Source organism: Actinoallomurus purpureus (genome assembly GCF_024055795.1).
Classification (GTDB): Bacteria; Actinomycetota; Actinomycetes; order Streptosporangiales; family Streptosporangiaceae; genus Actinoallomurus; species Actinoallomurus purpureus.
Map to the genome: position 1 here is coordinate 114,621 of NZ_JAMXMY010000023.1, position 45,639 is coordinate 160,259.

Genomic DNA, 45,639 nt, shown 5'->3' on the forward strand with positions numbered 1-45,639 from the left:
CGTCGACGACCCGCTTGAACCCGGCGAAGTCGATCTTGACGTAGTGGTCGATGTGGATGTCCGTGTTCGACTCGATCATCTTCCAGGTGCACGTCGCCCCGGCGTAGGCGAACGCCGCGTTGAGCATGCCGAAGAAGGCGGGGACCGTACCGCCGCGCTTCTTCCTGCACTCCGGCACGTGGACCATGGAGTCGCGGGGGAAGCTGACCGCGACCGCGCGGTCCCGGTTCGGGGACAGGTGCAGCAGGATCGTCGTGTCCGAACGCTCCCCGCTGATGTCCGGCGACCAGTACTGCTTGTTCTCCCCGTCCCGGGAGTCGGAGCCGAGCAGCAGGATGTTCATCGACTTGTTCAGCTTCGCCGGGCGGCTGGTGCCCAGCTGCTGCTGGTCGACGTGCTCCTTGTGGATGTTGCCCTGCAGCTTCTCGTACAGGCCGAACGCCGTGCCGCCCGCCACGACGAGCGCCACCGCGACCCCGGCGGCGACCCAGCGCACGGTGCGCCGGCCGCGGCGGCGCGCGGCCTCCGGCGCGGGCGTGCCCTCGGCCGACCCCGGAGAGCCCCCCGGCGCGGACGCGTCCTCGACCGGCCCCGGGGAGTCCCCCGGCGCGGGCGCGTCCTCACCGCCGGCCTCACCGGCCTGTTCTTCCTTCTCGCCCCGTCGCGTCTCCGGGGCCGGCGCGTCGTCCGCCGGGCCGTCGGAGTCCGGCGCCTTCGGCGACGCGTTCTCCGGCGTCACGTCGTCAGCGTCGTTGTCGGCCATTCCACCTCATCGATCGGTCGCGCGGGCGTGCCGCGCGAGTCTCTGCCCCCTTAGACGCACGCCGAAGTGCATCGGATGACAATCACGGCTTTTAACCCACCAAGTCAACTATCGACGCGACGTTTCCCGCGTCCACCCGTCTACCAGGGCGTTTACCGCGAATCGCCACAGGCGTAGACTTTGATCATCAACAAGACGCCGCGGGGACGGGGTCTTGCCACCGCCCGGGGCGCCAAGCGAGGCACATCCGCTTGGGGGGATCAGTCGTGGCTGACAACAATCGAGGCGTCGTCTACGCCGGACCGGGCCGGGTCACGGTAGAGGACCTGGGTTTCCCGACGCTCGTCCTGGAAGAGCAGAACAACCGCAGGCTCCAGCACGGAGCCATCCTCAAGGTACTGGCCACCAACATCTGCGGCTCCGACCAGCACATGGTGCGCGGCCGCACCACCGCTCCGGCCGGGCTCACCCTTGGCCACGAGATCACCGGCGAGGTGATCGAGACCGGCGATGACGTCGAGTTCGTCAAGGTGGGCGACATCGTCAGCGTGCCGTTCAACATCGCCTGCGGCCGCTGCCGCAACTGCAAGGAGGGCCATACCGGCGTCTGTGAGAACGTCAACCCCGCTCGGGCCGGCGCGGCGTACGGCTACGTCGACATGGGCGGCTGGCACGGCGGCCAGGCGAAGTACGTCGGCGTTCCGTACGCCGACTGGAACCTGCTGAAGATCCCGGCGGACCGGGACACCACGATGGCCAAGCTGCTGGACCTGGCCATGCTGTCGGACATCTTCCCCACCGGCTACCACGGCGCGTACACGGCCGGCGTCACCACCGGATCGTCGGTGTACGTCGCCGGCGCGGGCCCGGTCGGGCTGGCCTGCGCCACGTCCTGCTTCCTGCTGGGCGCCGCCGTCGTGATCGTCGGGGACATGAACAAGGACCGGCTCGCCCAGGCGAGCAGCTTCGGCTGCGAGATCGTCGACCTGTCGGCCCACGGCGACCTGGCCGAGGAGATCGAGCACGTGCTCGGCGTGCCGGAGGTCGACGCCGCGGTCGACTGCGTCGGCTTCGAAGCGCGCGGCCACGGGCCGGAGGGCTCGACCAGCGAACAGCCCGCCACGGTCCTGAACTCCCTCATGGAGATCACCCGTGCCGCCGGCCGGCTCGGCATCCCGGGACTGTACGTCACCGGCGACCCGGGAGCGGCCGACGAGAAGGCCAAGGAAGGCACCCTCGGGATCCGCGTCGGCCTGGGCTGGGCCAAGTCGCACGTCTTCACGACGGGCCAGTGCCCGGTCATGCGGTACAACCGGCAGCTGATGATGGCGATCCTGCACGACCGCGTGCAGATCGCACGCAACGTCAACGCCACCGTCATCCCGCTGGACCAGGCGCCACGCGGCTACGAGGAGTTCGACAAGGGAGCGGCCCACAAGTACGTCCTCGACCCGCACGGCGAGCTGGCGGGAAGCCGCTTCTAGTTCTAGGCGCGCTCGCGCGCGGGTGTGGTCAGCGCGGCGCCGACACGCTCCTCCACTGCCTCGTGCCGGGGGAACAGCACCAGCGCCGCGCCGGCCAGGACGAACGCCCCGATCCGCAGGGCGAGCAGCAGGCGGTCGGACGGCCACGGCTCCTTGTAGAGCAGCACGCCGAGGATCACCAGCTGGGTCTTGGCGGTCACGGTCAGCACGGACACGACGATCGACATGCGGCAGCGCTGCAGGCCGATCTGCAGCTGCGCCAGGCCGAGCGCCGCCATTCCGACCGCGACGTACGGGTACGGCGAGCCGTAGGTCGCGGCCGCGAGCCCGTGCGCGTTGTAGACGGCGGCCACGCCCTTGAGCGAGAGTTCGGAGACGCCGAGGCTGACGCCGCACCCGATGCCGTACGCGATGCCGGCCAGGGGCCGTGCGTGCCGGCCGAACGTGCGGATGTCACCGCCGACGAGGACGGCCACGCCCACCAGGACGCCGGGGACGACGACGGCGGCCAGGACCGGCGCCCCGGCGACGCTGCTGGTCATCACCTCGTGCCGGCCGTTCGACGCCCCGACCATCACGGTCGCCAGGCCGAACAGGCCGACGCAGGCCCACTCCCGGCCGGTGAGCCGCTCGCCGAAGAAGACGCCGGCGTAGAACAGGACGAAGAGGAGGCTGGCGGCGAAGATCGGCTGGGCGAGGCTCAGCGGGAGCATCGTCAGCGCCTTGACCTGGGTGGCCACACCGGCGAGCACGATCATCAGGCCGGAGAGCCACAGCCAGTCCGTGTAGGTGTACTGGATGAGGCGGAGGGGCCGGGTGCCGCGGAGTTCGGGCATGCGGCCCGCGGCCACCCGGAAGACGATGAAGCCCAGGTAGTAGATGATGGTCGCCATCAGCGCCAGGATGGCGCCTCTGACGTCTGATCCGCCCATACACCGAGCCTTTCGTCCCGCTTCATGACATTCGTCCATCGCTCCGAGTGCCACGACTGTCGCGGATAGCGATCATCGCGTCAAGCCATAGTCGCCGATATACGGGGATCTTGTGCTCCGTTTCGACCAATACCGAGTCAAGTCCAGTCAAGGGCGGCGCGGCGTCTCCAGTACTCGTCGGGTGGCGTCGCGAGCCCGCCCAGCACGGCAAGGTCGTCCTCGCTCAGCACGGCGCTCACCGCCGCGAGGTTGGACGCCAGCTGTCCGGCGTCGACCGCGCCGCTCAGCACCGTGCCCGCCCAGGGCCGGGCGAGCACGGCCGCCAGCGCGACCGCGTCCGGCCCGACCCCGTACGGCGCCGCGAGGTCCCGCAGCACCGCGGGCGGCTCGACCGCCAGCCGGCCGTTGGCCAGCCCCTCCTTGACCAGGACGTGGAGGCCGCGGGCATGGGCCTCGGCGAGCGCGTCACCCGCCGAGGGCTCCAGGACGTTCCAGGTCGACTGCACCACCGTGAACACCGGCCGCCCGTCCACCTCCAGGTCGAGCGCGCGCCGGATGGTCTCGGCCTGGGCCGGGCCGGACGTGGAGAAGCCGACCCGCACGCCCTCGGCGGCCAGACCGGCGAGCGCCCGCACCAGCCCCTCGTCGGTGAACAGCGGGCCGTACGCCATGAGGGAGTGCACCTGGTACACCGCCAGGCGGTCGCCGAGCAGCCGCTGGGTCTGCGCCAACTGCTCCCGGAACCTCGGCAGAGAGTGCTCCTTGACCTCGTGCACGTCCGCGTCCACGCGCCACTCGCCGACGTAGGCGTATCCCCACTTGCTGGAGACGGTGACGTCGCGGTGCCCGCGGTCGTCCAGCCATCCGGCCAGGAACTCCTCGGCCAGACCGTACGAGCGGGCCGCGTCGACCCAGCGGATCCCCTCGGCGTACGCCGCGTCCAGCACCCGCCAGGCGGCCGCCCGCATCGCCTCGACCGTCCGCTCGGCGGGCAGCGCGCCGTCACGGCCGAGGTTGATGTACGCCGGCCGCCCGAGCGCGGCCAGGCCCAGCCCGATCCTCCCGATCACCGTCATGCCCCCCACGGTGCCACGAGGCCGCCGGCCCCGTGACGGCCGGTATCCGGCGAGGCGGCCCGGGAGCCGGTGCCCCCGGCTGAAGCATTGGCCTCCGGGCCGCAGCGCCGCGGAAACCGGGTCGCGGGCGAGGACCGACCGGCCGCCGTCGACCGGCACGGTCACGCCGTCGATGAACGCCGCGTCGCCGGACAGGAGGCGGACGACGTTTTCGCCCGTGCGGGCGGCATCCGTCACACTGATGCTTCACGAACGCGAGGACGGAGGTGGGCGGGTGGCCGCGAGAACCCAGGTGAAGGGGCTCCGCGGTTGGCTGGACGGACCGCCCGGCGCCTCCCGCGCCGTCCTCGAACGCCGGACGCGATGGCTCCTCATCGTGGCGGTCGGCGGTGCCAACCTCGCCGGCGCGCTGTTCGTCGTGATCTTCTCGACGTTCGTGATGCCGGACCCGCCGGGGATCGCCGACCCCGCCCACGTCCGGCTGGTCAACCTGATCGTCTTCTGCGCCTATCTGGGGCTCGGCGCGCCGATCGGCGTGGTCTGGGGGATGTGGCTGTTCCGCCCGGTGCGCACGCTCGCCGGCCACGAGCACGATCCCAGCGAGAAGGAACGCCGTGCCGTGCTGCGCGGGCCCCTGCGGCTGATGGCGATGCAGGGCACGCTGTGGGGCTTGGGCGCGGCCGGCTGGGCCGTCATCGACGTCTCGTACTCCGGGCTGCTCGCCCTGAAGGTCAGCATGATCACCGTGCTCGGCGGAGTCACCACCTGCGCGATCGTCTACCTGCTCACCGAGCGCCTGCTGCGGCCCATCGCGGCCGTCGTGATGGCGACGGGCCCGGCGGCGTACGACGGATGGTTCGGCATCACGCCGCGCGCCATGCTCGCGTGGGCGCTCGGCAGCGCGGTGCCGCTCCTCGGCCTCATCTCCGCCGCGGTGGCGGCGCTGGTCGTCGACGGCATGTCCCCCACCCAGCTGGCCGTCACCATCCTGGCGCTCGGCGGGGTGGCCCTGTTCGTGGGGTTCCAGGTGACCTACATCGCCACCCGCGCGATCGCCGACCCGGTCCGGTCCGTACGGGAGGGGCTCGCGCGGGTCGAGCGCGGCGACCTGCGGGCGTCGGTCCCGGTCTATGACGCCAGCGAGCTCGGCCGATTGCAGGCCGGGTTCAACCACATGGCGGCGGGGCTGCGGGAGAACGAACGGCTGCGCGACCTGTTCGGCCGGCACGTGGGCGAGGACGTCGCCCGGCACGCGCTGGAGCACGGCGTCGTGCTGGGCGGTGAGACCTGCGAGGCCGCCGTCCTCTTCGTCGATCTCAAGGGCTCGACGCACCTGGCCGCGACCAAGCCGCCCGGCGAGGTCGTCGCGCTGCTCAACGCGTACTTCGGAATCGTCGTCGAGGTGGTCTCCCGGCACGGCGGCCTGATCAACAAGTTCCAGGGCGACGCCGCCCTGGCGATCTTCGGTGCGCCCGAGCCGCTCGACGACCCGGCGGGCCAGGCGCTGGCCGCCGCCCGTGAGCTGTCCCGGCGCCTGCGCGCGGAACTCCCCCAGCTGATCGCCGGAATCGGTGTGTCGGCCGGTCAGGTCGTCGCCGGGCACATCGGCGCGGAGCAGCGCCTGGAGTACACCGTGATCGGGGACCCGGTCAACGAGGCCGCACGGCTCAGCGACCTCGCCAAGACGGCGCCCGACCTGCTGCTCGCCTCGGCCACGGTGGTCTCGGCCGCCGACCCGGCCGAGGCTGCGCACTGGCGGCTCGGCAGCGCCGTGACGCTTCGCGGCCGCACCAGCCGGACGCGTCTCGCCGCGCCGTTCCGCCGGCCGCCGCCCACCGGCATCGACCGGGTGATCAACCGCATCCGCCGCTGACGAGCGCGCGATCGTCCGTGCCGGCAGACCTCCCGGGGCACGCGTCGCCCGTCCGGTCACCGGGGCGACAGCGGCGGATCACACTCCGGGCGCATCCCGGCTGCGCAACGGTCATGGCGATGAGGGATATTGGGGCGCATGAGCGAGCGTAAGCCGATCGACTGCTGGTTGACGGACATGGACGGGGTGCTGGTGCACGAGGGCCAGCCCGTGCCTGGGGCCGAGGATTTCCTCGGCCGGTTGAAACAGGCCGGCAAGCCGTTCCTGGTGCTCACCAACAACTCGATCTACACGCCGAGGGACCTGCACATGCGGCTGCGGGCGGCCGGGCTCGACATACCGATCGAGTCGATCTACACGTCCGCGCTGGCCACCGCGCAGTTCCTCGACAACCAGCGCCCGCACGGCTCGGCGTACGTCCTGGGCGAGGCCGGGCTGACGACCGCCCTGCACGAGATCGGGTACATCCTGACCGACCTCGACCCCGACTACGTCGTCCTGGGCGAGACCCGGACCTACAGCTTCACCGCGATCACCCGGGCGATCCGCCTCATCAACAACGGGGCGCGGTTCATCGCCACCAACCCCGACCCGATCGGCCCGTCCATCGAGGGCGCGCTGCCGGCCACCGGCTCGGTGGCCGCGCTGATCACCAAGGCCACCGGCGTGGACCCGTACTTCGTCGGCAAGCCGAACCCCCTGATGATGCGCAACGCCCTCAACACCGTCGGCGGGCACAGCGAGAGCACCGCGATGATCGGCGACCGCATGGACACCGACGTGGTGTCCGGCATGGAGGCCGGTCTCTACACGATCCTGGTGCTGACCGGAGTGACCACCGAGGCCGAGATCGAGCGCTATCCGTTCCGGCCGCAGCGGGTGGCCGCCTCCATCGCCGACCTGGTCGACATGGTGGACCTGCCGGACCTGGCGGAGGGCTGACCGGGGTCGTCGGAACGCAGGCCGGCGGTGGCCCAGGTCCGCCCGTCGAGCTCGATGCCGTACGCCTCGTACCCCGGAAGGGCGTCGATCCAGTCGCGGGCGTCCTCCCCCATGACGAACGCGGCGGTCGCGTAGGCGTCGGCGAGGGTGAGGCTCGGCCCGACGACGGTGACGCCGGCGAGGCCGTCCGCCGGCCGGCCGGTGCGCGGGTCGATGATGTGCGCTCCGCGTTCGGCGGTCCCGGAGGTCGCCACGGCCATGTCGCGCCCGGCGACGACGGTGGCAACCGTGCCGGGACGCAGGGGATGGGCGATTCCCACGCGCCAGGGGCGGCCCGGCTCGGGGCCGCCGGCCAGCTGGATGTCGCCGCCCCCGTTGACGTGGTGGTTCAGGGAGCCGGCGGCTCGGAGCATCCCGCCGGCCCGTTCGATCGCCCAGCCCTTGACCACGCCGGACGGGTCGAGTGTCCCGTCCGCGTAGGCGCTGAAGCAGCCGCGGGTGGCGTCGCCGAGCCGCTCGCACAGGGCGAGGACCTCTCCCACCTCCGGCGCGCAGTCGCCGACGTCCACCTCGCCGCGCGCGAGCCGGCTGACGTCGCTGTCCGGCCGGTACGTCGAGAAGGTGGCGTCGACCCAGTGCAGCCAGGCGATGACCTCGTCCAGCACGCCGGCCCGGGGATACGGTTCACGCAGGTCGAAGGAGAAGACCGTCCCCATGCAGGGCTCGGCGTGCCGCTGCGCCGTCACTTGCCCGCCTTGTCGAGCGCGCTCTGCAGCGACTGGATGTATCCCTCACTGGTGTAGGTCGCGCCGGAGACCGTGTCGATCTGCGCGCTCTGCGCGGACAGCGTCTCCTGGTTCAGCTGTGGTACGGCGAAGGTGTTGATCTCCCGGTCCCGGGGATTCCCGTCCGGCACCTGGACCGTCTCGACCTTGGTGATCTTGCCGCTCTTCAGCGTGACCCGCACCTGGACCGGTCCCCACCGGGTGTCGATGGTGCTCCCGGTCACGGTCCGGGTCGTGGACGTGGCGGTCTTGCCGGTACCGGTCGTACCGGCGCTCGGCGCCGGGGCGGCCGAGTCGCCGCCCGAACCCGTCGTTCCGGTACCCGCGGCGGTGCCGCTGCTGGACGCCGAGTGCGTCTTGAAGCTCAGCAGCAGGACCAGCCCTGCGACGGTACCGACGATGGCGAGGATGGCCCTCTTCATCAGATGCTCTCTTTCTCAGAACTCGAATGACTCGTCGTGGACGCGGCGGCGGGGCACGCCCGCCTGACGCAGGGCCGCCTTGGCGGCCCGCACCATGCCCTCCGGTCCGCAGACGTAGACGTCGTGGGTGCTCAGGTCCGGCAGGATCCTCGTGAGGACCGCCGGGGACAGCGGGTCTCCGCCGAGGTCCCGGCGCGAGCCGACGAGGTAGTGCAGCGCCGCGCCCCGGGCCGCCGCGATCCGGCCGAGCTCCTCCTGGAAGACGACGTCGGACCAGTCGGTCGCCCGGTACACCAGGGTCAGGTCGCCGGGAGCGGCCGGGAGGGTCTCGAACAGCGCGCGGACCGGGGTGATGCCGACCCCGCCGGCCAGCAGCAGCACCTTCCGCTGCCGGCGCCGCCCCTCGGTGAACGCACCGTACGGGCCCTCGGCGAAGACGCGGGTGCCGGGCCGCAGCCGGGACAGCGCGCCACTGTGCTCACCGAAGGTCTTGACCGTGATGCGGAGCATGTCCGGCCGAGGCGGCGCCGACAGCGAGTACGGGTTGGAGGCCCACCACAGGTCACGGGTGAGGAACCGCCAGCGGAAGAACTGGCCCGCCTCGGCGCGCAACTCGTCCAGGTGCCGTCCCTGGACCCACACCGACACGACGCCGGGAGCCTCCCGGTACACGCCCTCGACGCGCATCCGGTACCGGAGGGCGCCGCGCACCGGCATCACGCACCGGTACCAGACGAGCAGGGCGCCGACCGTGATGTACAACGCGGCCCACAGGGCGCGGGCAGGCAGGCTGGTCATGAAGTCCGCGCCGGTCGCGAACTGGTGGCTGAACGCCAGCGCGATCGCCAGGTAGGTGTAGAGGTGCAGGTAGTACCACGTCTCGTAGCGCATCCTGCGGCGCGCGGCGCGGGCGGACACGATGCCCACGCCGACGAAGAGCAGGCCCGCGACGCTCGCCATCAGCACGTCCGGATAGCTCACCAGGAGCGTCGTGGTCTGGTGGACGACGTCGGTGTGCGCCGTGACGGCGTATCCCCAGATGATCAGCAGCGCGTGCGCCACGACGAGGGAGACCATGTACCGGCCGCCCATGGCGTGCCATCGGGCGAGCCGGTCGGTGCCGACGCCGCGCTCGAGCGCCGGGATCCGGGCCATGAGGGCGACGAGGACGACGGTCGCGTAGCCGGCGAGCAGGCCGGTGATGCGTCCCGCGTTGGTGAGCCAGTCCCCGAATCCCGTGATGGACGGAGTGTCGTGCCACCACAGTGCGATCACCGCGGCCACGCCCAGGCCGACCGGGACCAGCACGTGCTCGGGCCGGGCGCGCACCGGCCGCCGGCCGGTCCGTGGCCGGTGCACCGCGGTCCGTTCGTCGAGAGTCGTCACAGTGGTCTCCCCGTATGCTTTGGTCGTTCGGTTGCCAACTTTCGGTCCCGAACCTGAAAGTTCCTTCTGAACCGCTTGTGCGCCCCCGCTGAGACCGCTGTGACCTGCGCTGATGTGAACACTCAGAGGGATTTCTCAGAGAATTCAAAGCCTGACCAGAACTGCGACGAGCAGCGTAGGTGACGATGAACGACCCTCGACCCCCCGATTCGCCGGCCGCCCGGCACCCCCTGATGACCCGTCCCGACGGCTCTCCCGTGCGCGTGCTGGTGGTCGACGACGAAGCGAGCCTCGCGGAGGTCCTCGCCAGCGTCCTGCGCTTCGAGGGCTGGGAGGTCATGACCGCCGGCGGCGGCGCGGACGCGGTGAAGGCGGGCCGGGAGTTCCGGCCCGACGCGGTCCTGCTCGACGTGATGCTCCCGGACTTCGACGGGCTGGAGGTGCTCCGCAGGCTGCGGGCGGACAACCCGGACGTGTGCGTGCTGTTCCTGACCGCGCGCGACGCCGTCGAGGACCGCATCGCGGGCATCACCGCCGGCGGCGACGACTACGTCACCAAGCCGTTCAGCCTCGAGGAGGTGATGGCCCGCCTGCGCGGCCTGCTCCGACGCTCAGGGCGGGCCCGCGCGCAGAGCGGTGAGGTCCTCGCCGTCGGGGACCTCACCATGGACGAGGGCGCCCGGGAGGTGCACCGGGGCGGCGACCTGATCGAGCTGACGGCCACCGAGTTCGAGCTGCTGCGCTACTTCATGCGCAACCCCCGCCGGGTGCTGTCCAAGCCCCAGATCCTCGACCGGGTCTGGAACTACGACTTCGGGGGGCAGGCCCACGTCGTCGAGCTGTACGTCAGCTACCTCCGCAAGAAGATCGACGCGGGACGCGAGCCCCTGATCCACACCGTGCGCGGCGTCGGTTACGTCCTGCGGCCGCCCGCCTCATGACCCGGCATCGCGTCCTCCGGCGGCGGATCCGCGTGCCGCTGGGACGGCTCCGCGTCCGCACGCTGCGCGGCAGGCTGATCGTGGGATCGCTCCTGCTGTTCACGCTCGCCTGCGGCATCGTGAGCGTCGTCACGGCCCTGTCCCTGCGGGGCTTCCTCATCGGCCGGCTCGACCAGCAGCTGCAGGACGCCAAGGGCCGGTACGCCATCGGCCTCGAGCACGCCGTGGAACGCGAGCACTTCGACAAGGTAAACGGTCAGTCCGTCGGCACGTTCGGCGCCCGCCTGGCCGACGGTCGGATCACGCAGTGCGGCGTCGTCCGGGACCCCCGGGACCCCGGCGGGGAGCTCACCCTGGCCGCGGCGGACCGGACGCGGCTGAAGACGCTGCCCGCCGACGGCCGGGCACGGACCGTCGTGCTGGAGGCCCTCGGCAAGTACCGGATCACCGCGAACCCGGGAGAGGACCACGACGTCCTGGTCACCGGGCTCCCCATGCACGGCGTCGACGAGGTGGTCGGCCGGCTCGAGATGGTCGAGGTCGCGGTGTTCGGCGTGGTCCTCGTCGGTGGCGGGGTCGCCGGCGCCACCTTCATCCGGCTCTCCCTGCGCCCGCTGCGACGCGTCGCCGCGACCGCCATGCACGTCTCCGAGCTGCCCCTGGCCAGCGGAGAGGTCGTGCTGCCCGCCCGGGTGCCGGACACCGAGACCGGCACCGAGGTCGGGCAGGTGAGCACCGCGTTCAACCACATGCTCGAACACGTCGAGTCGGCGCTCGCCCAGCGGCACGCCAGCGAGGGCCGGCTGCGCCGGTTCATCGCCGACGCGAGCCACGAGCTGCGCACTCCCCTCGCCAGCATCCGCAGCCACGCGGAGCTGGCCCGCCGGGACCCCGGCGAGACCGGTCCCAGGATCGATCACGCCCTGCGCCGGATCGAGGCGGAGGCTGCGCGGATGGGGCACCTCGTCGACGATCTGCTCCTCCTGGCGCGTCTCGACGCCGGACGCCCGCTGGCGCACGAACCGGTCGATCTGACCCGGCTGGCCATCGACACGACCAGCGACGCGCGGGCCGCCGGATCCGACCACCACTGGGCGCTCGACCTGCCGGAGGATCCGGTCACGGTGCACGGGGACGAGTTCCGGCTGCATCAGGTGATCGGGAATCTGCTCACCAACGCCCGCACCCACACCCCGCCGGGCACCAACGTCACGGTGCGCGTCGGCGCGGCCGGTGCGGACGGGACGGTGCTCCTCGAGGTGATCGACGACGGCCCCGGGATCCCCGCCGAACTCCGCGACGACGTCTTCGAACGCTTCGTACGCGGTGACGGCTCGCGGTCGCGCAAGGCCGGCGGCACCGGGCTCGGGCTGGCGATCGTGTCGGCCGTCGTCCACGCCCACGGCGGCTCCGTCGACCTCGTCACCGAGCCGGGACGCACCTGCTTCCGAATCCGGCTTCCGGTGGGGTCACCCGACCAGAAACCCCCGGAACCGGGACCCGAGTGACGGCGACCCGGCCGTCGAAGTCGGGTCCCGCACGGCCACCCGACGGTCAGAGGCGGAGCCCGCACGACGACCCGGCAGTCGGAAGCAGAGGCCGTACGACGGCCACCCGACCGTCGGAAGGCGGAGCGCGTACTCCGGTGACCACGCGGCCTGCGATCAGAGGCGGGCGCGCACGACCGCGACGGGGCAACGAGAGTGGTGGATCACACCGTGGCTCACCGAGCCCAGGTGCAGGCCGTAACGGCCGCCGCAGTTCGAGCGCGCACCAACGACGAGGAGGTCCGCGTGGGCCGAGCGCTCGACGAGCTCGCCGACCGTGTGCCCCGACGGGGCCTGCTCGACGACCCTGACCTCGGGATACCTCTCCCGCCAGGGGGCGACCACGCCGGCCAGGCCCTCCGCGGCGGCCGCGGCCGCCGCGCGGATGGCAGCCGGGTAGGCGCCGGCGGTGGCGGCCGACGGCATCTCCCACACGTGGACGGCTCTGACCCACGCGCCCCGGATCGCCGCCGTCTCGAACGCGTACCGCAGCGCGAGGGCGGACTCCCCGGTTCGGTCGACGCCGACGACGACCTCACCCTGTGGCTCGCCCGTCTCGCCCCGCACGATGATCACCGGTCCGGGAGCGTGCCCGGCGACCTTCAGTCCCGTGGACCCCAGCAGCAGGGCCGCGAGGCCGCCGAGGCCGCGGTGGCCCAGCACGAGCTCGTGAGCCCCTCCGGCCGCCTCCCGGAGCGCCTCGGAGGGGGTGTCCTGGACGAGCTCGGTGGTGACCTCGATGTCCGGCCGGGTCTTGAGGGCCAGCTCGACGGCCTCGCCGAGGATGCGATCGCTCGTCTCCGAGAGGGACTCGGACAGGCCTGGGGCCGGGTGGAACGGTATGTCGCAGGGCCAGCGTTCGGTGGCGTTGAGGATGTGCAGCGGACGCCCCGTGCGCCCCGCCTCCTCCGCGGCCCATTCCACCGCGAGGCCGGCGCGGGGCGAGCCATCGGTTCCGACGACGATCGGCTGCATCACGATGGTCCCCTCTGCTCGGCGCGAACCCCCGACGCCGAGCCACTCTGTGACACGTCGGGCTCGTTCGTCCCTCTAGGGTCATCACCCGGGAAAGGCGGCGTTAGGGACGAAGGTCCCATGTTGCCGGCCGAACGCCCGTTGAACGGCGAGAACGCTGATGGAGGGGGGGCCGTGCACGGTCCTCACGCCTCATCCACTCACGCCTCATCCACTCACGCCTCATCCACTCGCGGCCCGTGCACGGCGGGGACGCGCCATTCCAGCACGGTGCCACCGCCGTCCCCGGGGCGGACGTCGAACGACCCGCCGAGCCGCTCGGCCCGTTCGGCAAGGTTGCGCAGGCCGCTCCGGCGTCCGCCCGGCCTGATCCCGACCCCGTCGTCGGCCACCCGTACCACCACTTCCGCCCCCGCGATCACCGTGACGCTCACCCGCCGGGCCCGCGCGTGCCGTGCGGCGTTGGACAGCGCCTCCCCCAGCACGGCCGGCAGTTGCGACGCCACCTCCTCGTCCACCGCCGTGTCCATGGGGACGTCCAGCCGGACCTCCGGAGCGAACCCCAGCGTCTCCTCCGCCCCGTCGATCACCCGATGGATCCGCGGGCGCAGTCCGTACTCGGCGGCCGTCACCTGCAAGGCGAAGATCGTCGAGCGGATCTGACGGATCGTTTCGTCCAGATCGTCGACCGCCCGCTGAACGCGCGCGGCGACGTCACGCCGTTCCGCGGTCCTGACCGCGCCCATCAGCGTCATGGCCGTCGCGAACAGCCGCTGGATCACGGTGTCGTGCAGGTCCTTGGCGATCCGGCTCCGCTCCTCCAGCAGCACGAGCCGCTCGGTGTCGCGACGCCGATCCGCCAGCTCCAGTGCCACCGCGGCCTGCGCGGCGAACGCCTCGAGCAACCGGCGGGCGGACTCTCCGAACACCGGCCCGCCCGGGGGGTTGGCGACCAACAGGACGCCGCGCGCGGCCATGCCCGAGCCCAGCGGGACGAGCAGCGCCGGCCCCACCTCGAGGGGCAGGAAGCTCCCGGCGGTGCGAGCTTCCTCCATCGCGTCGGCGAGTACGAGGGACTCGCCGCTCTGGTAGACCCGTGCCGCAACGACCTCGTCGATACCGAACCGCATCCCGCGGAGCAGGTCGGCGTGGTATCCGTCGGTGGCCTCGACGACGACTTCGTCCCCGACCGCCAGCAGCACGGCGGCGGTCTCGGCCGCGCAGATCTGACGGGCGCGCTCGGTGACCTGTACGAGCACCTCATCCGGGTCGGTTCCGGACAGCAACGACGCCGACACCTCGGCCGACGCCTTCAGCCATCGCTCCCGCCGGCGGGCCTCCTCGTACAACCGGGCGTTCTCGATGGCCACACCCGCCGCGATGGCGAGGGCCACGACGACGTTCTCATCGTTCTCGTCGAACTCGCCGCCGCCCTCTTTGTCAGTGAGGTAGAGGGTGCCGAACACCTCGTCGCGGACGCGCACCGGCACCCCGAGGGACCGCCGCGACGGCGATCGCGGGGGCTCGACGGCGGAGCCGCCCACCGTCACCAGCCGTCCGGGGCTGTCCTCCTCCCCGATCACTCTCAGGGCGCCGTGGCGGGCGTCGACCAGGGTCGCCGCCGCCTCCACGATCCGCCGCAGCACGCTGTCGAGGTCGAGGTCGCTCTCGATCGTCACCACCGCCTCCACCAGGGCGTGCACCCGGTCACGGGTGGTGAGCACGGCGCCCAGCCGCATCTGAAGCTCGGCGAGGAGCTCGTCGAGTCTCAGCTGCGGCAGGAGACCGGACCGATCCTGGCCCGGCCGGTTGTCCGGAGGCATGGGCAGCCGAACCTCCCCCTCAGACTGCTGCCTGGCCCGATGATTTCAGTATGGAACATCGGGTGACACCGGGTCGCCGCCGCGTCCGGTCCAACCGTGTTCTCGCGCCGCCGCGGGTGCGGCACCAGGCCGGGCGGGCGGAGAACGTCCACCGGACATGGGACGTTAGCCCCTGCCCTGGACGCCCGCGACGGAACAGCATCGAGGTATGCGCTTCGACGGCAACGGGCTGGAGATCCTCGAGCGCGGGGAGTGCCTCGCCCTCATGGGGTCGGTTCCGGTCGGCCGGGTGGTGTTCACCGACCGGGCCCTGCCGGCGATCCAGCCGGTCAACTTCGTCCTCGACGGCGAGGATGTGATCATCGCGACGGCGCCGGGTTCGAAGCTGGCCGCGGCCACGCGCGGCACGATCGTCGCGTTCGAGGTGGACGCCTTCGACGTGGGCGACGAGGTCGGCTGGTCCGTGACGGTCCTCGGAGAGGCACGGGCGGTGCAGGACAAATGGGAGATCGATGGACTGTCCCGGTTGCCGCTGCATTCGTGGATCCCGGGCCTGCACGACCGCTTCGTCCGCATCCAGAGCGAAGTCGTGACCGGGCGGCGGATTCATCCGACGATGCTGGAGGCGAGACCATGACCGGCACGATGGAGGAACGGCCGGTCGGCGAGGCGATGTCGACCGACGTGCTCGCCGTCACGGACACCGAGTCCGCGCTGCTGGCCTGGGAGCTGATGCGGCAGGGCGGCTACCATCACGTGCCCGTGCTGAGCGCCGAAGGATGCTTCATCGACGTCCTGGACGCCGAGACGCTGGCCGCCGCCTGGGACAGCGGAGGCCCTGACCGGATGCGCAAGCCGGTCGGCGTCCTCGTGGGTCACCGCCCGCTCCCGCACGTCCGCCCCGACGACTCCGTCGCGACCGCCGCGCGGGCGATGCTCGCGGCCGGGACGGACGTCGTTCCGGTCCTCGACGAGGACGGCCGGCTCTCGGGGCTGTTCACGGCACGGGACCTCATCGCCCTGGCCGCCGGCGCCCACCGGCGTACCCACGCCGGGCACGTCACGGCCCCGGCGCTCTACCGTATCGAGCCGGTCCTGCCGGCCCGGCATCCGCGGGGCAGCGCGATACCGCCGAGCTGACCGGCGTCGCGGAGCACGCCGACGGAGCGGGAAAGGAGAGCCGATGGCACGGCAGATCGCCTCCGGCTTGTCGGATCCGTCGATCTCCCTGCTCGAGGAGCGCATCCGCCGGCTGGAGACAAAGGTCGCCCTGCTCACCCATGCGGTCCAGGCGCTCGCCCGGGAGCTGACGGAACGCAAGGAGGAGGAACCGGGGTGACGTGGCGGCGGCCTCGGAGTCGAGCCGCCGTCGCTCCGACCCTGGCTCCGCCGCCCTACACGCGGCGCCGGCCGGCCTCGCAGAAGCAGTAGAGGCCGAACACGACCAGGACGAGCGCGACCAGGACGAGCAGCCAGGGGCCGATCGAGGTGGAGGCGAACCGGCGCAGCGTCCCGTCGACGCCCTTGGCCTTCCCCGGATCGAACGTGATGGCGGCGTAGCCGAGGAAGACCCCGGCCGCGGCGAACACGACCGCCCGCGTGGAGCGGTCCACCACCCCGAGCGCCTCGACGACCTTCCGGACCCGCGCGCTCATCTGCTCGGTCTCGAGCTCCTTCTTGAACTTCCGCCGATGGGCGGCCGCCCGTACCTGTGCGCTCTGCGCGGTCATGAACCACCTCCTGCGATCGGCCGCGAGATGCCCTCTCCTCTCCTGATCAAACGTGGTCACCGGCGAGGACACGGAACTTCTCACCCCCCGTGAGGCGTCCAGGTGTAGGAGGGTGGGGACAGCGCCGGAGCCCTCGACCCCAGCGGCGCGTGAACGGAGCGATGGATGATCGTCGGCCTCGCGACCGCCGTCGCAGCGTCCGCCTGTTACGGCGTCGGATCGGTCCTGCAGGCGGTGGGGTCGCGCCGGTCCGCCCGCGAGGAGACCGCGGCGGGGTCCGCCACCGCCACCACCGCGTACGGCGGCCCGAGCCTGGTCTCGACCGCCAGGGCCGCCGTCACCTGGGAATTCCTGCTGGGCACCGTCCTGGACATCGCCGGTTTCGCGCTCGGTGCGCTGTCGGCCCGGCTCCTGCCGCTGTTCCTGTCGCAGACCGTGATCAGCGCCAACCTGGTGATCACCGCACTGCTGGGTTCCGTGCTCCTGGCCGTCCGGCTGAGCGGGCTCGAGTGGCTGTCCATCGCGGTGGTGTGCGCCGCCCTCGTGCTGCTGGCCGGGGCGGCGGGGCACGAGGGCAGCAGCCGTACGCCGATCTCCACCCACTGGTGGCTGCTCGCGATCTCCGTGCTGCTGATCGGCGCCGGGTTCCTGGCCGTACGGGCGATGGGGGCCAGAGCCGCGATCCTGGCCGGGCTGCTGTCCGGGCTCGGCTTCGGCGCGGTGGGTGTGGGCGTGCGCGTGCTGAACGGGGTGCACCCGATGGATCCGAGGGCCCTGCTGACCGACCCCGCTCTGTGCGCCATCGTGATCGGCGGCCTGGGGGGCATGTACCTGCACACGGTGGCGCTCCAGATCGGCTCGGTCAACGGGGCGACGGCGGCCCTGGTCGTGGGCGAGACGGTCGTCCCCGGTCTGCTCGGCGTGATCTGGCTCGGCGACGCCTCGCGTCCCGGCTACAGCTGGGCGGCCCTGGTCGGCTTCGTGCTCGCCGTCGCCGGAGCCGTCGCGGTCGCCCGCTTCGGCGCCGCCGAGCACGCCGTCGACGAGGCGCCCAGCCCGGAGAAGCTCCGCTCCCCCTGACCGGGGTCAGGCGGCCTCTTCGGTCGTGTCGGCGCCGACGGCGGCGCGGATGAAGGCGGAGGCATCCCGTACGGCCGCCCGCGCTTCGGGGAACAGCCGGTCGAACAGCTGGAACACATGGATCTGTCCCGGCCATACCTGCAGCTCACAGCTGTTCCCTGACTCGGTGAGGGCCTCGGCGAGCCGCTCGGCCTCGCCCCGCAGAACCTCCTGTTCGGCGACCTGGATGAGGAAGGGCGGCAGGTCGAGGCCGGTGCAGTCCAGCAGGGACAGCCGCGGATCGGACCAGTCGTCGTGGTCGCCGACGTACAGCCGGCCGAAGTGACGCGCCAGTGCCGGGCTGATGAAGGGGTCCCGGTTCTCGCGGTCACTGAGCACCGACAGCTCACAGCTGAGGTCCACCCAGGGCGAGAACAGCACGACGCCTCCGGGGGCCGGCAGCCCGGAACGGCAGGCCTCACCGACCAGGGCGGCGGCGAGGTGGCCTCCAGAGGAGTCACCGGCGATCACGATCCGGGACGGCGGAAGGGCGGTGAGAAGCCACCGATAGGCCTCCATGGCGTCCTCGAACGCCGCGGGAAACGGATGTTCGGGGGCCAGGCGGTAGCTCGGCACCAGGACGGGCAGCCCGGTGCCCGCCGCCAGCCGGCTCGTCAGCGTCCGGTGCGTGCGCGGCGAGCAGAACGCGTACCCGCCGCCGTGCAGGTAGAGGATCGCCCCGGCGTGGGGGGCCGGGGGCCGGACCCACTCACCGGTGATCGGCGCGCCCGATGACCCCGTTCGGGTCAGTTCCTCGATCCGTACTCCGGGATGCGGGCGCAGCAGGCGGGTGCTGTGCTCGAGGGCCATGCGGAGCACCGTGAGGGAGACGAAGCGTCCGCTCAGCCGGTCGGCCATCGGCCGCCATCCGACCCGCAGGGCGCTCGCCAGGGCCCTGGCCTGCCGGCTGGGGGCGACGATGTCCGCGACACCGACGGTGAGGTCGTCGTAGGAGGTCACGCGGCATCACCGCCGACCGATGCCGCGGGGCTCGGCACCGGTGCGTGGCCGGGGAGGGGGATTGTCGCCGTCATCGCTGCGCCCCGGTGTGCGGCCGGGGAGGGGGATTGTCACCGTCATCGCTGCGCCTCGGTGTACTCGTCTCTGGGGGAACCACGACGATCGTGTCCCCCCGCTCCCGGCCGCCGATACGGGGGAACTCCCCGTTCGGGTACCTGATTCGTGATTCAGGTATCCGCCCGCCGGTCACCGGCCGGTCGCCGGGGCGATCGCGCCGGCGCCGATCCTGCTGATCCCGGAGACCGCCCAGGTGCCGATCAGCGACATCACCGGAGCGACGCGCCGCTCTCGAACGGCGCTGTGAGGTCCGCCGAACACCGGGGGACGACCGACGGAGGTCACCGCCGCCCGGGGTCCGGAAGCCGGGCCAGCAGGGCGCGCTTGTCGAACTTGCCGCTCGCGGCGACCGGCGCCTCGGGTATGACCGTGATCGTCTGCGGCACGCTCGCGGCGCCGAGTTCGTCCCGGACCAGCCGGCCGAGCTTGTCGTGGTCCGGTTTCCGGCCGTCGACGGGCACCACGAACGCGTGGACGGCCTCGCCGGTCCGCTCGTCCGGGGCGCCGACGACGTACGCCTGGTCGACGTCGGGGTGACCCGCCAAGACCGACTCGATGGGACCGGCGTAGCAGACCTCGGCGTTGACGATGATCACGTCGCGACTGCGCCCGGCCAGGTGCAGCAGGCCTCGCTCGTCGAGCCGGCCCAGGTCACGGGTGCGCAGCAGGCCGTCCCGCAGCGTGTCGGCGGTCTGCGCTGGATCGCCCCAGTACCCGCTCATCATGTACGGGCTGCGCAGCCAGATCTCGCCGGTCTCCCCCACCCCGACCGGGCGGCCGTCCTCATCCCGCACGCCGACGTCGACGAACGGCAGCGGCCGGCCGACCGAGGCCAGCACCTCGTCAGGGCCCTCGGTGATCATCTCGGGTGTCAGGACGGAGATCAGGCCCGCCTCGCTCTGCCCGTACCCCTGGTACACCACCGGCCCGAGGCGCTCGACAGCCTCCGCGAGCCGGCGCGGGTTCACCGGGGATCCCGACACCATGACCGCTCGCAGACTTCCCGTGTCGACCGGGTCCTCGCGCAGGATGTCGAGCATCTGGTAGAGACGCGGCACGGTCATGATGGTCCCGGTGATCCGATACCGCTCAATGGCGTACGGGAAGAGGGGACGGGTGTCGCCCGGGTCCGGGATCACGCCGGTCCCCCCGCCCATCAGGGACAGCGTGGCGTAGTCCATGACCACCGGGCTGGACAGCGTGCCGAACACCAGGCAGCGCTCGAAGCCCCGGGCCAGCCGGGTGATCTCCGCCGGCCAGGCGGAGGGCCGGTGCGCCCAGTGCGCGGTCAGGGCCCGGTAGGTCTGCGCGCATCCCTTGGGCTGCCCGGTGCTGCCGCTCGTGTACGTCAACCTGGCGACGTCGTCGGCGCGCCCCTCGACGGTGAGCGGACCGTCATCCGCCCCCGCGAACAGATCGTCACCGGCCGGGCTCTCCCCGAGGGAGAGCAACGGCCTGGGTCCGGCCGTCGCGACGAGTTCCTGCGTCACGGACGGCCCGTCGACGACGACCGCCTCGATGTCGGCGCCGAGCACCGCGGTGAGCTGCCCGGCCGTGTACCCGGGCCGTACGCCGACGACGCGGCACCCCAGCGTGTACGCGGCGACGCACGCCGCGAACGCCTCCGGCGAGACCGACGTCACCATCGCGACGCCCCGGCCGGGGCCGAGCCCGGCGGCGCGCAGGGCGTTCGCCAGCCGCCGGACGGTCTCCAGCAACGCGCCCCGCGACACGGTCCGGTCCCCGTGTTCGAAGGCCGGCAGTTCCGGCGCCCTCGCCAGCGCGTCGAGCAGAGTCCGCGGAAACAGCGGTTCGTCCGAACTGTCCTGCATCGTCGCCTCGCTGCGGTTCACTCGTCCGACCCGCCGGAGGCTAGCCGGACCCTCTCAGAGGATTCTCAGAACGTCTCGGCGCTTCGGCGACCGGCCTGGACGACACGGGGCCCGGAAGCCGGCGCGCCTCCTCAGGGCGTCCGGGATGCGTCGCCGGAGGTTCCGTACAGCGCAACCTCGTTCTTCAATCCGGGATGCGATGGTGAGATGGTGGTCCGGGAGCCGCTGACGACCGAGGAGAGGAAGACCGGATCGTGGTACGAGGGACGGGCAGCCCCGAAAGCACGCTCACCGAGGACGAGATCAGCGGGATCGTGCGGGAGATGGCGGCCGGCCAGGAGCTCGACGGCCGGCACGTCGTCGTGATCATCCCGGACGGCACCCGCTCGGCGCCGATGCCCACGATGCTGCGCCTCCTGCACGACGCGCTCGCCGGCCGCGCCCGCCGCATCGACGTCCTCGTCGCGCTCGGCACCCACCAGCCCATGGACGACGCCGCGCTCGACGCGCTCGTCGGCGCCTCGGAGGTGGGCCGGGACCGTCTGCTCCCGCAGATGACCGTGCTCAACCACGCCTGGTCCGATCCGGCGACTTACGCGACCCTCGGCACTATCAGCGCCGAACAGGTCCGCGAGCTGAGCGGCGGGCGGCTCGACGGCCCCGTCGACGTACGGATCAACCGCCTCGTCGTCGACGCCGACCTCGTCATCGTCTGCGGGCCGGTGTTCCCCCACGAGGTCGTCGGCTTCTCCGGCGGCAACAAGTACTTCTTCCCCGGCGTCAGCGGCCCGGAGGTCATCGATCTGTCCCACTGGCTCGGCGCCCTGATCACCAGCCACGACATCATCGGCACCCGCGGCATCACCCCGGTCCGGGCGATCATCGACCGCGCGGCCGAGATGATCCCCACGCCCAGGCTGTGCCTGGCCATGGTGGTGCGGCCGGGCGGCACCGAGCTGAACGGCCTGTACGCCGGCACCCCCGAGGAGGCCTGGGCCGCCGCCGCCGACCTGTCCGCCCGGGTGCACGTCCGCCACGTCGACCGGCCGTACAAGACCGTCCTGTCGATCATGCCGCGCCGGTACGCCGACATGTGGACGGCCGCCAAGGGGATGTACAAGGTCGAGCCGGTGATCGCGGACGGCGGCGAGGTGATCCTCTACGCCCCCCACATCGACCGCTTCAGCGTGACCCACGGCGCGGTCCTCGCCGAGGTCGGCTACCACACGCGCGACTACTTCCTCGCCCAGTGGGACCGTTACCGCGACCACCCGCTCGGCGTCCTGGCGCACAGCACCCACCTGCGTGGGCAGGGCACGTTCGAGGCGGGGGTGGAACGGCCGCGGATCAGCGTCACGCTCGCCACCGGCATCCCCGAGGACGTGTGCGCGGCGCACGGCCTTGGCCACCGCGACCCCGCCACCATCGACGTCCGCCAGTGGACCGAGGACCCGGACCCCGACGTCCTGGTCGTCCCGGACGCCGGCGAGATCCTCTACCGCCTGCGCCCGCCGGCCACCGGCTGACCCGGGCCTGAGCCGTTCCGTCGCGGACGAGTCGGCGGGTCGCGTAGCCGTGCGGAATGCTCGGTGAACGCGCTCGCCGAGACCCCGAATCAGGGCATGAAGGGCCCGTCAACGACCTTTACCGAGCGTCCCGCACGCCCACGCGGATTATCACCGATCAGTGGTGCGACCGGTGGTGGCCTCGGTGACGCCCGTGGTGGCCGTGCGGACGACCGTGCCGGGCGTGCTTGCACCCGGCCGCGAACCCGCTGTCATAGCCGGCGGCATACCCTTGGTCGTACTTGCTCGTCGCCCCGCTGAAGCGCTGGAAAGAACGCCTCTTGCAGGCCTTCCTTCCATCGGCGAAGCCGTCCCGATGTCCGGCCCGGTAGCCCTTGGTGTACTCCGACGCGGGAGCGAGTGCGGATGCGGCCGCTGCCGCGTGAGGGACACCCGCGCCGGTCGTGCCGTCTGGCAGGGCCGATGCCTGCGGGACTTCGAAGGCTCCCATCGCGAGACCGGCGCCGAGAAGCGGAATGACCAGTGTCAGCCGGGTGCGACGCATAGATCCTCCTCCGCTGCAGCTACTGGTGAGATACGACCAGCCGCCCGCATGATCCTTTAACCGAACGGACATGGCCGAAATGCCCGCTTTCTACTGAAGTCACCCCAAGGGCATCGGTCAATGCCGCAAGGGGCAAACTATTCCTGAGGGTCTTTTTGCCACTAAATACCTCAATGCTGGCGGTGTCGCCATATGGCGGATATTCCGTCCTCGGATGACCGCATCGCCGGCTCGATCAGGCCGAATCCGGCCATGTTCCGTCGAGCGACTGCACATCGTGCGACATTTACCCTGCGGGGGGTTCGGCGCTGTTTTAGGGGGCTCCATGACACTTCTGGTCACGTTCAGCGGCAAGGCGGCGCTTCCGGCCCCATACAGCGGTTCCGGTTATCAGATCTGGTCCTACAAGATCGATGCGAACCCGCCCGGGGAGCTGCCGGCGCAGCAGCGGATCGCACTCGGTCTTCCAGGCGGCATGGCCGTGCAGAACCCCGACCTGTACCCCGGCGTTCCTCAGCTCACAGGAACCTTCCTGCAGCAGGATCCTGCGTCGAGCCGTCAGTACGTCGGTCGCGTCACCTCGTCGGCGGGCGGGACGACCATCTCGTTCGTCGCCCCGGCGGCCGAGGCCACCTGCGAGATGCTCCTCATCAAGCTCCAGGTGAACCAGCCACCGCTGTCGCTGCCCTTCGCCACGGCGCCGAACGGCCCGCAGAGTCCGGTTCAGGTCATGATCTCGCCGGCGCCGGGTCGGCCGGTGACCAACGGAAGGCCGGTCACCGACTTCGCCGGCACGCTGCCGTACGCGAGCGAGATCTTCGGCGTCTATCAGCCCCTGGCCGGATGGCTGGGTGCGCAGAGCGCGCTGTGGGCGGCCGGAACTCCGGAGTACGGACGCCCGGAGCTGAGCCGGGAGAGGTTCTTCGGAGCCGCGGCGCGGGAGCTCACCGACGATGCCCTGGCAGCGCTGGCCGAGCGGCACGCGGCGGTCGTCCGGGGCGTGCTGTCGCCGGTGGGGCTCGTCAACCTCTTCCGCCAGTACTTCTTCGAGTTCGACACCTTCCTCGGCGCCCCGGCGGGGCACATCTGGATCAGTCCGGGCGGCTCCGTCGAGGTGGTCGAGACCAGCACGCGGCGCACGTTGGTGGAGAAGGTCGTCGAGCAGTCCGAGGAGACCTCGCGCAAGATCGAGGAGAGCCTCACCGAACAGGACGACGTCTCCGACGCGGTCAAGGAGGAGAACGCCAACGACACCAAGCTGGGGGTCAGCGCGACCGGCGGCGTGAACGCCGGGATCTACCACGCCGACGCCAGCGCGAGCTTCAGCACGCAGAGCACGGTCAAGGCGTCCTCGGAGGAGACGCACAAACGCTCCCGCACCCAGAGCGCGAAGGTCACCAGCGAGATCAAGCGGAACTTCAAGACGACGTTCAAGACGGTGACCGAGACGACGGACACCTCCAGCCGCCGTTACGTCGTGCAGAACACGACGAACGAGCTGGTCAACTACGAGCTCCGGCGCAAGATGCGCAAGGTCGGGGTCCAGCTCCAGCACATCGGCAGCCGGCTGTGCTGGCAGGTCTACATCGACGCGCCGGGGCGCGACCTCGGCCTGGGCGACATGCTCCACACGGTGCCGGCGCCGGATCTGTCCGCGCTCAAGAAGCCCGAGTCGCCCCCGCCGCTCCAGACCAAGACGACGGAGTTCACCGGGGCCTTTCCCGTGCGCAAGTACCCGGGCACGCAGAACGACATCCCGCCGAACGAGGACTTCGTCTACCGCGACCAGAACTCCACCGACATCCTCAACTACGCCAGGAACGACCACATGGTCGCGGACATGACGTTCACCGCGGACCCGCCGGGGCCGGGCTACGAACTTGAGCATGTGGCGGTGAAGGGGGCGAAGTCGGGGGGCGGCGACACCAAGTACATCGCCCACGAGCCCATCGAGATCCAGGACGCCAAGACAGGCCGGTTCAGGGTGCTGACCGACTTCGCCAACTCCGGCGACGCGAGGATCATCCAGATCACTTTTTCGACCACCTGGAAGCCGCCGGCGACCGATCCCGCCCGCGTCCAGTACGAAGCCGACCTCGCCGCCTACGACCAACAGGTCGCCGCGCTCCAGCACGAGACGTACGCCAAGGCGGTCCGCGACCGGCTCAAGCTGGTCAGCTCCATGCGTCCCCGGCCGTCGGAGGAACTCCGCAGCGAAGAGCGTCAGACCGTGTACGGGACGCTCATCCACAAGCTCGCACCGCTGTTCGACGACGCCCACCTGGGCTCGGAGCTGATCCGGCAGACCTTCGACGTCGACGAGATGCTGTACTTCGTGGCCCCCGATTTCTGGCGGCCGCGGCCGACCGAGACCCACGCCGACGAGCACACCCGGGGCAGGTACCCGGTGCCGGCACCACCGTGGACACCCGATCCGCAGCCGCCCGCCGAGGTCAATCAGCTGAAGGGCGAGACCGTGGCCGGCTGGTACTCGCACACCGACGTCAACTACTACACGCCGGATCCCGATCCGCACTCCCCCACTCCGCCCGGGTCCACGCCGCCGCCGGCCGTCGAGCAGTGGCGGGTGAACTACCTCATCACCGAGGAGACCCAGCCCGCACCGCTGGGCAGCTCGCTCGGATGGCTGATCCAGATCGACGGCGACGTTCGGCGCAACGAGTTTCTCAACGCCGCCTGGGCCAAGGCGGTCCTGCCGATACGGCCCGGTCACGAGCTCGCCGCCCTGGACTGGCTCGCCGCCATCCCCGAGGGCGAGGCGGCGCTCGGCCTGCCCTACCCCTTCCAGCCGGGCGACCCTCCCGAGTACCAGGGCAAGAAGGTGGGCGAGGTCCTGAAGATCCTCGCGACCGGCCTGCAGAAGGCCAACGCCGACGTCTCCAACACCCTCGCCACCGAGGAGGTCTTCGAGAACGGCTTCGACCCGCTCGCCGGCGGCTTCCGCCCGGCCGGTCCGTACGAGATCTTCGACCAGTGGGTCGAGGTCCTGCCGACCGACCAGGTCGCCGCCGTACAGGTCCGCTACGACCCCAAGACCGGTCAGCAGCTCTGAGCAGGACCCCGAACGGCACGAGACCTGACGAAGCGGGCGGGCATGGGGATCGACATCGGCATCGAGATGGTGGACGTGCTGGGCCGGCCACTGGCGACCGACGCGGAGGTGACGCTGGAGCTGGAGGATCCCTCCGGGGTCCACCCCGGGACCGTGCACACCAACCAGAAGATCATCATGTCCGCACCCGCACCGGGCACGTCCCGCCTGACCGTCACGGTGAAGCATCCCGACTACGCCACCCAGCGGGTCACGGTCCGGATCGGGAGCCTGCCGTACTACTGGGACAACCCTGGCTGCGAACTCGTCATGACTCCGACCTCCGCCGAACTGAAGATCGTCATGGGGCGGGTACGGCAGGCACCGATCACCGCCACGCCGTTCGGCGGCAAGACCAAGGGTGACCAGCCTGGGGTCTTCTACCAGGGCGGCGTCGGAAGAGAGCCCAAGCAGTACGCCGCTCTCGGCGGGTTCCTGACGCTGAGCACCCCGGTCCGCACGCTCGAGGACGCGGTCCCACCGGGCGGCGGTGCGCCCTCCGTACTGGCCGGCGCGGCGGCCGACGGGTGGGACCGCTTCAACTTCACCAAGCCGGACACTCCGGTCGTCCTGAGCCGCAGCGGTGGCTTCATCTGGCTGGAGTACGGCAGCGTCACCGGGGCGCGTGTCACCGAGCCGCGGTTCCTGATCGCCGTCTGGGCCCCCGCCCTGACCGATGCGGTGGACGGCCTGGACTACGTCGTCTTCTACAGCCCGAGTACGGCGACCTCGGACTATCCGCGAGCGAGCTTCCCCTTCCGCACCAATTACCCCTACACGGTCTTTCCGGCGAACACGATGCGGCAGCCGTACGTCGACCTCGCCTACCGCTACCTGATCATCAATGCCGTGCTGGCGCACGCGTCGGTGGCGTCGAAGAAACCACCGGTCATCGTGATGCCGATCTTCCCCGCCGTACCCGACGGCAAGGACTCCGCGAAACAGATGTGGCAGCCGTTCAACTCCCAGGAGGGAGTCCACCGGCTCCTGCTCGAGGTCACCCAGTTCCTGCACTGCTTCGGGTATGAGAGGGGCTCCACCTTCAGCCGATGGCAGGGCGCGACCGCGCCGGAGGGCAACCTGCCGCAGGTGACGATGCCACCGTCCTTCAGCTCGCAGAACCGGCCGCGCCCGAAGATCAGGCACGTCACGCTGGCCGGCTTCAGCAGTGGCATCAGCGGGCTCTTCCCGGTGATCGCCAACGCCGGACTCGTGAGCACCATGAGTTACCCCCCGGCGCTCTTCGCCGCGGACGCGGGGGCCTTCGCCGACCTCTGGCGGGAGATCTGGGACCTCGACTTCGAACTCAACGAGAAGGCCACCGGAATCCAGCGCGCCAAGCTGGAGAAGACGCTGATCGACTGGCGAGCGGGCGGACGCGACCGTCGGCTGCGCATGCACCATTCCGGCTACACCACCGGGAACGCCCGGCCGGCCAAACTGTTCCCCGCGTTCGCGGCCCTGCCCAAGACCGTCAGCGCTCCGCCGTCCGCCGGTGCGGCCTGGGCGGAGGAATGGCGTGACACCGCCGGACACTGGTCACTGGCCTTCTACAGCACCGCCTACCTGCAGGCGACGACCCGTCCGCGCGACGTCCAACCGCTCATTCCCCTGGTGACCGATCCGCCCGCCCGACGCGACGCGGCAGTGCACCCCTTCACGGGAGCCATCGCCTTCGGCCACGCAGCAAAACTCCGTCTCGTATGACGGCCACGACCGCGTTCGGCTCCTCGACCGGACTCCGACGGCGCCTCAGGCCGACAAGTCCATCGATGAGCTGTCCGCTGCCTTCGAACTGGCTCCCGACGAGGTGCGGTGCCGACCGCTGGCCCATGAGCTCATCGATGCCTTGCAGCGAACGGCGCCGGCCCCGACGTGGAGGTTGCAGCGCCTGGCACCGGCCCCGGATCTCCTACCGACCCGAGGCCAGCTGCCGCCTGCCCCGCTGAGGCACCAGCTAATCCTTCGACTTGTCCGCCAGGGCCTTGGCCTCGTCGTTGGAGAGGAACTCTGCCGCCGCCTTGGTGCCCTTCTTGTGGTAGCGCACCGCTTCCCAGAGCGGCCCCGGAATCACGTGGACGCCGTAGTGGGCGCGGTGGTGGTTGACGCAGAGCACCTCGAGGTTGCCGGGGGACTCCACCCACTCCTGGAAGTCCTCATCGGTTTCGAAGTGCAGGCCGAGGTGCTTCTCGACCGCCTTCGGGTCCACCTGGTTGATCTGCGAGAACTCAACGTGCGTGTGGTGCAGCTCCGGCTGCCCGTCGCAGAGCTCGTCGTCGATGATGCACTTCCAGAGGCCCTGACGCTTCAGGCGGTCCTTGGCCTGCTCGAACAGGTGGTAGTGCGGGTCGTCCTCACGTGGATGATGGCTCGGGATGTGGGTCAGCATGTGCAGCGTCAGCGCCTGCTGGTGGGCGGCCGTGACCACGGCGGCCTTCGCGTGCGAGGCGCGCTCATGAGCGTGCTCAGCCTTCTCCTTCACCTTCGAGGCGGCCTTCGCCGCCTTCGGGTGGGACTCCGCCGCCTTCTTGGCGCGCGTCTTGACCCGCGCCTTCTCCTTGCCGAACAACTTGTTGAACAAACCCATCGTGGGCTCACGTCCTCAAATGATGTGCCACTGCCGGCAGACTCTCCTGCCCCACCGCAGGCCGGATGGCGAGCACGAACGCTATCGAGAGTCGTCGCTCTTGATCAACCGAAACGCACGATTTGTGCCGAAACGGTGACGCAGAGCTCGGCTGGGTCTGCCGGGCAGCGCACCGCAAGCATTTACTTATCCGGCGCTCAGTGGTTGATCAGCTGGGCAACATCAGGCCCGGGACATCAGGCGCGGGGCAGACCTTCGCGTTGTGCGTGCGCGGTGACCGTCCGCACCCGTATCGTCTCTCCCGTGTCTGAAGATCAGCGACATATCCGGATTGCACTGCTCCTCAGGAGGGTCCTGAACGCCAAGGCCATGCGCCGGGCCATCGCCGGGCCTGACGGCTACACCGCGCGCGACTGGGTCATCCTGCTCCGCCGGGTGCGCGGCGAGGCGAAGGAGGACAACCTGCCGCTGATCGCGGCCGGTGTCACCTTCTGGATCATCCTGTCGATCGTCCCGCTGACCGTCGGCGTGATCGCGGTGTGCTCGCTGGTGATCACCCCCACGCAGATCGACGAGCAACTCGCGCCGCTGACCGACGTGCTGCCGCCGCTGCTCGGCAGGATGCTGGCGGGCCAGGCGCGCGACGCGGCCGCCATGAGCGGCCAGGGACTCACGTTCAGGCTGATCGGCGCTCTGGCCGGCGTGCTGTGGACCTGCTCGCGCGGGTTCGAGGCACTGATCAGCGGTCTGCACGTCGTCATCGATGAGCAGGAGACGCGCGCCTTCCTCCGTAAGAAACTCATCGCGCTCGGGCTCGCGGTCGGCGCGCTGGTCACCGCGCTGGCGGCGTTCGCCATCGCCGCCGCCGTCCCGCACGCCCGGCTGCACAGCGTCGACCGCGTCCTCGGCCTCGGCGTCCGCTTCATGATGCTCGCGGTGCTGACGATGGTCAGCCTGATCCTGCTGTACCGGTACGGGCCTGACCGCAAGAATGCGGACTGGCACGCGGTGCGGTGGGGCGCGGGCATCGCGATGACGGCGTGGCTCACCATGTCGATCGCGCTGGCCGTGTACGACAGCGGGAAGAGCGGGGACAGCGCGACGTACGGCACGCTCGCCGGGGCGGCGGCGCTGGCGAGCTGGCTGTACCTGTCGACCTACATCATCCTGTTCGGCGCCGAGGCCAACGCGGAGATCGAGAAGGACCTCGGCCGGCGCGCCGTGCTGGGCGAGCAGCCACAACAGGAGCAACAGCCACTCACGCCGGCCTGACGGGCCTTTCGGCCGCGGGCGGCCGTTCCACGATCCAGGTCCTCTGGGGCGAACACACCCATGTGCAGGAACAGGGGGAGTAAGTGCTCAGTACTCGGTGATCTGCTCTCCGACTTCGACAACCCGTGGGTTCGTGGGCCACTTGGCGGCCATGCGCGCGTGTACTCGGGCGACCTCTCCGAGGGTCTTGAGCCCTCCGGTCGCGGCGACGATCGCGTGGGCTTGCCGCAACCCCATCGATGCGGCGTCGGGTTCACACCCGGCAGCGAAAGCGGCAGCGGCTCGGACGCCGTACCAGGCGACCCATTCGGAGTCGCGTACGGCAGACGGCAGGGCCTCGATGGCGTCTGAGACCGTGTTCGCCGCGCGGAGGTAAGCGGTCGGGTCGTCCGCCAGGTAGGCGAGGATGAGGCCCCGCTGCATCCTGAGGATTTCGGGCCCGTAGAAGTAGAGGGAGTCCGGGTCATCGCCGGACTTCCCGGAGGTGATGACCTGTTCGGCCTCACCGACGGCGTGTAGAGCACCGCTCTTGTCGCCCATGATCGCGAGTGCGCGGCCTCGTTGCTGGATCGCCACCGTCCGGGTCCCAGTGGCCGTGGCCATCGCGACGGCTGCATTCGATAGGGCGGCCATCGAGCCGATATCACCGGTCACCCATGCCAGGTGCCCTTGCATGGACAGGGCGGTGGCCGTCAGGTCTGCGTTGCCTGCCTGAATACCGAGCCGTAGTGCCTGGTCGTACAGGGCTCCCGCGGCATCGTGGTGGCCGGTGGCGGTATGGAGCCAGCCATTGAACTGCGACGTTTCGGACGCGGTGGCAGCCAGATCGCGGGCCAGAGAACCGCGTGCTTCGCGGAGAAGCCGAACAGCGAGCTTGAGCTGTTCCTTGGCCGGCTCGATGATCGCTGCGGACCCGATCATGTCCTCGATGCGGCGCTGACCTGCAAGAGTCCCGCTCAGGTCGGCAACGACGGCGGCGTCAACGCGCGATGGATTGCGCGCGGCTCGGATCAGCCGCTCTTCATCATCAGGGGTGCGCTGCCAGCCGTCGCCGTTCCCGGTTACGGCCGAGACCTCTCCTCGGCGAACCGCTCTGGTGATCGAGGCGGCCTCCTCCAACATGCTCAACTCGACACCGAGCGCGACGGCTAAAGCGGGGAGATGAACGGTCGGAATGCGCCCACCGCGTTCATATCGCGAAATATCCCAACGGGTCAGGCTGGATCCCGAGATCTCATTGACTCGTCTCGCTAGGTCGGCCTGAGACAACCGCGCTTCGGCGCGTAGGCGCGCGAGGAGTAGGGCGATCGGAAGTCGCGTCTGCTCGTTCATATAGCGGCTTTCGTCGGCTGCTGTGGGCCTGTCACCGGCCCACAGTTGGGGCTCCTCTCATCATGCCTTGGCGGGTGTGAAGTGGGACGCACAGTTACCCACTCGACACACATGCAAAGGAGATCGCGGATGGGAGAGGAGATCCCCGCCCGGAGGACCTGGAACCATGCTCAGAAGGTTGCTCGGTTGACCGAGTTGTGCCGGGAACTGGTCAAGCACGGGATCCGGGTCGAGATGAGCGACGCCCGCCCGGCCCTATCAGTGCGTTCGAGCCTGACGACGCCCCGTGTCTCTATCCAGATGATCGATGGGGCGTTCGTGTGGCGATGCGACGACACGGACCGGCACGAGGCCGACGACGTGTCCGGGGCGGCACACCGAATCGCCGCATACCTGAAAGCGCGTGACGGGGACGATGTGTCATGACGCGGTGGCTGCGGTGGACGAGCGTGTTCCTCTGCCGGCTGTGGTTCGGGCGGGAGCGTCCCGCCTGGCCCTACAGCGGCTTGTCATGAACCCCGATCCGGCCTGGGTGATCTCCCGACGGTTCCCGGGGCTGGTCTTCTGGTTCGGGCGGTGTACCCGGTCGTGGTGGGCGCTCGTCTGGGTTCCGTCCGGATGGCGGCTGGTCGAGGCCGCCGATAGCGACCAACTCACCCGCGCGGTGCTGGAGGCCCGCACGTGGCCGTGGCCTCGGACGGCAACGGTATCCGGCAGCGGGGCTGAGCGGCCGTGATCTGCGGAGGGGCAGGCGGCATCTTTGGTCGGTGGCCTGCCTTGGGGTAGTCCGCGTGAGACTGGATCCCCGTTTGGCTCCCCGATCAGGGTTGAAGATCGAAAAAGGGCTCCGGAGCGACCTCCAAAACCCTCTCTGGCCTGCTCGAGGAAGATCGTTCATCACCACGGCCCCGCTACGCGCGGCCGGGCGGATCTCCTGCCGGTGGCCCTTCTCCGTGACGGCAGAGCCGCCCTTGTGATCCACCAGGCGCGCGATCTCCTCCACGCCGACCTGCCGCGCTTGAAGGCGTGTACGCCCCTGTCGGTGGAGGACATTCTGGACGTGCTGAGGTTCGTTGGTGATGGACTTCCGCAAGCGGTATCTCGCCGAAGACGGGAAAATACCGGAGCAGCAGCGCGGAGAGGATGACCGGGTGCGGGTGTTCAACAAACGGTTCGCCACGGCGACAAGGCGGCTCGGACACGCCGAGACCGCGGTGCGGCTGGCCGGGGTGTACGCGCTGGCGGGTCTGGCCGACGATTGGCAGGACGGCCGGCAGACGTGCATCGACGAGCTGTGCGCCTACCTGCGAGTGCCCTACGAACCTCCCCCGGAGGTCGGCCCCCCGGCCGCCGAACAGTTGGCGTTCGGCGGCAGCCAGGAGGTACACCACACCGTTATCTCGATCATCACCGCACACCTGCGTGACAACGCTCGGGTCTCCTGGCGAGGCCATGACTTCAACTTCACCGGTGTCCGCTTCGACGGAGGCGACTTCAGCGGCGCGGTGTTCTCCGGCGGCACCGTCGACTTCCGCGACGCCGTATTCGCCGGCGGCACCCTCAACTTCACCGGCGCCGTATTCTCGGGCGCCACCGTCGACTTCACCGGCGGCAGGTTCTCCGGCGCCTCCATCGACTTCACGGGCGCGACGTTCTCCGGTGGCACCGTCCACTTCACCCGCGCGGTGTTCTCCGGTGGCACCGTCCACTTCGGCGACGCGACGTTCTCCGGCGCCACCCACTACTTCATCGCCGCGGTGTTCTCCGGCACCACCATCGACTTCACCGGCGCGACATGCTCCGGCGGCGCCCTTGACTTCGCCGGCGCGGAGTTCTCCAGCGGCACTGTCCACTTCACCGGCGCGGCGCTCTCCGGCGGCATCATCGGCTTCATCGGCGCGGAGTTCTCCGGCGCCACCGCCCACTTCAACGACGCGACGTTCTCCGGTGGCACTCTCGACTTCAACGACGCGACATTGTCCGGCGGCACCCTCCACTTCACCGACGCGGAGTTCTCCGGCACCACCATCGTCTTCACCGGCGCGAAGTTCTCCGGCTGCACCGTCGACTTCAACGACGCGACGTTCTCCGGCCGCCGGGGCGGCCTCGGTAAGGACATCGCGACGGATCCGCCCGCGGGGCTACTGCTGCCTCCCGCATAGCCCCCGCGAGACGCTGCTTGCGTTAGTTCATCACCAACGCGGTTAGTGCGCCGACGCAGGCGACCGTGCCGAGCACGAGCTTCAGCACGTCCAGCAAGGCCCCCACTGACAGGGCCCCTTGTGTGCGGCCAGGTGCGGGGAAAGCCAGCACGGCCAGCGCGACCACTGTTGCGACTGCCAACCCTGCGAGTCGGCGACTCCTCCGAGGAGGGGTCCTAGTTGGGAAGACTGGGGTGGGCGATACTGGGTTCGAACCAGTGACCTCTTCGGTGTGAAGCAGATTCGGTCAATCGGTCTTCTCCCTGGTCGACAGGGAGCCAAGCGGGGCGCCTCTTACCTGCGATTACGTCCGGTGGAGTCGCGGTGAGTCTGAGGGAGCCTGAAAGCGTTGGCTCCCAAATTGGCTCCCGCGGCTCCCCTCCCGGACGGGAGAGGAGCTCCCTATGGCAATCGAGATCAACGAAGACCACGTGTCCCTCACGGTCGACGGCCGTGAGGTCGCCACGGCGAATCGGACCGGAGACCGGTGGACCGTCACCACCTGGCCAGTACCTCTCTCCTACAACCAGGCGATCACGGCCCTGACCCTGGCCGAACGACTCGCCTACGGATACGGCCACGACGATCCATTCGTCGCCTCCTGGCGCGAGGAGTTGCCCCGTGCTTGACCGCGTCATCCGGGCCACCACCGCCCTCGCCGTCATCGGCGTGGCCACGGTCGCCGCTGTCATCTCCTATCGGCACGCCTACGAACTGGTGCGCTCCCACGGCGAGTCGGGCACAACCGCACGGCTCGTACCGCTCACCGTGGACGGCCTCATCTGGGCAGCCTCCATGGTGGTACTCGACGCCAACCGGCGTACCAAGGCTGTGCCACCACTGGCACTGTGGAGCCTCGGCGCCGGCATCGTGGCGACGATCGGCGCCAACCTGGCGCACGGCGTGGGACACGGCCCGATAGGTGCCCTGGTCAGCGCCTGGCCCGCCCTGGCACTCGTCGGCTCGTACGAACTGCTCATGCTGCTCATCAGGAGCGAACACGGCGGGACAACAGCGTCGCGTAGGAACGGCGCTGGAAGCCAAGGCAACTCGCCTCTTGATGGGAGTGCACCATCTGAGCCGTCCGACGTGCCCAGGATGGAGCAGGCGGTACGAACGCGGCACCAAGCAGGCGCAAGCCAACGAGCTATCGCTCGAGAGTTGAAAATCGACCGCCGCAAGGTGAAGCGGATCATCGAGCAGCCTTCCTAAGGGGACAACACAAGCCCGCGTGTCAGGATTCTTGACACACGGGCTTGTGTTGTGCATGGAGCTTGGATGTTCACCGACGCTGCATGTATCGAGGCGAGACACGGCTCGCGCGACCGATTGCTATCGCTACAGCGTCTTGCCGAGGAGCAGGCCGAGCTCGAAGAGATCACGAAGGTTCTAATGAGGAGTAGCGAGCCTGTCAACAGGGCCAAGCCAGAACCATCTATGCCAGACAAGTAGCGCAGCCCTCGCCGATCCGGCATTATGAGGACTTTGGAGTGCTAGAGCACGAGGTGCACGGGGGCGGAATCATGGGGCCAATCGAAACAGCGGTTCTTCGCGGAGCGTCCTCGCTCCTACCCATCGTCGGCAGGAAAGCACTCTCAAGAAGACAACAATCTAGGATTTCCTCTCTCGCAGAGGAGACACTCGCCGCCGATAAGACGTTCGACTTCATCGAGACGCTGAATGACGATCAAGTAAGGCGCCTGAAATCATTCGTAGAGTCGCCGCAGTTCGGTCAACTCGCGCTCCAGGTAATGACCTCCGTCATCGGCGGATTCACCGATGAGCTACACGCGGATTTGCGCGAACAGTTGAGAATCAGCCTCGGATATGAGCAAATATTTACTAATGCCGATCTGCTGCAAGCAGTAGACTCTATACAGGAGCTCCTCTACAGCTCCATATACGCAGTCCGAAGCTCCATTCCTGACGCTCTAGACAGCGGACACGCGGCCGCAATCGCTGCGCGTGTTGCAGCGGCCGCAGCAAGAAACAGCGAGCTGCTAACGCGCATAGACACGCTCGATTCCATTAACGAGTTCGCACGGAAGATAGGAGCCCAGGTCCGCGCGCTCCACGCCAAGCTCACATTGCCGAGCGTGGTAGCACACGCTAAGACGGTATCGCGGGACAAACTATACGTGGAACCGAGACTATACGGTTTCGCCGAGACGGGTGAAGAGGAGGCCAGCAAGCCAACCTCCCTTTCCCATTTGATAGAACACCAATCGAGATTCGTAATCCTAGGAGATCCGGGAGCAGGGAAATCGACGCTCACCGCGAAGCTAGCTTTCGATCTAGCAAGCAACCGAAGCAGTTCCCAATATAGGCACGTACCCCTACTATTCGTCGTGCGCGATCACGCAAATACTCTGCGCCACGACACCCAAAAATTCATTAGTCATCTGCACGCTGCGTGCGAACAGCTATACAATGTTACTCCTCCGGACCACGCGATCGAATATCTACTCCTCAATGGCCGCGCAACGATCATAATTGACGGAGTCGACGAATTGGGCGACGTTCACCATCGCGCCAAGTTCGCACAAATGGTCGAATCGTTTGCTAACCTTTATCCACTGACGCGGATAATCGTCACTTCTCGCGTAATAGGCTACCCGGAGGCACCACTCAGTTCGTCTATATTTCCCTCTTATCGAGTCACGCCTTTTAGTGAGACGCAAGTCGGGACCTATGTAGAAAAATGGTTCCGATTGGATGACTCCATATCGAGGTCTTCGCAGGACTCGTTTACGCACTCCTTCATGAAGGAGAGCTCAGCAATCATCGATCTGCGATCAAACCCCTTGATACTTTCCCTACTGTGCGCACTATATTCATCCGAGCGATTTATTCCACAAAACAAGCCCGAAATCTACCATAAATGCGCCGAGGTGCTTTTTGAGAGCTGGGATCGCTCCAGAGGGATCGCCGTGCCTCTAAAATTCAGATCCCAAGTCAAGCCGGCAGTGCAGCGACTCGCGTGGAAAATATTCAACGATCCGGCCGGTCGCCAGGCACTTCCAAAATCTCAAATACAACGGTTTCTCGTACAATCAGTGCTTCGGGAAAAGTTCGAAGACGAAAGCGAAGCCGAAGAGGCAGCAAACGAGTTCTTGAATTTTTGCGCTGGACGTGCATGGGTATTGACGAAGGTCGGCGGGAACGCACTACAGCCACTATACGGATTTACGCATAGAACGTTCCTCGAATATTTCACTGCCGCACAGCTCGTCAAACAACAGCCCGACCCAACGGCTGTGTGGTCCAAGCTTGGTGCACACCTTCAGGACGCCTCTTGGGATGTTGTAGGGCAGTTGGCCGTCCAGATACTGGATAGCGATTATGACGGTGGAGGTGACGGCCTCCTAAAGCTCTTGATCAATGAGATCGAAGGCTGCAGGGCAGAGCAGCGAAAATACCAACTAATTTCATTTGGCGTTCGCTGCCTAGACGCAATAGTGCCAAGCTCGGACATTCTCAAGAAGATCGTCAGAGAAACTGTTAGACTATGCAGCTCCGAGCCCGGGATGAATCGGCTCGTTTTTCGGAATCACGAGGATGAAAGCTTTCCGGAAAACAAAGACCTGGTGCTGAAGTCCTTGCTGTCGACAAACATGCCAGAGAATGAGCGTCGCGTCACGAAGGCCACTGCGGAAGCAATAGAGCGCGCTTGCCTAACGATGTCGACCAGCTGCTCAGCCGGCTTCATCTACGCCGACTTGCTTAGGGAGGAACACAGCCTTATCCGCGCACGCCTAAGCTCAGAGGTCGCCAATGAGCTGCGGACACGCCCCGTAAACGACTGCGCCAAGTATTGGCGAGATATGCTCGATGTACCGACATCCCAACAGATCACTGAACACGGTCTCAAGACACTCTATCTTAATAGGCGGTTTGGCAACCATGTCGAGAACAGTTGTGCACATATGCTTATCTGCTCTGCCGCGATGCCGCCACACTCATTGGATTCCGAAACCTCTAGACGAGAACAGGAAGGGCAGCTTATATCGCTCTATTCCACACTTATAAGCTTCGAGCTAACGGATTATCGAGCTATGGAACTATATGTTAAGAATACCTTCTGGCAGGGCCTTCCCGAGAAGCTCGAGTCGGAGCGAATCGACGCCCTGGATCCCATAGCTCGTGCGGCCGTACTCATGCTTTTGATCCCGACGTTTGGCATCACAGAGCGAAACGCACGCATAAGGGATGAGCGCATTAAATGGATCGCGACTGCGCGAAAGGAGATGGCACGCCGCACGGCTGCAGTTCAAGTGATTAATGAGTGGCAACTTCCGAAGGACGGCCATCGGATACTTACTTCATGGTTGATGGGTGCCACTTCATGGAATTAAGAGGACTCCGATGCTCGGGCCGCTGTAGCTACCCTTGCACTTCGGGTCCACTTCTCATCGGATAGGGCATAGGAGGTAGCGGTATCTTACTTGTGCCCCATCGCCGTATGGCCCTCATGGCAGGTCGGCGTCGAGATTGGCCGATGAACGACTTCATAAGTCGGCTCCCGCAGGCATATTGAGCCTTTTCCAGCGGCTCGCGATGACTCGCTGATCACAGCATGATCGCGGGCGGTGTGGCGGCCTCCGGACGTGGAGAAGCCCCTGGTAGGACGGTTGATCTCTCACAACCCTCCGCCCAGACCAGAGGCTTCAGTTGCTTTTCTATCGTTCTTCGCTGCCGTTGTCGCGTTCAACCCTGGAGTACCTGACCGGGGTGCTACGCCGCCATCGCAAGCAGATCGGCAGCAAGGGCCGCGCGCTCACCGCCGGGCAACAAGCGCTGATGACACTGGCGTACCTGAAGAATGCAGAGACGTTTGCCCAGCTCGGAGCCGATTTCAAGGTCGGCACCACAACCGCCTGGCGGTACGTGAACGAGGCGGTGAAGCTGCTGTCGGCCCGCTCGCCCAAGCTCACCAAGGCGCTGGAGAAGGCGAAGAACGGCGGGCTGCTCTACGTGGTGCTGGACGGGACGCTGATCCCGATCGACCGCGTTGCGGCCGACAGGCCGTTCTACTCGGGCAAGCACAAGAAACACGGAATGAATCTGCAGGTCATCGCCGGTCCGGACGGCACGATCGTGTGGGTGTCGGGGTCGTTGCCGGGCTCGGTGCACGATCTGAGGGCCGCCAGGATCTGGGGCATCATCCGCGCCTTGGCGGACGCCGGCCTGCTCGTGCTGGCCGACAAGGGCTACGTCGGCGCAGGCCGCCACATCAAGACTCCGCGTACAAGGGCCGGAACAGGCCCGAGTCCCAGAAGACCGCCAACCGCTCCCACGCCAAGCTCCGCGGGCCCGGCGAGCGAGCGAACGCGCAGCTCAAGACATGGAAGATCTTGACCAAGCTCCGCTGCTGCCCCCACCGGGCCGGTCACCTCGCCAAGGCCATCCACGTCCTGCAGAACCGCGAGGCCAGCGCGTACTGAAAAACGCTCATTGATGTGATAGACCCTAACCCTAAGCAGCACAAGATCACAGAAAAGGCCAGCGAGCGATCGCTCATGAAGTGAAAATCGGCCGTCGCAAGGTAAAAACGGGTCGTCGAATATCCGCCCCCTAATGCTGCCCCTCCGTGGCGCGGCGTCCCTGCCGAGCTGACCAGCGGAAGCTTGGGCGTCTCAGTTTCCCAGCTCGAAGAGGCTGTCTTGGACAGCGTCGGGCTCATCGCGTGGCCGGACCCCCGCGGCGGCCAGTTCTGGATGCTGCTCCTGCAATGCCTTTGAGACAGGCTCCAGAGCGGGAACTTGGAGCTCGGTCAGAAATTCGCGGGTTGCTGGGTCGGTGGAGTAGATCACAACGCCATGTTTGCCGCGGCTGGCCAGGACCCGGTAGATGTTGCGGATCAGATAGTGACGTTTAGCGCCCCAAACTTGACGATCTGCATTGTTGACTGCTTTCCAATGGTCGCCGGACCAGGTGTAGTCGCCGCCCATTATGACGCCGGCGTAGTCCCAGTCGAAGCTTTGGGCGCTGTAGACGCAGCCGATCTGCTCGAATCCGCCAGGGTGGGTGGCCCAGTGCTTGTAGCTAGGGATGTTACGGCGTTCGTTGGCCTTGTGAGCGTTCCAAGGCCGCTCCCAGCCGTCGATGCGGACGTCGGAAACCAGCCGACCGTTCTCGGGCTCAGTCCATTCCCAGCAGAATCCTGCCGTGATGCGCGCCGAGTGTCCAAGGGCGAGTTGGGCGCGCAGGTAGTCCTCCATCTGCTGGGGAGTGTCGGCACGCAGTAGATGAAAGTCGCCCGAGTAACTCCAGGGACGCGGGGCTTGGCCGTAGCCGAGCAGGTCCTCCAGCCAGTCGATGTATTCCGGGCAGGTGCTGTGCCGAAACTGACGGTGCAGGGGTATGACGTGGATGTCTTCATCGGGAATGCCCAGATCCAGGGCGGCCCGCCGGATCACCTCGGGGGTGCCGACTTCGTTGTTGCGGATGACCTGGTGAGGGTCGAGGAGGAATACCGGAACTCGTGCGGCCTGGATCAACTCGTGGATCTGGGGGGCCTCGGAGCGGTCCTCGAACTTGTCGAAACGATTGTTGGAGGTCCTGCGCAGCCGGTGGGCTTCGTCGCAGATCAGCACGTTCAGGTGGTTGGGCTCGCGATTCCGGTGCTGATTGAAGTAGGTGAACAGGTTCTCGACACCGCCGTGGCGGCCTTTGACGTGCTTACGCAGCGCTTCAGAGAACGCGGCGCTGCCTGAGGCATGGACTGTGGCGCTGCTGATCCCGTTGAGAATGCCCAAAAGCTCCAGCGCCAAGACGGTCTTACCGGTTCCAGGGCCACCGGTGATAATGAATACCTGTTTGGAGTTGGCCTTGAAACCGTTCTCCACTGCGGCGGCCACCTTGTCGACTGCTTCACGCTGCTCGTCCAGTAGCGGAAACACCGACCGGCCTCGAACCGCCTGGTAGGCAGCGCGCATGACTTCCTCGGTGGGCCGTACGTGCGCGCGGTTGATCCGGACGACCTGCTCGCGGGCGCCTTCGGCGCTCAGCACCTCGGTCAGGAAACGGGCGAAACGTTGCCGGTCATCGGATGCGGAGCCGAAGACGCGCACGCGTTCGCCATCGACATCGGCGCGTATCCCGCAGGTCGGCGGTAGGAGTTTGGCGACTTCGGCAGCCGGCGCGTTATGTAGATTCACGACTCCCCACAGCGATCGGTTCAGCATCGGCAACTGCCGCTCCAGCGCCCTGCAGTAGTCCCATACCTGATCAACCGGATGCTGGCTTTCCCGGCGATGCGTTCTCCCGCGGATGACCCTGCGGGTGTTCGGGACGACCGTGAACTGCGACCACTGTTTGTTCTCCACCGCCACTGCGGACAGGTCTCCAGTGTCAGGGTGGGTGCCGACCAGCAGCATGTCGATGCGCGCGTTGCTGGACAGAGTGCTCATCTCCAGCAGGACCCGTACCTCACCGAGCCCGGCCTGCAGCAGCACCGTTGTGACGGTCTTGATGCTGTTGCGCCACGACTCCTGCTCACTGTCCTTGACCTTCACCTGATACACCCGGGCGGCGCGGAGAACCAGAGTGCGAACGAGTTCTTCGGTGTCCATGTCGGCCAACTCGGTGGCCGAGCGCGCCAGTAGGTAGCGAGACTTCACCTCATGGCTCCTTGAGGGAACAGAGAGAATCGATCAGACGCAAGGGCGCGGGGTCGAACAGGCTAGGAGGGGAGGCGGTACTCGAAGCGAGTCGGTCTCAGATCTTCCTCGGCGGGCTCCCAATCGGCCAACACGGTGACGGTTCCGCCGCTGGCGGAAAAGTCGGGAGCGATGCCCGTCACGGTGATGTCGCTGACCACGAACAAGTCCACATCGGGGAACTCACGAGCGTGCTGGACCTCGTTGGCGGTCAACTCCACCGAGGTGGGGGCACCGGTGGTGCCCTTGACCTCGACATGCCGCTCAGCCCCCGGTTTGGTGAGGCGCAGGTCATAAGGCTTGCCCAGTTCTTCCCACTCCCAGCCCTCGTCCGCGTAATGCGCTTTGGCCAGTTCCACAGCGTGCTGTTCAATGGCCTGCCGCTTGCGGGCATCGACCTGCCGGCCCGCACCGGAGGAGCGACCGCGGCTACGGCGGTTGCGGGTCGGCGGCACGATGACGGGTCTTGTGCGGCTGAGGGGCACCTGCGGGACACCCTGGCCAATGGGCTCGGGCGCGAGCCCCATCCACTCAAAGAGGCGGGTCATGTCCGTGGTGGCGGTTCGGCCGAAGCCGCGCTGCGTCCCCGAACGACGCAGTGCATCGCTGGCATGCAGAGAAAGCGGCCCATCGGAACCGAGCGGGACGTCATCGATCCGTCCCAGAGGTTCGATGCCGATGCGGGTTCGCCATATAACCCTGCCCTCGGCGATCTCGTCGGGCATATGGGGAGCCGTCGCTCGATACGCCTGGGCGCCGGCCTGGCACACATACAGCGTGGCGGATCCGTTGAGCCATTCATCCAACTGCACACGCGGACTGGCGCCGACGCCGAGGATGACGTACTCGTACTGTCCGATGTCAAGGTCCCCAGGGAAACCCCACGTGTTGCTCTCCATCCCCACCGACAGGTTGAGCAGGGCGGCCGGCGTCTGCGGAACATGCACCATCATGACCGCTGTCTCTACGAAGCCGTGTCCTTCCTGCAGCCCGGACAAGGCAGCGGCTGACATGGCGGCAGGTGCGGCAAGGTCGGCTTCCAGCCGGGCTGCGTCCTGCAACTCATAACCGGGCACGAGCAACCGCAGCCGGATGCGCCTGGTCTTGTTACCGCCACCGGAGGCGCCCGGAGCCTGGCCGACCCGTCCCTGCAGCGTGCCCAGGCGTTGGCGCAGCGCCACGACATCATTCACTTCGGCGAGACGGATCGGCTCGGCGAAGAACCGCCGCTCGGCCTCGTGCAGCCAAGCCGTCCTCTCCGAATCGACCAGGCCAGCCACCAGGGTCGCGTCGCGCTGCTTCAGCCGAGACAGCAACAGGCCCAGAGCCGGCCGGTAGTCGACATTACGGGGGATGCGATCGGTCGAGGTTGGCGTACCCGAGCTGCTCTCCAGCACCAGCGACAGCAGGCTGACCTCAGGCTCGACCTCTACCTTGAACTCGGCATCCAACTGCCGACCGTCGTCCGTCATCACTCGCATGGCCATACCTTGACACGAACCACTGACAGCCTTGGTCTCAGTCGGAGTTCCCGCTGGACCCGCGCCATCCAGATGCGCCGATGAACTGTCCTCGCGCCGCGACGGTTATCCCCTAGACGTCCGGTTCTTGCCCTGTTCGAGGACGGCGACGGCGACGAGCTCACCAAGGGCAGCGGTAAGGTCCTCCACGATCTCGCGGGCTATGACATCCGGTGGAAGGTGCCGGTCAGCACCCTCCAGACTCGGGTCCTTCAGCCAGGTGATGTCGAGGTTGACTTTGTCCCGGGTGACCAGCTCCTCGTAGGAGAAGGGCTTGAGGCGTTCGGTCTCCTCCCGGGTATGGCGTGGCTTGGCGGGTCGATAGCACCTTACGAAGTCGTCCAGATGCTCGCGAGTGAGACGGTTCTGTTTGAGTGTGAAGTGCTGGCCGATGCGGAAGTCGTACATCCAGAGTGTGGACGTCAACGGCGCTTCTCGCCGAGCCGGCCTTTTGTCGAAGAAGAGTATGTTGGCCTTGACGTCACCCGCATAGAAGATGCCAGTCGGTGCAGGGGGTCTAGTGAATCTCCATTGTTGTGCGGCGCCGCATTTCTCGCCACTGCCCCTACCTCCCCGTTTCGGGATTTTGAGGCGGAATCAGCTCAAAGAGGCCATCGGCATCGGCGACCGAATCGACGCCCCATCCGAGCGGCCAAACATGATGTGGACTTTCAGTGGCTTTCGCGTAGTGCAATATGGGCTGCCGAGCGAATCGCGCTGTACCAAAATGGACATACGGGCCGAAGATGCATCGATGAAAGCTGACATCCCCGTCAAAGATAACGCGAGCAAAGTGAGCGCCACCATTAAAATTGGTTCCATCGAACGATATGTCGCCTTCAAAGTGAGCTGACATGAAGACGACATCTTCATCGAAATAAACTTCTTCGAACGTCGTATGTCCATGAAACATTGAGCCAAACTTGGCATTCCCAATAAATCTAGCACCATTAAAACTAGCCCCCTCCTCAAATCTGGCGGCAAAATAACGTGGACAGCGAAAGCGTACTCCCGAAAAGCCAGCATATCCTTTGAATGTAGCATGTTCAAAAACAGCCGCCTGACTCACCATAGCATCTACAAATGTCACCCCTTCCCCGAATTCTGCATAGTCAAAGTGAGCAACATCGCCAAAGCTTGTGTTGCCAAACGTGCTGCCGCCACAAAATTTTGCACCTTGAAAATACGCAATCTTGCCAAATTCGGTATAGTCGAATGCCGCAGACTGACGGAACTCGCTCTTCTCAAAGCCCGCATTTTCATCGAATGATGCTTGCGTGAAGTCAACCCAACCATAGAAGGTAGAATAACTAAAGTCCGCCACCTGAGCGAATACTCCGCGGTTGAACGTAGTCTGCCCAACAAAGTTGACATAGCGGAAATCCGCGGAGTCGATATACGCTTCAGACATATCGAAGTCGATCAGCACAGCACCCGAGAGATCGATACTCATATTTGGCCAAAACGTTTCAGAAGAGCTTCGCCGCAGATGACGAGCTAGGATGCGTTGAGCAGTAAGGCGAACGCGAATCTCCCTCTGGGCCTCGGGGCTAACTGACGCCACACGGACTGGATCACTTAGGATCTCCATCGGCGACGCGGTCGATACTTGAGTTTCTTCCAAGGAAGCAAGAGGTATAGGCATCTGAAGATAAGCACAAATCCTGTCCACTGCCACCTGACGAAGGCTAGGATAGTTTTGAGCAAGGCGCTCCAGATCCGTTAGCCCTCCTATCTGGACAGTTGCTTTGTCGCTACCGAGCTGCTCACTCGCCTTCGCCGATAGTTCTGTAATACGACGTTCGATTGCATCAAGCTTTGCATTTTGGTCTGCCGCAACCTGCCGTGCATGTTCTTTCTGGCTCAGCCGAAGCCTGTGGACGGCAATAAAAGTGGCAAGTATCGCAAGGACAGCTGCTGCGACTTTCATTCCGACTTCCATTGCAGCGCTATGTTCGGAGACGTCCTTCCCCCAAAGAGTCGCTGTTGAGATGCCGCCTGCCACTCCTCCCGTCACAAGGGCGGACCAGACCCACCTCCAGGGAAAATCGAGACCTGCACTCACGGCCGTCATTTGATCCGAACGCACTACATCGACGGTGCCCTCGGAACCTGACTCATCGGAGATCGAGAGATCGCGCATGGCAAGAGTTAACCTGCTGACGGTCCATTCGACCAGCAGGTTGCCGAAAGTGGCCGTCTCCGTGGACCGATCAGCGGAGTTACCCCATCTCGCTGGGTCACACAGCCGCCACCGCAGTCGACCAGACGCGTTCGAAGCTGTCCAGGTAGATGCTTGCCATGTCGCCGTCCTCGGCCTTGCGAAGATGCAGGACCGGCATGGGACGCGGCTGCTCCATAAGAGTGCAGGTTGATCAGGCTGTCATCGTCGGCCCGGTAGATCGACGCGTAGAGCGTCGTGCGATGCAGTCGAATCTCGACACCGTTGATCTTGGCGAGAGGTCGAAACAACGCGAGAGAATTCCGCACCTTGGCTGCGATGGTCTCGCCGATTCCTTCACCTACTCCTCGTTCGGCTACTTGAGGACTAACCGGATCGCCGAGCAGGATTCGGATGCGGACGCCTGCGAGCGCGCGGTTAGTGAGGATGCGAAGGATTCCGTTGTCTTCGGCGATAAAGAGCGCCGCGTAGACAAGGATCCCGATCTCCCGCTCTGCGGACGCGAAGAGTCGTAGCCATTCTTGGCGGGGCACCGCCCATCGGTGCGCATATGCGGCCTGAATACGTGCTGGCGCACTCAAAGTTGGCAGTGCCGCTTGTTTGGTTCGGGGCCAGATTTCGTCTTCGTCGATGCCGAGAAGGTTGGCGAGAGCGCGTCGGTAGCGCGGGTACGGCATGCGGCCGGCCATCCAGCGCTCGACGGTCTTCGGATCGACGCCAAGCCTCGCCGCTATCACAACCTCATCCAGTCCTGAGGCGGTGACCACCTTGCGAAGTCGGTCGTTCATCGTTTACTCCCCTGCATCTCGCCGCGCCTACGGCAGCCTTCACGGACCGACCGCGTTCGACGTTAGATGACCACTAGGGGCAATGCCGTTCGGTTAGGAGTCTGACCTTCGGCGCAAGCGTCGGCGTTTCGGCTGGTGATATGGGTGCAGCCCTTGTAGGGGTTCCCGGGTCCGCCAAGACTCGTGTTCCTTCACAAGGGCTGCCGT

Annotated in this window: 37 protein-coding genes and 1 pseudogene (1 of these 38 cut by a window edge); 19 read left to right on the forward strand and 19 right to left on the reverse strand. The window is 67.6% G+C overall.

All coding sequences use genetic code 11. The features are described from left to right. Positions 1–763: the 5' end (the start) of an LCP family protein gene (locus NE236_RS34095; protein WP_252846353.1), read on the reverse strand. The gene continues 812 nt to the left of window position 1, outside the view; only the first 763 of its 1,575 coding nucleotides appear in the window; it begins with the start codon at positions 761–763; the stop codon falls past the left edge of the window. Positions 764–1,029: 266 nt separating this feature from the next. Here NE236_RS34095 and fdhA point away from each other — a divergent pair, with 266 nt between their 5' ends. Next, entirely contained in the window at positions 1,030–2,247 is a 1,218-nt protein-coding gene (gene fdhA, locus NE236_RS34100; protein WP_252846354.1) for a formaldehyde dehydrogenase, glutathione-independent, read from the forward strand. A gap of 2 nt (positions 2,248–2,249) precedes the next feature. On the opposite strand, the gene NE236_RS34105 is transcribed toward fdhA, so the two are convergent. Together NE236_RS34105 and NE236_RS34110 are read right to left on the reverse strand one after the other, a co-directional pair. Next, positions 2,250–3,140: a DMT family transporter gene (locus NE236_RS34105; protein WP_252846355.1), complete on the reverse strand. Its 891-nt coding sequence runs from the start codon at positions 3,138–3,140 to the stop codon at positions 2,250–2,252. 176 nt (positions 3,141–3,316) lie between these two features. Then, a complete protein-coding gene (locus NE236_RS34110; RefSeq protein ID WP_252846356.1) occupies positions 3,317–4,492 on the reverse strand; it encodes an aldo/keto reductase in 1,176 nt (391 codons plus the stop codon). A gap of 37 nt (positions 4,493–4,529) precedes the next feature. On the opposite strand from NE236_RS34110, the gene NE236_RS34115 reads away from it, so the two are divergent. Both NE236_RS34115 and NE236_RS34120 read left to right on the forward strand, forming a co-directional pair. Beyond that, complete coding sequence (locus NE236_RS34115; protein WP_252846357.1) at positions 4,530–6,128, forward strand: adenylate/guanylate cyclase domain-containing protein; 1,599 nt, start codon at positions 4,530–4,532, stop codon at positions 6,126–6,128. Positions 6,129–6,266: 138 nt separating this feature from the next. Beyond that, positions 6,267–7,070, forward strand: coding sequence for an HAD-IIA family hydrolase (locus NE236_RS34120; RefSeq protein ID WP_252846358.1), 804 nt, complete (start codon positions 6,267–6,269; stop codon positions 7,068–7,070). Here NE236_RS34120 and NE236_RS34125 read toward each other — a convergent pair. From NE236_RS34125 to NE236_RS34135, 3 genes are read right to left on the reverse strand one after another with little or no spacing between them, the layout of a single operon-like run. Next, entirely contained in the window at positions 6,986–7,816 is an 831-nt protein-coding gene (locus NE236_RS34125; protein WP_252846359.1) for an FAD:protein FMN transferase, read from the reverse strand. The two genes, NE236_RS34120 and NE236_RS34125, sit on opposite strands and share 85 nt — an antisense overlap. Next, positions 7,813–8,277: an FMN-binding protein gene (locus NE236_RS34130; protein WP_252846360.1), complete on the reverse strand. Its 465-nt coding sequence runs from the start codon at positions 8,275–8,277 to the stop codon at positions 7,813–7,815. Before NE236_RS34130 ends, NE236_RS34125 begins: the two co-directional genes overlap by 4 nt. 15 nt (positions 8,278–8,292) lie before the next feature. Beyond that, complete coding sequence (locus tag NE236_RS34135; protein WP_252846361.1) at positions 8,293–9,663, reverse strand: ferredoxin reductase family protein; 1,371 nt, start codon at positions 9,661–9,663, stop codon at positions 8,293–8,295. A 185-nt stretch (positions 9,664–9,848) separates the two neighbouring features. Here NE236_RS34135 and NE236_RS34140 point away from each other — a divergent pair, with 185 nt between their 5' ends. Together NE236_RS34140 and NE236_RS34145 are read left to right on the forward strand one after the other, a co-directional pair. Then, positions 9,849–10,604 carry a response regulator transcription factor gene (locus tag NE236_RS34140; RefSeq protein WP_372494477.1) on the forward strand — a complete coding sequence of 252 codons (756 nt, stop codon included), beginning with the start codon at positions 9,849–9,851 and terminating at the stop codon, positions 10,602–10,604. Then, positions 10,601–12,112: a sensor histidine kinase gene (locus NE236_RS34145; protein WP_252846362.1), complete on the forward strand. Its 1,512-nt coding sequence runs from the start codon at positions 10,601–10,603 to the stop codon at positions 12,110–12,112. The genes NE236_RS34140 and NE236_RS34145 overlap by 4 nt, the downstream gene beginning before the upstream one ends. A gap of 156 nt (positions 12,113–12,268) precedes the next feature. Here NE236_RS34145 and NE236_RS34150 read toward each other — a convergent pair whose 3' ends face one another. Both NE236_RS34150 and NE236_RS34155 read right to left on the reverse strand, forming a co-directional pair. After that, complete coding sequence (locus tag NE236_RS34150) at positions 12,269–13,126, reverse strand: universal stress protein (RefSeq protein WP_252846390.1); 858 nt, start codon at positions 13,124–13,126, stop codon at positions 12,269–12,271. Positions 13,127–13,341: 215 nt separating this feature from the next. Next, complete coding sequence (locus NE236_RS34155; protein ID WP_252846363.1) at positions 13,342–14,949, reverse strand: sensor histidine kinase; 1,608 nt, start codon at positions 14,947–14,949, stop codon at positions 13,342–13,344. 208 nt (positions 14,950–15,157) lie between these two features. Here NE236_RS34155 and NE236_RS34160 point away from each other — a divergent pair, with 208 nt between their 5' ends. Genes NE236_RS34160 through NE236_RS34170 form a run of 3 tightly spaced genes read left to right on the forward strand, consistent with a single transcriptional unit; the run spans position 15,158 to position 16,288 of the window. Further along, positions 15,158–15,586, forward strand: a complete 429-nt coding sequence (locus NE236_RS34160) for a pyridoxamine 5'-phosphate oxidase family protein (protein WP_252846364.1) — start codon at positions 15,158–15,160, stop codon at positions 15,584–15,586. Continuing rightward, on the forward strand, positions 15,583–16,089 hold the full coding sequence (locus NE236_RS34165) for a CBS domain-containing protein (protein WP_252846365.1): 507 nt from the start codon (positions 15,583–15,585) through the stop codon (positions 16,087–16,089). Before NE236_RS34160 ends, NE236_RS34165 begins: the two co-directional genes overlap by 4 nt. A gap of 43 nt (positions 16,090–16,132) precedes the next feature. Further along, a complete protein-coding gene (locus NE236_RS34170; RefSeq protein ID WP_252846366.1) occupies positions 16,133–16,288 on the forward strand; it encodes a hypothetical protein in 156 nt (51 codons plus the stop codon). A gap of 55 nt (positions 16,289–16,343) precedes the next feature. Here NE236_RS34170 and NE236_RS34175 read toward each other — a convergent pair whose 3' ends face one another. Beyond that, a complete protein-coding gene (locus tag NE236_RS34175) occupies positions 16,344–16,679 on the reverse strand; it encodes a DUF1206 domain-containing protein (RefSeq protein ID WP_252846367.1) in 336 nt (111 codons plus the stop codon). Between the two features lie 165 nt (positions 16,680–16,844). Between NE236_RS34175 and NE236_RS34180 the strand changes: the two genes are divergently transcribed. Then, positions 16,845–17,759, forward strand: a complete 915-nt coding sequence (locus NE236_RS34180) for a DMT family protein (protein WP_252846368.1) — start codon at positions 16,845–16,847, stop codon at positions 17,757–17,759. Between the two features lie 6 nt (positions 17,760–17,765). On the opposite strand, the gene NE236_RS34185 is transcribed toward NE236_RS34180, so the two are convergent. Beyond that, positions 17,766–18,758 carry an alpha/beta hydrolase gene (locus tag NE236_RS34185; protein WP_252846369.1) on the reverse strand — a complete coding sequence of 331 codons (993 nt, stop codon included), beginning with the start codon at positions 18,756–18,758 and terminating at the stop codon, positions 17,766–17,768. A gap of 398 nt (positions 18,759–19,156) precedes the next feature. Beyond that, positions 19,157–20,707: a class I adenylate-forming enzyme family protein gene (locus NE236_RS34190; protein ID WP_252846370.1), complete on the reverse strand. Its 1,551-nt coding sequence runs from the start codon at positions 20,705–20,707 to the stop codon at positions 19,157–19,159. A 254-nt stretch (positions 20,708–20,961) separates the two neighbouring features. Between NE236_RS34190 and NE236_RS34195 the strand changes: the two genes are divergently transcribed. After that, entirely contained in the window at positions 20,962–22,233 is a 1,272-nt protein-coding gene (locus tag NE236_RS34195; RefSeq protein WP_252846371.1) for a lactate racemase domain-containing protein, read from the forward strand. 157 nt (positions 22,234–22,390) lie between these two features. Here the strand turns inward: NE236_RS34195 and NE236_RS34200 are convergent, their stop codons facing one another. Next, a complete protein-coding gene (locus NE236_RS34200; RefSeq protein ID WP_252846372.1) occupies positions 22,391–22,777 on the reverse strand; it encodes a hypothetical protein in 387 nt (128 codons plus the stop codon). 325 nt (positions 22,778–23,102) lie between these two features. Here NE236_RS34200 and NE236_RS34205 point away from each other — a divergent pair, with 325 nt between their 5' ends. Further along, positions 23,103–25,850: a hypothetical protein gene (locus tag NE236_RS34205; RefSeq protein ID WP_252846373.1), complete on the forward strand. Its 2,748-nt coding sequence runs from the start codon at positions 23,103–23,105 to the stop codon at positions 25,848–25,850. 42 nt (positions 25,851–25,892) lie between these two features. After that, positions 25,893–27,596 (forward strand): hypothetical protein, encoded by a 1,704-nt coding sequence (locus NE236_RS34210; RefSeq protein WP_252846374.1) that lies wholly within the window; start codon positions 25,893–25,895, stop codon positions 27,594–27,596. A 250-nt stretch (positions 27,597–27,846) separates the two neighbouring features. Here NE236_RS34210 and NE236_RS34215 read toward each other — a convergent pair whose 3' ends face one another. Continuing rightward, positions 27,847–28,476 carry a hypothetical protein gene (locus NE236_RS34215; protein WP_252846375.1) on the reverse strand — a complete coding sequence of 210 codons (630 nt, stop codon included), beginning with the start codon at positions 28,474–28,476 and terminating at the stop codon, positions 27,847–27,849. 303 nt (positions 28,477–28,779) lie between these two features. Here NE236_RS34215 and NE236_RS34220 point away from each other — a divergent pair, with 303 nt between their 5' ends. Then, the gene (locus NE236_RS34220; protein ID WP_252846376.1) at positions 28,780–29,748 is read left to right on the forward strand and encodes a YihY/virulence factor BrkB family protein; all 969 of its coding nucleotides are present in this window, start codon (positions 28,780–28,782) and stop codon (positions 29,746–29,748) included. A gap of 87 nt (positions 29,749–29,835) precedes the next feature. Here NE236_RS34220 and NE236_RS34225 read toward each other — a convergent pair whose 3' ends face one another. Continuing rightward, positions 29,836–31,080: a helix-turn-helix domain-containing protein gene (locus NE236_RS34225; protein WP_252846377.1), complete on the reverse strand. Its 1,245-nt coding sequence runs from the start codon at positions 31,078–31,080 to the stop codon at positions 29,836–29,838. 129 nt (positions 31,081–31,209) lie between these two features. Between NE236_RS34225 and NE236_RS34230 the strand changes: the two genes are divergently transcribed. The 6 genes and pseudogenes from NE236_RS34230 to NE236_RS34255 all read left to right on the forward strand — a co-directional run bounded on the left by NE236_RS34230 (position 31,210) and on the right by NE236_RS34255 (position 38,725). Beyond that, positions 31,210–31,506: a hypothetical protein gene (locus NE236_RS34230; protein ID WP_252846378.1), complete on the forward strand. Its 297-nt coding sequence runs from the start codon at positions 31,210–31,212 to the stop codon at positions 31,504–31,506. Positions 31,507–32,159: 653 nt separating this feature from the next. Further along, positions 32,160–33,242, forward strand: coding sequence for a pentapeptide repeat-containing protein (locus NE236_RS34235; RefSeq protein ID WP_252846379.1), 1,083 nt, complete (start codon positions 32,160–32,162; stop codon positions 33,240–33,242). A gap of 443 nt (positions 33,243–33,685) precedes the next feature. Further along, complete coding sequence (locus NE236_RS34240; protein ID WP_252846380.1) at positions 33,686–33,910, forward strand: hypothetical protein; 225 nt, start codon at positions 33,686–33,688, stop codon at positions 33,908–33,910. Continuing rightward, positions 33,903–34,493, forward strand: coding sequence for a DUF2637 domain-containing protein (locus tag NE236_RS34245; RefSeq protein WP_252846381.1), 591 nt, complete (start codon positions 33,903–33,905; stop codon positions 34,491–34,493). The genes NE236_RS34240 and NE236_RS34245 overlap by 8 nt, the downstream gene beginning before the upstream one ends. A gap of 278 nt (positions 34,494–34,771) precedes the next feature. Then, a complete protein-coding gene (locus NE236_RS34250; protein ID WP_252846382.1) occupies positions 34,772–37,636 on the forward strand; it encodes an NACHT domain-containing protein in 2,865 nt (954 codons plus the stop codon). A 316-nt stretch (positions 37,637–37,952) separates the two neighbouring features. Beyond that, positions 37,953–38,725: pseudogene (locus NE236_RS34255) on the forward strand (transposase family protein). Between the two features lie 192 nt (positions 38,726–38,917). Here NE236_RS34255 and NE236_RS34260 read toward each other — a convergent pair. The 5 genes from NE236_RS34260 to NE236_RS34280 form a co-directional block, all read right to left on the reverse strand. Beyond that, positions 38,918–40,903 carry a DUF2075 domain-containing protein gene (locus NE236_RS34260; protein ID WP_252846383.1) on the reverse strand — a complete coding sequence of 662 codons (1,986 nt, stop codon included), beginning with the start codon at positions 40,901–40,903 and terminating at the stop codon, positions 38,918–38,920. A 62-nt stretch (positions 40,904–40,965) separates the two neighbouring features. Beyond that, complete coding sequence (locus NE236_RS34265; protein WP_252846384.1) at positions 40,966–42,423, reverse strand: protein NO VEIN domain-containing protein; 1,458 nt, start codon at positions 42,421–42,423, stop codon at positions 40,966–40,968. Between the two features lie 105 nt (positions 42,424–42,528). Continuing rightward, entirely contained in the window at positions 42,529–43,047 is a 519-nt protein-coding gene (locus NE236_RS34270) for an N-6 DNA methylase (RefSeq protein ID WP_308209191.1), read from the reverse strand. Beyond that, positions 43,028–44,605 carry a pentapeptide repeat-containing protein gene (locus NE236_RS34275; protein ID WP_252846385.1) on the reverse strand — a complete coding sequence of 526 codons (1,578 nt, stop codon included), beginning with the start codon at positions 44,603–44,605 and terminating at the stop codon, positions 43,028–43,030. The genes NE236_RS34270 and NE236_RS34275 overlap by 20 nt, the downstream gene beginning before the upstream one ends. A gap of 8 nt (positions 44,606–44,613) precedes the next feature. Beyond that, positions 44,614–45,432: a helix-turn-helix domain-containing protein gene (locus tag NE236_RS34280; protein WP_308209188.1), complete on the reverse strand. Its 819-nt coding sequence runs from the start codon at positions 45,430–45,432 to the stop codon at positions 44,614–44,616. Between the last annotated feature and the right edge of the window lie 207 nt (positions 45,433–45,639).

Coding starts and splice junctions, on each gene's coding strand:
- NE236_RS34105 (WP_252846355.1), bottom strand. CDS start 3,140: ATGGCGACCATCATCTACTACCTGGGCTTCATCGTCTTCCGGGTGGCC.
- NE236_RS34120 (WP_252846358.1), top strand. CDS start 6,267: ATGAGCGAGCGTAAGCCGATCGACTGCTGGTTGACGGACATGGACGGG.
- NE236_RS34130 (WP_252846360.1), bottom strand. CDS start 8,277: ATGAAGAGGGCCATCCTCGCCATCGTCGGTACCGTCGCAGGGCTGGTC.
- NE236_RS34140 (WP_372494477.1), top strand. CDS start 9,849: ATGAACGACCCTCGACCCCCCGATTCGCCGGCCGCCCGGCACCCCCTG.
- NE236_RS34145 (WP_252846362.1), top strand. CDS start 10,601: ATGACCCGGCATCGCGTCCTCCGGCGGCGGATCCGCGTGCCGCTGGGA.
- NE236_RS34150 (WP_252846390.1), bottom strand. CDS start 13,126: ATGCAGCCGATCGTCGTCGGAACCGATGGCTCGCCCCGCGCCGGCCTC.
- NE236_RS34155 (WP_252846363.1), bottom strand. CDS start 14,949: ATGCCTCCGGACAACCGGCCGGGCCAGGATCGGTCCGGTCTCCTGCCG.
- NE236_RS34160 (WP_252846364.1), top strand. CDS start 15,158: ATGCGCTTCGACGGCAACGGGCTGGAGATCCTCGAGCGCGGGGAGTGC.
- NE236_RS34165 (WP_252846365.1), top strand. CDS start 15,583: ATGACCGGCACGATGGAGGAACGGCCGGTCGGCGAGGCGATGTCGACC.
- NE236_RS34170 (WP_252846366.1), top strand. CDS start 16,133: ATGGCACGGCAGATCGCCTCCGGCTTGTCGGATCCGTCGATCTCCCTG.
- NE236_RS34175 (WP_252846367.1), bottom strand. CDS start 16,679: ATGACCGCGCAGAGCGCACAGGTACGGGCGGCCGCCCATCGGCGGAAG.
- NE236_RS34180 (WP_252846368.1), top strand. CDS start 16,845: ATGATCGTCGGCCTCGCGACCGCCGTCGCAGCGTCCGCCTGTTACGGC.
- NE236_RS34190 (WP_252846370.1), bottom strand. CDS start 20,707: ATGCAGGACAGTTCGGACGAACCGCTGTTTCCGCGGACTCTGCTCGAC.
- NE236_RS34200 (WP_252846372.1), bottom strand. CDS start 22,777: ATGCGTCGCACCCGGCTGACACTGGTCATTCCGCTTCTCGGCGCCGGT.
- NE236_RS34205 (WP_252846373.1), top strand. CDS start 23,103: ATGACACTTCTGGTCACGTTCAGCGGCAAGGCGGCGCTTCCGGCCCCA.
- NE236_RS34210 (WP_252846374.1), top strand. CDS start 25,893: ATGGGGATCGACATCGGCATCGAGATGGTGGACGTGCTGGGCCGGCCA.
- NE236_RS34215 (WP_252846375.1), bottom strand. CDS start 28,476: ATGGGTTTGTTCAACAAGTTGTTCGGCAAGGAGAAGGCGCGGGTCAAG.
- NE236_RS34225 (WP_252846377.1), bottom strand. CDS start 31,080: ATGAACGAGCAGACGCGACTTCCGATCGCCCTACTCCTCGCGCGCCTA.
- NE236_RS34230 (WP_252846378.1), top strand. CDS start 31,210: ATGGGAGAGGAGATCCCCGCCCGGAGGACCTGGAACCATGCTCAGAAG.
- NE236_RS34235 (WP_252846379.1), top strand. CDS start 32,160: ATGGACTTCCGCAAGCGGTATCTCGCCGAAGACGGGAAAATACCGGAG.
- NE236_RS34240 (WP_252846380.1), top strand. CDS start 33,686: ATGGCAATCGAGATCAACGAAGACCACGTGTCCCTCACGGTCGACGGC.
- NE236_RS34265 (WP_252846384.1), bottom strand. CDS start 42,423: ATGCGAGTGATGACGGACGACGGTCGGCAGTTGGATGCCGAGTTCAAG.
- NE236_RS34275 (WP_252846385.1), bottom strand. CDS start 44,605: ATGCGCGATCTCTCGATCTCCGATGAGTCAGGTTCCGAGGGCACCGTC.
- NE236_RS34280 (WP_308209188.1), bottom strand. CDS start 45,432: ATGAACGACCGACTTCGCAAGGTGGTCACCGCCTCAGGACTGGATGAG.